Annotated in this window: 57 protein-coding genes and 3 tRNA genes (2 of these 60 running past the window's edge); 33 read left to right on the forward strand and 27 right to left on the reverse strand. The window is 71.1% G+C overall.

Annotated features, from left to right (window positions below; genetic code table 11):
• Positions 1–736: the 5' portion of a serine/threonine-protein kinase gene (locus JNX00_RS16275; protein WP_070397458.1), read on the reverse strand. Its footprint begins 275 nt before the window's first position; 736 of the gene's 1,011 nt are visible here — the first part of the coding sequence; it begins with the start codon at positions 734–736; its stop codon lies off the left edge, out of view.
• Positions 737–795: 59 nt separating this feature from the next.
• Between JNX00_RS16275 and JNX00_RS16280 the strand changes: the two genes are divergently transcribed.
• The 4 genes from JNX00_RS16280 (at position 796) to JNX00_RS16295 (ending at position 4,962) form a co-directional block, all read left to right on the forward strand.
• Positions 796–1,707, forward strand: coding sequence for a YicC/YloC family endoribonuclease (locus JNX00_RS16280; RefSeq protein WP_083292834.1), 912 nt, complete (start codon positions 796–798; stop codon positions 1,705–1,707).
• Between the two features lie 7 nt (positions 1,708–1,714).
• Positions 1,715–2,335: a guanylate kinase gene (gene gmk, locus JNX00_RS16285; RefSeq protein WP_070397456.1), complete on the forward strand. Its 621-nt coding sequence runs from the start codon at positions 1,715–1,717 to the stop codon at positions 2,333–2,335.
• A gap of 18 nt (positions 2,336–2,353) precedes the next feature.
• Positions 2,354–2,557 carry a DNA-directed RNA polymerase subunit omega gene (gene rpoZ / locus JNX00_RS16290; protein ID WP_009519945.1) on the forward strand — a complete coding sequence of 68 codons (204 nt, stop codon included), beginning with the start codon at positions 2,354–2,356 and terminating at the stop codon, positions 2,555–2,557.
• Between the two features lie 140 nt (positions 2,558–2,697).
• Positions 2,698–4,962, forward strand: coding sequence for a bifunctional (p)ppGpp synthetase/guanosine-3',5'-bis(diphosphate) 3'-pyrophosphohydrolase (locus JNX00_RS16295; protein ID WP_070397455.1), 2,265 nt, complete (start codon positions 2,698–2,700; stop codon positions 4,960–4,962).
• Here JNX00_RS16295 and greB read toward each other — a convergent pair whose 3' ends face one another.
• From greB to hrcA, 4 genes are all read right to left on the reverse strand, one after another.
• On the reverse strand, positions 4,963–5,523 hold the full coding sequence (greB, locus tag JNX00_RS16300) for a transcription elongation factor GreB (protein ID WP_204742893.1): 561 nt from the start codon (positions 5,521–5,523) through the stop codon (positions 4,963–4,965).
• 72 nt (positions 5,524–5,595) lie between these two features.
• A tRNA-Arg gene (locus tag JNX00_RS16305) sits at positions 5,596–5,672 on the reverse strand.
• Between the two features lie 27 nt (positions 5,673–5,699).
• A tRNA-Ile gene (locus JNX00_RS16310) sits at positions 5,700–5,776 on the reverse strand.
• 32 nt (positions 5,777–5,808) lie between these two features.
• A complete protein-coding gene (hrcA, locus tag JNX00_RS16315) occupies positions 5,809–6,828 on the reverse strand; it encodes a heat-inducible transcriptional repressor HrcA (protein ID WP_116959474.1) in 1,020 nt (339 codons plus the stop codon).
• 89 nt (positions 6,829–6,917) lie between these two features.
• On the opposite strand from hrcA, the gene JNX00_RS16320 reads away from it, so the two are divergent.
• From JNX00_RS16320 to rapZ, 3 genes are read left to right on the forward strand one after another with little or no spacing between them, the layout of a single operon-like run.
• Positions 6,918–7,835 (forward strand): NAD kinase, encoded by a 918-nt coding sequence (locus JNX00_RS16320; protein ID WP_070397437.1) that lies wholly within the window; start codon positions 6,918–6,920, stop codon positions 7,833–7,835.
• A 27-nt stretch (positions 7,836–7,862) separates the two neighbouring features.
• Positions 7,863–9,506 (forward strand): DNA repair protein RecN, encoded by a 1,644-nt coding sequence (gene recN / locus JNX00_RS16325; protein ID WP_204742894.1) that lies wholly within the window; start codon positions 7,863–7,865, stop codon positions 9,504–9,506.
• Positions 9,506–10,390 carry an RNase adapter RapZ gene (rapZ, locus tag JNX00_RS16330; RefSeq protein WP_070397435.1) on the forward strand — a complete coding sequence of 295 codons (885 nt, stop codon included), beginning with the start codon at positions 9,506–9,508 and terminating at the stop codon, positions 10,388–10,390. Before recN ends, rapZ begins: the two co-directional genes overlap by 1 nt.
• On the opposite strand, the gene mutY is transcribed toward rapZ, so the two are convergent.
• The 3 genes from mutY to mutM form a co-directional block, all read right to left on the reverse strand.
• Positions 10,372–11,496 carry an A/G-specific adenine glycosylase gene (gene mutY / locus JNX00_RS16335; protein ID WP_204742895.1) on the reverse strand — a complete coding sequence of 375 codons (1,125 nt, stop codon included), beginning with the start codon at positions 11,494–11,496 and terminating at the stop codon, positions 10,372–10,374. The two genes, rapZ and mutY, sit on opposite strands and share 19 nt — an antisense overlap.
• Entirely contained in the window at positions 11,493–13,436 is a 1,944-nt protein-coding gene (locus JNX00_RS16340; protein ID WP_070397434.1) for a dynamin family protein, read from the reverse strand. The genes mutY and JNX00_RS16340 overlap by 4 nt, the downstream gene beginning before the upstream one ends.
• 74 nt (positions 13,437–13,510) lie before the next feature.
• Positions 13,511–14,326 carry a bifunctional DNA-formamidopyrimidine glycosylase/DNA-(apurinic or apyrimidinic site) lyase gene (gene mutM, locus JNX00_RS16345; RefSeq protein WP_204742896.1) on the reverse strand — a complete coding sequence of 272 codons (816 nt, stop codon included), beginning with the start codon at positions 14,324–14,326 and terminating at the stop codon, positions 13,511–13,513.
• Between the two features lie 103 nt (positions 14,327–14,429).
• Between mutM and JNX00_RS16350 the strand changes: the two genes are divergently transcribed.
• From JNX00_RS16350 to pth, 7 genes are all read left to right on the forward strand, one after another.
• Positions 14,430–16,190, forward strand: a complete 1,761-nt coding sequence (locus JNX00_RS16350; RefSeq protein ID WP_204742897.1) for a tetratricopeptide repeat protein — start codon at positions 14,430–14,432, stop codon at positions 16,188–16,190.
• The gene (locus JNX00_RS16355; protein ID WP_239478165.1) at positions 16,187–16,684 is read left to right on the forward strand and encodes a lipoprotein insertase outer membrane protein LolB; all 498 of its coding nucleotides are present in this window, start codon (positions 16,187–16,189) and stop codon (positions 16,682–16,684) included. Before JNX00_RS16350 ends, JNX00_RS16355 begins: the two co-directional genes overlap by 4 nt.
• Positions 16,681–17,538, forward strand: a complete 858-nt coding sequence (ispE, locus tag JNX00_RS16360) for a 4-(cytidine 5'-diphospho)-2-C-methyl-D-erythritol kinase (RefSeq protein WP_204742898.1) — start codon at positions 16,681–16,683, stop codon at positions 17,536–17,538. Before JNX00_RS16355 ends, ispE begins: the two co-directional genes overlap by 4 nt.
• An 83-nt stretch (positions 17,539–17,621) precedes the next feature.
• A tRNA-Gln gene (locus JNX00_RS16365) sits at positions 17,622–17,698 on the forward strand.
• Between the two features lie 94 nt (positions 17,699–17,792).
• Positions 17,793–18,767, forward strand: a complete 975-nt coding sequence (locus tag JNX00_RS16370; protein ID WP_070397430.1) for a ribose-phosphate pyrophosphokinase — start codon at positions 17,793–17,795, stop codon at positions 18,765–18,767.
• Positions 18,768–18,854: 87 nt separating this feature from the next.
• Entirely contained in the window at positions 18,855–19,484 is a 630-nt protein-coding gene (locus JNX00_RS16375) for a 50S ribosomal protein L25/general stress protein Ctc (protein WP_070397429.1), read from the forward strand.
• Positions 19,485–19,632: 148 nt separating this feature from the next.
• Complete coding sequence (gene pth, locus JNX00_RS16380; protein WP_070397428.1) at positions 19,633–20,283, forward strand: aminoacyl-tRNA hydrolase; 651 nt, start codon at positions 19,633–19,635, stop codon at positions 20,281–20,283.
• Here pth and JNX00_RS16385 read toward each other — a convergent pair.
• The 5 genes from JNX00_RS16385 to JNX00_RS16405 all read right to left on the reverse strand — a co-directional run bounded on the left by JNX00_RS16385 (position 20,241) and on the right by JNX00_RS16405 (position 24,472).
• Complete coding sequence (locus JNX00_RS16385; RefSeq protein ID WP_070397427.1) at positions 20,241–20,531, reverse strand: YfhL family 4Fe-4S dicluster ferredoxin; 291 nt, start codon at positions 20,529–20,531, stop codon at positions 20,241–20,243. The two genes, pth and JNX00_RS16385, sit on opposite strands and share 43 nt — an antisense overlap.
• Positions 20,532–20,544: 13 nt before the next feature.
• Positions 20,545–21,045, reverse strand: a complete 501-nt coding sequence (coaD, locus tag JNX00_RS16390; RefSeq protein ID WP_204742899.1) for a pantetheine-phosphate adenylyltransferase — start codon at positions 21,043–21,045, stop codon at positions 20,545–20,547.
• Between the two features lie 20 nt (positions 21,046–21,065).
• Positions 21,066–21,647: a 16S rRNA (guanine(966)-N(2))-methyltransferase RsmD gene (rsmD, locus tag JNX00_RS16395; RefSeq protein WP_204742900.1), complete on the reverse strand. Its 582-nt coding sequence runs from the start codon at positions 21,645–21,647 to the stop codon at positions 21,066–21,068.
• 117 nt (positions 21,648–21,764) lie between these two features.
• Positions 21,765–23,099, reverse strand: a complete 1,335-nt coding sequence (locus JNX00_RS16400) for a pitrilysin family protein (protein WP_204742901.1) — start codon at positions 23,097–23,099, stop codon at positions 21,765–21,767.
• Positions 23,096–24,472 (reverse strand): pitrilysin family protein, encoded by a 1,377-nt coding sequence (locus JNX00_RS16405; protein ID WP_204742902.1) that lies wholly within the window; start codon positions 24,470–24,472, stop codon positions 23,096–23,098. Before JNX00_RS16405 ends, JNX00_RS16400 begins: the two co-directional genes overlap by 4 nt.
• Positions 24,473–24,501: 29 nt before the next feature.
• On the opposite strand from JNX00_RS16405, the gene ftsY reads away from it, so the two are divergent.
• Entirely contained in the window at positions 24,502–25,563 is a 1,062-nt protein-coding gene (gene ftsY, locus JNX00_RS16410; RefSeq protein WP_204742903.1) for a signal recognition particle-docking protein FtsY, read from the forward strand.
• A gap of 15 nt (positions 25,564–25,578) precedes the next feature.
• Here ftsY and JNX00_RS16415 read toward each other — a convergent pair whose 3' ends face one another.
• The 3 genes from JNX00_RS16415 to JNX00_RS16425 all read right to left on the reverse strand — a co-directional run bounded on the left by JNX00_RS16415 (position 25,579) and on the right by JNX00_RS16425 (position 26,938).
• Positions 25,579–25,974: a hypothetical protein gene (locus JNX00_RS16415; RefSeq protein WP_204742904.1), complete on the reverse strand. Its 396-nt coding sequence runs from the start codon at positions 25,972–25,974 to the stop codon at positions 25,579–25,581.
• 182 nt (positions 25,975–26,156) lie between these two features.
• Positions 26,157–26,369, reverse strand: coding sequence for a zf-HC2 domain-containing protein (locus tag JNX00_RS16420; RefSeq protein ID WP_204742905.1), 213 nt, complete (start codon positions 26,367–26,369; stop codon positions 26,157–26,159).
• Positions 26,366–26,938: a sigma-70 family RNA polymerase sigma factor gene (locus JNX00_RS16425; protein ID WP_204742906.1), complete on the reverse strand. Its 573-nt coding sequence runs from the start codon at positions 26,936–26,938 to the stop codon at positions 26,366–26,368. Before JNX00_RS16425 ends, JNX00_RS16420 begins: the two co-directional genes overlap by 4 nt.
• A 141-nt stretch (positions 26,939–27,079) precedes the next feature.
• Here JNX00_RS16425 and JNX00_RS16430 point away from each other — a divergent pair, with 141 nt between their 5' ends.
• From JNX00_RS16430 to JNX00_RS16455, 6 genes are read left to right on the forward strand one after another with little or no spacing between them, the layout of a single operon-like run.
• Entirely contained in the window at positions 27,080–27,361 is a 282-nt protein-coding gene (locus tag JNX00_RS16430) for a DUF2282 domain-containing protein (RefSeq protein ID WP_070397418.1), read from the forward strand.
• Between the two features lie 19 nt (positions 27,362–27,380).
• Entirely contained in the window at positions 27,381–28,283 is a 903-nt protein-coding gene (locus JNX00_RS16435) for a DUF692 domain-containing protein (RefSeq protein WP_204742907.1), read from the forward strand.
• The gene (locus tag JNX00_RS16440; protein WP_204742908.1) at positions 28,280–29,068 is read left to right on the forward strand and encodes a DNA-binding domain-containing protein; all 789 of its coding nucleotides are present in this window, start codon (positions 28,280–28,282) and stop codon (positions 29,066–29,068) included. Before JNX00_RS16435 ends, JNX00_RS16440 begins: the two co-directional genes overlap by 4 nt.
• A complete protein-coding gene (locus JNX00_RS16445; RefSeq protein ID WP_204742909.1) occupies positions 29,065–29,523 on the forward strand; it encodes a DoxX family protein in 459 nt (152 codons plus the stop codon). The genes JNX00_RS16440 and JNX00_RS16445 overlap by 4 nt, the downstream gene beginning before the upstream one ends.
• A 34-nt stretch (positions 29,524–29,557) precedes the next feature.
• Positions 29,558–30,751 carry an FAD-dependent oxidoreductase gene (locus tag JNX00_RS16450; protein ID WP_204742910.1) on the forward strand — a complete coding sequence of 398 codons (1,194 nt, stop codon included), beginning with the start codon at positions 29,558–29,560 and terminating at the stop codon, positions 30,749–30,751.
• A 38-nt stretch (positions 30,752–30,789) separates the two neighbouring features.
• A complete protein-coding gene (locus JNX00_RS16455) occupies positions 30,790–31,605 on the forward strand; it encodes a DUF4399 domain-containing protein (RefSeq protein ID WP_204742911.1) in 816 nt (271 codons plus the stop codon).
• A 20-nt stretch (positions 31,606–31,625) separates the two neighbouring features.
• Here the strand turns inward: JNX00_RS16455 and JNX00_RS16460 are convergent, their stop codons facing one another.
• Genes JNX00_RS16460 through JNX00_RS16470 form a run of 3 tightly spaced genes read right to left on the reverse strand, consistent with a single transcriptional unit; the run spans position 31,626 to position 33,678 of the window.
• Positions 31,626–32,321, reverse strand: a complete 696-nt coding sequence (locus JNX00_RS16460; protein WP_070397412.1) for a haloacid dehalogenase type II — start codon at positions 32,319–32,321, stop codon at positions 31,626–31,628.
• 26 nt (positions 32,322–32,347) lie between these two features.
• Positions 32,348–32,842, reverse strand: a complete 495-nt coding sequence (locus tag JNX00_RS16465) for a DNA-deoxyinosine glycosylase (protein WP_070397411.1) — start codon at positions 32,840–32,842, stop codon at positions 32,348–32,350.
• Positions 32,839–33,678 (reverse strand): TatD family hydrolase, encoded by an 840-nt coding sequence (locus JNX00_RS16470; RefSeq protein ID WP_204742912.1) that lies wholly within the window; start codon positions 33,676–33,678, stop codon positions 32,839–32,841. Before JNX00_RS16470 ends, JNX00_RS16465 begins: the two co-directional genes overlap by 4 nt.
• A gap of 65 nt (positions 33,679–33,743) precedes the next feature.
• On the opposite strand from JNX00_RS16470, the gene JNX00_RS16475 reads away from it, so the two are divergent.
• Positions 33,744–34,169, forward strand: coding sequence for an META domain-containing protein (locus JNX00_RS16475; RefSeq protein ID WP_204742913.1), 426 nt, complete (start codon positions 33,744–33,746; stop codon positions 34,167–34,169).
• Between the two features lie 6 nt (positions 34,170–34,175).
• On the opposite strand, the gene lolD is transcribed toward JNX00_RS16475, so the two are convergent.
• Complete coding sequence (gene lolD, locus JNX00_RS16480; RefSeq protein ID WP_204742914.1) at positions 34,176–34,850, reverse strand: lipoprotein-releasing ABC transporter ATP-binding protein LolD; 675 nt, start codon at positions 34,848–34,850, stop codon at positions 34,176–34,178.
• Positions 34,851–34,934: 84 nt separating this feature from the next.
• The gene (locus JNX00_RS16485; RefSeq protein ID WP_070397407.1) at positions 34,935–36,191 is read right to left on the reverse strand and encodes a lipoprotein-releasing ABC transporter permease subunit; all 1,257 of its coding nucleotides are present in this window, start codon (positions 36,189–36,191) and stop codon (positions 34,935–34,937) included.
• A 37-nt stretch (positions 36,192–36,228) separates the two neighbouring features.
• Between JNX00_RS16485 and JNX00_RS16490 the strand changes: the two genes are divergently transcribed.
• Complete coding sequence (locus JNX00_RS16490) at positions 36,229–37,179, forward strand: phosphoglycerate mutase (RefSeq protein WP_204742915.1); 951 nt, start codon at positions 36,229–36,231, stop codon at positions 37,177–37,179.
• Positions 37,176–38,897, forward strand: coding sequence for a single-stranded-DNA-specific exonuclease RecJ (recJ, locus tag JNX00_RS16495; RefSeq protein WP_204742916.1), 1,722 nt, complete (start codon positions 37,176–37,178; stop codon positions 38,895–38,897). Before JNX00_RS16490 ends, recJ begins: the two co-directional genes overlap by 4 nt.
• Before the next feature lie 24 nt (positions 38,898–38,921).
• Here the strand turns inward: recJ and JNX00_RS16500 are convergent, their stop codons facing one another.
• Positions 38,922–39,662 (reverse strand): LytTR family DNA-binding domain-containing protein, encoded by a 741-nt coding sequence (locus JNX00_RS16500; protein ID WP_070397404.1) that lies wholly within the window; start codon positions 39,660–39,662, stop codon positions 38,922–38,924.
• Between the two features lie 36 nt (positions 39,663–39,698).
• Positions 39,699–40,760: a histidine kinase gene (locus JNX00_RS16505; RefSeq protein WP_116959441.1), complete on the reverse strand. Its 1,062-nt coding sequence runs from the start codon at positions 40,758–40,760 to the stop codon at positions 39,699–39,701.
• Between the two features lie 96 nt (positions 40,761–40,856).
• Between JNX00_RS16505 and argH the strand changes: the two genes are divergently transcribed.
• The 4 genes from argH to JNX00_RS16525 all read left to right on the forward strand — a co-directional run bounded on the left by argH (position 40,857) and on the right by JNX00_RS16525 (position 45,567).
• Positions 40,857–42,308, forward strand: a complete 1,452-nt coding sequence (gene argH, locus JNX00_RS16510) for an argininosuccinate lyase (RefSeq protein WP_204742917.1) — start codon at positions 40,857–40,859, stop codon at positions 42,306–42,308.
• A 22-nt stretch (positions 42,309–42,330) separates the two neighbouring features.
• On the forward strand, positions 42,331–43,218 hold the full coding sequence (locus JNX00_RS16515) for a LysR substrate-binding domain-containing protein (protein WP_204742918.1): 888 nt from the start codon (positions 42,331–42,333) through the stop codon (positions 43,216–43,218).
• Between the two features lie 153 nt (positions 43,219–43,371).
• Entirely contained in the window at positions 43,372–44,526 is a 1,155-nt protein-coding gene (locus JNX00_RS16520; RefSeq protein ID WP_204742919.1) for a mandelate racemase/muconate lactonizing enzyme family protein, read from the forward strand.
• A gap of 36 nt (positions 44,527–44,562) precedes the next feature.
• Positions 44,563–45,567 (forward strand): tripartite tricarboxylate transporter substrate-binding protein, encoded by a 1,005-nt coding sequence (locus JNX00_RS16525; RefSeq protein WP_070397399.1) that lies wholly within the window; start codon positions 44,563–44,565, stop codon positions 45,565–45,567.
• Positions 45,568–45,585: 18 nt separating this feature from the next.
• Here JNX00_RS16525 and JNX00_RS16530 read toward each other — a convergent pair whose 3' ends face one another.
• Positions 45,586–45,915, reverse strand: a complete 330-nt coding sequence (locus tag JNX00_RS16530) for a DUF4124 domain-containing protein (RefSeq protein ID WP_070397398.1) — start codon at positions 45,913–45,915, stop codon at positions 45,586–45,588.
• Between the two features lie 169 nt (positions 45,916–46,084).
• On the opposite strand from JNX00_RS16530, the gene JNX00_RS16535 reads away from it, so the two are divergent.
• The gene (locus JNX00_RS16535; protein ID WP_204742920.1) at positions 46,085–47,239 is read left to right on the forward strand and encodes an alpha-hydroxy acid oxidase; all 1,155 of its coding nucleotides are present in this window, start codon (positions 46,085–46,087) and stop codon (positions 47,237–47,239) included.
• A 21-nt stretch (positions 47,240–47,260) separates the two neighbouring features.
• Here JNX00_RS16535 and JNX00_RS16540 read toward each other — a convergent pair whose 3' ends face one another.
• A complete protein-coding gene (locus JNX00_RS16540; protein ID WP_070397396.1) occupies positions 47,261–47,986 on the reverse strand; it encodes an SIMPL domain-containing protein in 726 nt (241 codons plus the stop codon).
• A gap of 71 nt (positions 47,987–48,057) precedes the next feature.
• Here JNX00_RS16540 and JNX00_RS16545 point away from each other — a divergent pair, with 71 nt between their 5' ends.
• Genes JNX00_RS16545 through JNX00_RS16555 form a run of 3 tightly spaced genes read left to right on the forward strand, consistent with a single transcriptional unit; the run spans position 48,058 to position 51,221 of the window.
• Positions 48,058–49,338: a DNA polymerase IV gene (locus JNX00_RS16545; protein ID WP_239478166.1), complete on the forward strand. Its 1,281-nt coding sequence runs from the start codon at positions 48,058–48,060 to the stop codon at positions 49,336–49,338.
• Positions 49,301–50,146, forward strand: a complete 846-nt coding sequence (locus JNX00_RS16550) for an enoyl-CoA hydratase-related protein (protein ID WP_204742921.1) — start codon at positions 49,301–49,303, stop codon at positions 50,144–50,146. The genes JNX00_RS16545 and JNX00_RS16550 overlap by 38 nt, the downstream gene beginning before the upstream one ends.
• A 13-nt stretch (positions 50,147–50,159) precedes the next feature.
• Positions 50,160–51,221, forward strand: coding sequence for a histone deacetylase family protein (locus JNX00_RS16555; protein ID WP_070397393.1), 1,062 nt, complete (start codon positions 50,160–50,162; stop codon positions 51,219–51,221).
• 105 nt (positions 51,222–51,326) lie between these two features.
• Here the strand turns inward: JNX00_RS16555 and JNX00_RS16560 are convergent, their stop codons facing one another.
• The gene (locus tag JNX00_RS16560) at positions 51,327–51,875 is read right to left on the reverse strand and encodes a DUF3455 domain-containing protein (protein ID WP_204742922.1); all 549 of its coding nucleotides are present in this window, start codon (positions 51,873–51,875) and stop codon (positions 51,327–51,329) included.
• 72 nt (positions 51,876–51,947) lie between these two features.
• Positions 51,948–52,517, reverse strand: a complete 570-nt coding sequence (locus JNX00_RS16565; RefSeq protein WP_204742923.1) for a ferritin-like domain-containing protein — start codon at positions 52,515–52,517, stop codon at positions 51,948–51,950.
• 181 nt (positions 52,518–52,698) lie between these two features.
• On the opposite strand from JNX00_RS16565, the gene JNX00_RS16570 reads away from it, so the two are divergent.
• A protein-coding gene (locus JNX00_RS16570; RefSeq protein ID WP_204742924.1) for a sigma-70 family RNA polymerase sigma factor crosses the window boundary here: on the forward strand, positions 52,699–52,881 show its beginning. Its footprint extends 399 nt past the window's final position; 183 of the gene's 582 nt are visible here — the first part of the coding sequence; it begins with the start codon at positions 52,699–52,701; the stop codon falls past the right edge of the window.

Consider the following 52,881-nt stretch of genomic DNA (forward strand, 5'->3'; position numbering starts at 1 on the left):
GGCGCTGGGGCGCGTCGTTGGGCGGGTAGCCCTGCATGCTGGCGTAGATGCAGGCGCCGATGGCGTAGATGTCGGTCCAGGGGCCCATGGACGAATCGCGCCGGTACATCTCGGGCGCGGCGAAGCCTGGCGTGTACATGGGGCGGATGAAGTTGCCCTCTTTGCTCAGCACTTCGCGCGCGGCGCCGAAGTCGATGAGCACCGCGCGGTTGTCGTCGGTGACGAAGATGTTCGCGGGCTTGATGTCGAGGTGCAGCATCTTGTGCTGGTGCACGATGCGCAGGCCGCGCAGCACCTCGTCGTAGAGCGAGCGGATGGTGGATTCGCGGAAGACCTTCTGCTTCTTGAGTTCGCGCGCGGTGATGATGAATTCCTGCAGGGACGAGCCCTCCAGGTAGTTCATGACCATGTAGACGGTTTCGTTCTCGCGGAAGAAGTTCAGCACGCTCACCACCGATTGGTGGGAGATCTGCGCGAGCGCGCGGCCTTCCTCAAAGAAGCTCTTGAGGCCCAGGCGGTACAGCGACAGCTTTTCGGGCTGCACCTGCGGCAACAGCTCGCCGGGGCCACGCGTGGCCAGGGACGAGGGCAGGTATTCCTTGACGGCGACCTGCTGGCCTTCGGTGTCGACCGCGAGGTACACCACGCCAAAACCGCCGGCGGCCAGCTTGCGAACGATGCGGTAGCCACCGATCACCGTGTCGGGTGGCAGAGGAGCGGGTTTGACCTTTGACATAATTCGACCGGTTTCCGAAACGCCCCGTTTTGGACCTCCAACACCACCGGCCCAGAGCGATGGCAGTTTACAGCATGACCGGCTACGCCTCGGCCCAGCGAAACGCTGGCGCAGAGCCGGCCGCGGGAGAATCCGGCCCGTCCGTCGGTGTCGAAATCCGTTCGGTCAACAGCCGATTCCTCGATCTCGGTTTCAAGCTCCCCGACGACTTGCGCGCGAGCGAACCCGCCCTGCGCGAACGCCTCACGCAGCGGCTCAAGCGCGGCAAGGTCGAGGTGCGCGCCTGGATCGAAGCCCCATCCGACGCCACGCCGCGCGCGCCGGGCAGCGCCGAACTGCAGCGCCTGCTGGGGGCGCAGGACAGCATCCGCACCTGGCTTCCGCAGGCACAGCCGCTGTCGGTGGCCGAGGTGCTGGCCCTGGTGGGACGCCGCAGCGCCCCGCCGGCCGATCTGCACGAACGCCTGCCCGAACTGCTGGACACCGCCCTGACGCAGCTGCTGGAAGCCCGGGCGCGCGAAGGCGCCCGGCTGGCCAGCATGCTGCTCGATCGCGTGGGCCAGTTGCGCGCCCTCACCGACACGGCCCAACCCCTGATCCCCGAGCTCGTGGCCCAGCAGCGCCAGCGCTTCCTCGACCGTTGGCAGGAAGCCCTGGGCGCCGACGCCTCGGGCAGCGTCGCCGCCAGCGAGGCCGCGCGCGACCGCGCCCTGGCCGAGGCCACGGCCTTCGCCATCCGCATCGACGTGGCGGAAGAACTCACGCGCCTGCGCTCCCACCTGGACGAGATCGAACGCCTGCTGCAGCGGGGCGGCGAGGTGGGCAAGCGCCTGGACTTCCTGATCCAGGAGCTGCACCGCGAAGCCAACACACTGGGCTCCAAATCGTCGAGCCTGGAGCTCACCCGCGTCTCGGTGGACATGAAAGTGCTCATCGAACAGATGCGCGAGCAGGTGCAGAACCTCGAATGAGACCCTGATGCAATACCCCGGCAACTTGTTCGTCGTGGCCGCGCCCAGTGGGGCCGGCAAATCCAGCCTGGTCAAGGCGCTGATGGAGCTCGATGCCCGCGTGCAGCCCTCGGTGTCGCACACCACGCGCCCGCCGCGGGGGCAGGAGCTGCATGGCCGCGAGTACTACTTCGTGAGCCAGGAAAGCTTCGACCAGATGGTCGCGCAGGACGCCTTCCTGGAGTGGGCGCAGGTGCACGGCAACCGCTACGGCACCTCCAAGACCGCCATCGAGCAGCGCATCAAGCAAGGCGCCGACGTGGTGCTGGAGATCGATTACCAGGGCGCGCTGCAGGTCAAGCGCATCTTTCCCAACGCGGTGCTGATCTTCATCCTGCCACCCAGCTGGGAGGAGCTGCGCTCGCGCCTGGAGCGGCGCGCCGAGGACACCGCCGAGGTGATCGATCTGCGCCTGCGCAATGCCGCCCTGGAGATGGCCCATGCCCGGGATTTCGACTTCGTTATAATCAATGAGTTGTTTGAACGGGCCCTGTTTGACCTCAAGGCCATCGTTCACGCGCAGCGCTTGAAGTACGCGGCGCAGCGCAGCGCCCGCAGCGACACCTTCGAAGCGCTCAACATCCCCTGACATTGCCCGGAGCCCGCCATGGCACGCATCACCGTCGAAGACTGCCTGGAACAGATCCCCAACCGCTTTCAGCTCGTGCTGGCCGCCACCTACCGCGCCCGCATGCTGAGCCAGGGCCACGCCCCCAAGATCGAGAGCAAGAACAAGCCGGGTGTCACCGCCCTGCGCGAGATCGCCGAAGGCAAGGTCGGCCTCGAGATGCTCAAAAAAGTGCCGACCTGAGCCCCAGCGTCGCACCCTCCCCACAAAAGGCACCGTTCGACGGTGTCTTTTTGTTTCTGGAGGCGCCGATTCCGCCCCGCGACCAGGGCCTAGATCGGTGACCCAAAGCGGTGCACGCCGTCTGGCGCTACAGTTGCAGGATGACCCCTACCGTCGACGGTACCCTGGCGGTCAGCCCGCCTGATGCGGCCACAGCGGCCGCGAGCGCGGCTGCGGCCAGCTTCGCCGCGCTGCTGGGCAAGCTCGACTACCTGGGCCCCACGGACATCGAGCACATCCGGCAAGCCTACCGTTTCGCCGACGAAGCCCACCTGGGCCAGCTGCGCAAGAACGGCGATCCGTACATCACCCACCCCATCGCGGTGGCCTCGATGTGCGCGGAATGGAAACTCGACGCCCAGGCCCTGATGGCCGCGCTGATGCACGACGCCATCGAGGACTGCGGCGTGACCAAGCAGGAACTCGTCGAGCGCTTCGGTGCGCCAGTGGCCGAACTGGTCGACGGACTGACCAAGCTGGAGCGGCTGGAGTTCACCTCGCGCGAACACAACCAGGCCGAGTCCTTCCGCAAGATGCTGCTGGCCATGGCCAAGGACGTGCGGGTCATCCTGATCAAGCTGGCCGACCGCACGCACAACATGCGGACGATGGCCGACATGCCGCGCAGCAAGTGGCAGCGCATCAGCTCGGAAACGCTCGAAATCTACGCCCCGATCGCCCACCGCCTGGGCCTGAATTTCACCTACCGCGAACTGCAGGACCTGGCCTTCCGCTTCCTGCACCCCTGGCGCTACGAGGTGCTGTCCAAGGCACTGAACCGGGCGCGCAGCCGCCGCCGCGACCTGATCGCCCGCGTGCAGCAGGAAGTGGAAGCCGCCTTCAAGCGGCAGCTGATGCCGGTGCGCATCATGGGTCGCGAGAAAACGCTGTACTCGGTCTACCGCAAGATGGACAGCAAGCACCTGTCCTTCGCCCAGGTGACCGACATCTACGGCTTTCGCATCGTGGTGCCCGAACTGACCGACTGCTACACCGCCCTGGGCGTGCTGCACCAGCTCTACAAGCCGCTGCCGGGCAAGTTCCGCGACTACGTCGCGATTCCCAAGGTCAATGGCTACCAGTCGCTGCACACCACGCTGGTGGGCCCCTTCGGGACCGCCATCGAGTTCCAGGTGCGCACGCATGGCATGGACGTGGTGGCCGAGTCGGGCGTGGCGGCGCACTGGCTCTACAAGGCCAACGAGCCCGGCAGCGACATGTCGCAGCGCCTGGGCACGCAGTGGCTGCAGTCGCTGCTGGACATCCAGCAGGAAACGCACGACGCCAGCGAGTTCTGGGACCACATCAAGATCGACCTCTTCCCCGATGCGGTCTACGTGTTCACGCCCAAGAGCAAGATTCTTGCGCTGCCGCGCGGCGCGACGGTGGTCGACTTTGCGTACGCCATTCACAGCGACATCGGCCAACGCACGGTGGCCGCGCGCATCAACGGCGAGCAGCGGCCGCTGCGGTCCGAACTGGCCAATGGCGACGTGGTCGAAGTCATCACGGACGAGAAGGCGGAGCCCAATCCCACCTGGCTGTCCTTCGTCAAGACCGGCCGCGCGCGCTCCAAGATCCGCCACCACCTCAAGACCGTGGCGCAGGAGAAATCCCTTGAACTCGGCGAACGCATGCTCAGCCAGGCCCTGCGCTCCGAAGGCATCGCGCAATTGCCGGGCGAAGACGGTGAGCAGGCCCTGGTGTGGGAGAAGCTGCTGCGCTTCACCGGCAACAAGAGCCGGGCCGAATTGCTGTCCGACATCGGCATGGGCCGGCGCATCGCCAGCATGGTGGGCAAGAAGCTCGCGGTGCTGCTGTCCGAAACCGGACTCAAACCCGACGCGGTGCTGATCAGCACCGAGCGCTACGCCACCGCCGGCCACAACGATGGCGCCTTGCAGGGCGTGGTCACGCTGGACGGCAGCGAAGGCCTGTCCGTGCAGTACGCCCCTTGCTGCAAGCCCATCCCGGGCGATCGCATCGTGGGCTACCTGGGCCGGGGCGAAGGCCTGGTGGTGCATGCCGAGGACTGCCCCACCGCCCGCCGCCTGCGCGACCGCGACGCCGAACGCTTCCTCGAGGTGGAATGGGCCGACGAACCGGTGCGCTCCTTCGACACCACCGTGATCGTCACCGTGGCCAATGGCAAAGGCGTGCTGGCGCGCGTGGCCTCAAGCATCGCCGCGGCCGAGGCCGACATCACCCACGTGGACATGGGCGACGAACCCGCGCAGACCGCCACGGACATCCGCTTCTCGGTGGCGGTGCGCGACCGCCAGCACCTGGCCGACGTGCTGCGCAGCCTCAAGCGCACGCCCTCGGTCATCAAGGCCCAACGCTACAAGGCCGCGGCCAAGGCCTGATCAGGCGGCAGTGGGCGCCGGGTAGCTCACGTCCAGCACCTCGAGCTCCTGCACACCGCCCGGCACGGCGAGTTTGACCACGTCGCCGACGCGGGCCTTGAGCAGGGCGCGTGAAACGGGGGCCACCCAGCTCACCTGCCCTTGCGTGCTGTCGGCCTCGTCGATGCCGATGATGGTGATGGTGGTCTCGCGCCCCGACCCATCCGCGTAAGTGACGGTGGCGCCGAAGAACACCTGGTCGCTGCCGTGGTGCGCGGAGGGATCCACCACCTCGGCGATCTCCAGGCGCTTGGTAAGAAAGCGGATGCGCCGGTCGATCTCGCGCAGGCGCTTCTTGCCATACAGGTAGTCCCCGTTCTCCGAGCGGTCGCCGTTCTTGGCGGCCCAGTGCACGGCCTCGACCACCTTCGGCCGCTCCTCGTCCATCAGGCCCAGGAGCTCTCGGCGCAGGCGCTCGTAGCCCGTGCGCGTGAGGTAGTTCTTGCCGCCTGGTGTGGCCGGCGCGCCGACGCCATCGTCATCGTCGTCCGAATCGGATTCGCGGGTGAATGCCTTGCTCATGGTGACGGGTACGCGCGAAAGAGGCACCAGAAAGAGAAAAGCCCGCAGCTTGTGGCTGCGGGCTTTCAGTAGTGGCGCGGCTGGCAGGATTCGAACCCACGACCCCTTGGTTCGTAGCCAAGTACTCTATCCAACTGAGCTACAGCCGCGAAGCCTCGCAGTATAGCAGGCTTTTTTGGTAGGCCGTGTTGGGCTTGAACCAACGACCAAAGGATTATGAGTCCTCTGCTCTGACCAACTGAGCTAACGGCCCGAGCGCGGGATTGTAGGGCGCCCCCTGCGCACCTACCCCTGCTTGGTATGGCTCAGCGCATTGCTCACCAGCTTGGCCGTCACGTCGACGATCTGGATCATGCGGTCGTAGGGCATTCGCTGCGGCCCGATCACGCCCAGGGTGCCGACGACCTGGCCGTCCACCTCGTAGGGCGCCGTCACCACCGACAGGTCTTCGTACGGCACCACCTGGCTTTCACCGCCGATGTAGATGCGCACGCCGTCGGCCTGCGTGGAGACGTCGAGCAGGCGCATGAGCTGGGTCTTCTGCTCGAACAGGTCGAACAGGCGGCGCAGGTTGCCCAGGTCGCTGCTGAACTCGCTCACCGACAGCAGGTTGCGCTCGCCGGCGACCACCACCTCGTCCTGCTGGGCCGGCTGCGCGCCGATGTCCACGGCCTGCTTCATCAGGTCGGCGATCTCGCCGCGCAGCGCGTCCAGCTCGGTGGTGAGGCGCTCGCGCACGGCCTCGATGGTGAGCCCCGCGTAGTGGGTGTTGAGGAAATTGGCCGCTTCGACCAGCTGCGACTGCGTGAAACTGGCCTGGGTCTGGATGATGCGGTTTTGCACCTCGCCGTCGGGCGAGACGATGATCACCAGCACGCGCCGCTCGGACAGGCTGAGGAATTCGATGTGCCGGAACACCGAGGCGCGGCGCGGCGCCATGACCACGCCGACGAACTGCGACAGGCTGGACAGCAGGTGCGCGGCCTGGCTGATGACGCGCTGCGGCGATTCCGCGCCCGGCGCGCTGAACTCGGTGACGCGCGGCATCATTTCCTCGCGCCGCACGGTGAGCATGGTGTCCACGAAGAGCCGGTAACCGCGCGCCGTGGGAATGCGCCCCGCCGAGGTGTGCGGGCTGGCGATCAGGCCCAGCTCTTCCAGGTCGCTCATCACGTTGCGGATGGTCGCCGGCGACAGTTCCAGCCCGGCGGCCCGGGCCAGCGTGCGCGAACCCACCGGTTGCCCGTCGGCGATGTAGCGCTCCACCAGCGCCTTGAGCAGCAACTTAGCGCGATCGTCCATCATCCGAACCATTCTAAGGAAAGCCCCGGCGGCGCGCGCTGCGGTGCGGCGCAACCCCCTTCGCACACGACACCGTGTGATGTAATTTGCGCATGAATGCCCCGCTGCATCCCCGCGCCACGACACCCGCCGCGAAACGCCCCTTGCGCTTCGTCCACGTGGTCATCGTGGGCAAGTACCAGGCGCCGGGCGCCCGCCATGTGGTCGAAGAGATCGCCCAGTTCCTGCACGCCCAGGGCTGCGAGGTCTCTCTGGAGCAGCAGACCGCGCAGAACACGGGGCTGACGGACTACCCCTCGCTCGACGTGCCCGGCATCGGCCGGCACGCCCAGCTCGCGCTGGTGGTCGGGGGCGACGGCACCCTGCTGGGCATCGGCCGGCAGATGGCGCGCCAGGGCGTGCCGCTGGTGGGCATCAACCAGGGCCGGCTCGGCTTCATCACCGACATCGCCTTCGAGGACTACCGCGAGGCCCTGTGCCCCATCCTGCGCGGCGACTACCAGGAAGAGGCGCGCGCCCTGATGGCGGCCAGCGTTTGGCGCGACGGCCATTGCGTCTATGAGGCCACCGCGCTCAACGACGTGGTCGTCAACCGCGGCGCCGTGGCCAGCATGATCGAGTTGCGCGTGGAAGTCGACGGCCGCTTCGTGGCCAACCAGCGCGCCGACGGCCTGATCATCGCCTCGCCCACCGGCTCCACCGCCTACGCGCTGTCGGCCGGCGGGCCGCTGCTGCACCCGAGCATCGGCGGCTGGGTGATGGTGCCGATCGCGCCGCACACCCTGTCCAACCGCCCCGTGGTACTGCCCGCGCATTGCGAGATCGCCCTGGAGCTCGTCAACGGGCGCGACGCCAGCGCGAACTTCGACATGCAGACGTTCACGAGCCTGTTGCACGGCGACCGCATCGTCGTGAAGCGCTCGGAACACGCGCTGCGCCTGCTGCACCCGGTCGGCTGGAACTACTTCGACACCCTGCGCCGCAAGCTGCACTGGAACGAGGGCGCCTGACGCGGCCCGATTCACCCACTCCCTGCCATGAGCCTTCGACGCATCGTCCTGCGCGACTTCGTCATCGTCACCTCGCTGGACCTGGAACTGGCCAGCGGCTTCGGCGTGCTCACGGGCGAAACCGGCGCCGGCAAGTCCATCCTCATCGACGCGCTGCAGCTGGCGCTGGGCGCGCGCGGCGAGGCCGGCGTGGTGCGCGAAGGCGCGCCGCGCTGCGAGATCGCCGCCGAATTCGACCGACCCGAGTCCCTCCAGCCCTGGCTGGATGAGCAAGGCTTCGCCGACGATGGCGGGTTGCTGCTGCGCCGCACCATCGACACCGACGGCCGCAGCCGCGCCTGGATCAACGGCAGCCCGGCCACGCTCGCGCAACTGCGCGTGGCCGCCGACGCGCTGGTCGACATCCACGGCCAGCACGCCTGGCAGAGCCTCACGCGGGCCGAGGCCGTGCGCGAGCTGCTCGACGCCTATGCCGGCATCGACGCCACCGCCTTGAACGCGGCCTGGACCGCCTGGCGCCAGGCCGCCCACACGCTGCGCGAGGCCCGCGAGCGGCAGGACGCCGCGCGCCAGGACAGCGAGCGCCTGGCCTGGCAGATCGCCGAGGTCGACAAGCTCGGCCCGCAGGCCGGCGAATGGGCAGAGCTGAACACGCGCCACGGTCGCCTGGCCAACGCCCAGGCCCTGATCGACGCCGCCGAAACCGCCGTGCAGGCGCTCGACGAGCAGGACGACAGCGCCACCCGCCTGCTCAGCCGCGCGGTGGCCGCGCTGCAGGCCCAGGCGCACGTGGAGCCCGCCTTCGCCCAGACCATCGAATCCCTGAACGGCGCGCTGGCCCAGGTGCAGGACGCGGTGCACGAGCTGCGCCAGCACCAGCGCCACGCCGAACTCGACCCCGCCGCCCTGGCCGCGCTCGACGAGCGCCTGGGCGCCTGGATTTCGCTCACCCGCCGCTACCGCACCACGCCCGAGGAGCTGCCCACGCTGCACGCGCAGTGGAAGCACGAACTCCAGCGCCTCGCCGACACCCTGGACCTGGACGCGCTGGAGCGGCGCGAAGCCAGCGCGCGCGCCGCCTTCGACCAGGCCGCGCGCGCCGTGGGCCGCCAGCGCCAGAAGGCCGCGCCGCGCCTGGCCGCCGCCGTGACCGACGCCATGCAAACCCTGGGCATGCAGGGCGGCCGGTTCGAGGTGGCCTTGCAAGCGCTGGCCGAACCCCAGTCGTTCGGCCTGGAGCAGGTGGAGTTCCGCGTGGCCGGCCACGCCGGCAGCACGCCCAAGCCGGTGGCCAAGGTCGCCTCGGGCGGCGAACTCTCGCGCATCGCCCTGGCCATCTCGGTCGTCACCAGCCGCCTCGGCCAGGCGCCCACGCTGATCTTCGACGAGGTGGACGCCGGCATCGGCGGCGCCGTCGCGCACACGGTCGGCCAGATGCTGCGCCAGCTCGGCCAGGACAGGCAGGTGCTGGCCGTGACCCACCTGGCCCAGGTGGCGGCCTGCGCCGACCACCACCTGCTGGTGGCCAAGCAGCGCCAGGGCCAGCAAACCCTGAGCAGCGTGCAGGCCATCGACGCCGAGGCGCGCGTGCGCGAACTGGCGCGCATGCTCGGCGGCAACGAACGCTCTGAAATCTCGCTCGCGCACGCGCGCGAGCTTTTGTCGGCCTGATGAACACTCCCTCCCCCACCGAACTCGTCGTCATCACCGGCATGTCCGGTTCGGGCAAGTCGGTCGCGCTCACCGCCCTCGAAGACCTGGGCTTCTACTGCGTCGACAACCTGCCGCCCGAGTTGCTCGAGGCCTTCATCGACCTGGACCGACACGACCGGGTGCGCAAGGTCGCCATCGCCATGGACGTGCGCAGCGCCCAGTCGCTGCCCGGCCTGCCGCGCCGCCTGGCCGCGCTGCGCTCGCGCGACGTCCACCTCACCACGCTGTTCCTCGACTCGACCACCGACACCCTGGTGCGCCGCTTCTCCGAAACGCGCCGCCTGCACCCGCTGTCGCTGCAGGAGACCGACGACCAGCGCCGCGCGCTGACCGACGCCATCGAATACGAGCGCGAGCTGCTGGCCGAGTTGCGCGAGCAGGCCCTGGTGCTGGACACCAGCCTCACGCGCGCGGCGCAGCTGCGCAGCCAGGTGAAGGAGTTGGTGGGCGCGACGCGCACGCCCATGACGCTGGTGTTCGAGTCCTTCGCGTTCAAGCGCGGCATTCCCATGGACGCCGACTTCGTGTTCGACGTGCGCATGCTGCCCAACCCGCACTACGACCCGCTGCTCAAGCCCCTGACCGGGCGCGACGCGCCGGTGGCGCGTTTCCTTGAAGCCAGCCCCGACGTGCTGGCGATGGAGGAGCAGATCCGCACCTTCCTGCGGCATTGGCTGCCCCACATGGAACGCGACCACCGCAGCTACGTCACGGTGGCCATCGGCTGCACAGGCGGTCAGCACCGTTCGGTGTTCCTGGTGGAGCGCCTGGCCGCGCACTTCGGCCAGGACTGGGTGGCGCGCGTGCGCCACCGCGAGGCCGACTACTGGTCCAGGACCTGAGGGTCCCAGGCGCCGCCGAGCAGGCTGCGCACCGGCGCCGGCAGGCCCACCGCGGCCAAGGCCGATCGCTTCACCCACTCGCCGGCCCAGCCGGCGGGGGCCTCGTCCACCGCCACCCAATGCGGCAGCAGCTGCAGTTCGCGGTGGGTCAGCGCGTGGGCCACCGGCTCGGTGGCGGTCCAGAGTGAAGGCCAGCCGGCCGGCACCGCGGCCCGCATGTCGTCTTCGCCCGCGAACACCGGGGGCGAGTGCAGGCCGGCCCAGATGCCGCGTTCGGGCCGGCGCTGCAGCCACACGGCATCGTCGCGCACGGCGAACAGCAGCCACCAGCGCTCGAAGCGCCGCTGCACACGGCGCGTTTTCACGGGGTAGCGCGCGATGGCCTCGCGCTCGAAGGCCAGGCAGAGCCCGCGCGCCGGGCAAACCTCGCAGCGCGGGCGGGTGCGCGTGCACACCGTGGCGCCCAGGTCCATCAGGCCCTGGGTGTAGGCGCGCATGTCCTCATCCGACGGCTGGAGCGGCAGCAGACCCTGGGCCAGGTCCCACAGCGCGCGCTGGCTCGCGGCCTGGCCCACGTCGCCGTCGTACGCCAGCAGGCGCGCCAGCACGCGCTTGACGTTGCCATCCACGATGGACACGCGCTCGCCGAAGCAGAACGCCGCGATGGCCGCCGCCGTGGACGCGCCGATGCCCGGCAGCGCTTCCAACCCGGCCGCCGTGGCGGGGAAGCGGCCCGCGTGGTCGGCCACCACCGCCTGCGCGCAGCGGTGCAGGTTGCGCGCGCGGCTGTAGTAGCCCAGGCCGCTCCACAGGGCCATCACCTCGTCGATGGGTGCGGCCGCGAGCGCGGCCACGTCGGGAAAACGCTCGAGGAAGCGCGGGTAGTAGGCCAACACGGTCGACACCTGCGTCTGCTGCAGCATGATCTCGGACAGCCAGACGCGGTAGGGGTCGCGCGTGCCCTGCCAGGGCAGGCCGTGCCGGCCGTCCCGGGCCTGCCAATGGATGAGGCGCGGCGCGAAGTCCGCGGGCAGCGCCTGCACGGGATTGCCTTGCGTTCTGAGCACTGCGGTGCGAGCGCCTTCGGGCGGCCGTGCGGCGCTCATGCCGCCAGGGCTTCGGCGGGTTCTTCGTCGGGCGCTGCGAGCAGGTGCGCGGTGAGTTCCTCGAACTTGGCCTCGAGCTGGTTGAGCGCCGCCTGCTGCGCCTGCAACTCGCGGATGCGCTCGTCGAGGCCACTGGCGGCCTGCTGGATGCGCGAGACCGCCTCGATGCGGCGCGTGAAGTTGCGGCGGCGCTCGCGCAGCTGCGCGTCGAGCTGGGCCGCGGCCGACTTGTTCCAGAGCTCGACCTCGTTGACCGCGGTCTCATAGACCACGCGCAGGCGGCTCATCAGCGCGCGCGCCAGGCGCTCGGCGAACTCGGGCTGCGCCAGGCGCAGCGCGTTGCCCAGGCTCAGGTACTGCAGGTGGCTTTTCTCGATCAGGTCGAGGTCTCGGCGGTAGAGCGCGAGCTGCGGCGACGACGGCGCCTGCAGCGAAAAGCCGTACTCGGCGTTGAGGTTCTTGAAGCTGCCTTCCAGCATGGACTGGATCTCGCCGGCCATCTCATCGGCGCGCGCGAGGTCTTCGCGCAGGCGGTTGAATGTGCCGTCGTAGGCGCGGCGCACGCCGAGCTTGATGCCGGGGCTCTTGAGCTGCTTCGCGAGCGTGGCGACCTCGGCCTTCAGGTGCGAGGGGCTGAGCAACGCGAACAGGTCCTTGAGCAGGCGCAGGTGCACCGAGCGCACCGCCTGGATCTTGGCGCCGCTGGCGTCGAAATCGGCCTGCTCCTGTTCGATGCGCAGGCGCATCTGCTTGATCACGCCCGCGTTCTTGCCCCGCAGGCCGTCCAGCTCCTGGATCTGCTCGACCAGGTCGCGCAGGCGCGAATGCACCATGCGCCCGGCCTCGCCGCGCAGCGCCTCGACGCCGGACGCCACGGCCGCACCCAGGATGCGGCGGCGCTGGCCCAGCAGGCCTTCGCCGAGCGCGCGCTCCAGGTCGATCAGTTGGCTGGCCTTGAGCAGCTCCTCGTCGCGGTTGACCTTGGCGAGCAAGCCCTTCTGGGCCGACACCGCGAGCACCTGCGACTGCGGCACGCCCAAGATCTCGGCCGAATCGGCGCGTTGCGCGGCGATCTGCAGCTGCACCTGCTCGGGCGAGCTCAGCGCGTCCCACATGGTGTCGATCTTGTTGAGCACAACCAGGCGCGAAGCCTGTCCGTCGCCCAGGGTGGCCAGGTGCTGGCGCCAGATGCTCAGGTCGGACTTGGTCACGCCCGTGTCGGCCGCCAGAATGAACACCACCGCGTGCGCCTGGGGCAGCAGGCTCACGGTGAGCTCGGGTTCCGCGCCAATGGCGTTGAGGCCCGGCGTGTCCAGGATGACCAGGCCTTGTTTGAGCAGCGGGTGCGCCATGTTGATGAGCGCGTGGCGCCAGCGCGGCACCTCGATCAGGCCGTCCGGACCGGGCAAGGGGTTGTCCTCGGGCAGTTCGTCGTGCCAGAAGCCCAGGGCGCGCGCTTCGTCCACCGGGACATGCCGCACCTCGGACACCTTCTGGATCGCCTTGGCGAGCTGCTTGGGGTCGTTCACGTCGAGGTCGACGCGCTCCCACTTGGCCGGGGCGTGGCGCCAGTCGAGCAGGGACTGCGGCTGCAGGCGCGTCTCGATGGGCAGCAGGCGCAGACAGGGGGGCAGGTCGGCGTCGTAGGCCAGCTCGGTGGGGCACATGGTGGTGCGACCCGCGCTCGCCGGCATGATGCGCCGGCCGTAGCCCGCGAAGAACACGGCGTTGATGAGCTCGGACTTGCCGCGCGAAAACTCGGCCACGAAGGCAACCGTGATCTTGTCGTTCTTGATCTGCGCGTGCAGCTGGTCCAGCCGCTCGCGGATGCCCGGCTCCATCAGGTCGTGGTCGGCCAGCCATTCGGACAGGAGCTTCAGGCGCAGCGCGAACTGCTTGCGCCAGGCGCCGTGCTGATCAAAGGCTTGAATGAAACTCATGCGGCAGTGCTTTGCGGGCGATCGGTCAATATAGCACCCACCCCTCGGCAGGGCCGCCCATCGGGGACGCATGGTCAGCGGGCCTGGCAGAGCGGGCAAAAGTAGGTCGAACGTTGGCCCTGGCGAATGGTCCGGATCGCCGTCGCGCACTGGCGGCAGGGCTGGCCGGCGCGGTCGTAGACCATGGTGTCGAGCTGGAAGTAGCCGCTCTGGCCATCGGCGCTGACGAAGTCGCGCAGGGTGCTCCCGCCCACGGCCAGGGCGCGCTGCAGCACCTGGACGATGGCCGCGTGCAGCCGCGCGGCGCGCGGGCCGCTGATGCGATCGGCCCGCGTGGTCGGCCGGATGCCGGCGCTGAACAGCGCCTCGCTGGCGTAGATGTTGCCCACGCCGACCACGATGTCCCCCGCCAGCAGCACCTGCTTGATGGGTGCGCGCCGCCGGCGCAAGGCCTGATGGAAGCGCACGGGGTCGAAGCCGGCCTCCAGCGGCTCCACGCCCAGCCCGCCCAGCAGCTGGACCGCGCGGGCGTGGTCCAGCGAAGGCACGTGAACCACCGCGCCAAAACGCCGCGGGTCGTGCAGCCGCAGCAAGCCCTGGCTGGTGTCGAGCTCGAAGTGGTCGTGCGGGCCGGGGGGCGGCAGCGCCGGCGCGAACTGCAGGCTGCCCGACATGCCCAGGTGCACCAGGAGCCAGCCGGCGTCCATCTCCACCAGCAGGTACTTGCCGCGCCGCCCGACCGAGCGCACGCGCTGCCCCACCAGCGCCTCGGGCGCCACGCCCAGCGGCCAGCGCAGCGGCTTGCCCAACCGGGCGGCGCGCACGGAGGCGCCGGCGATGCGGTCGGCAAAGCTGCGTCGGGTGACCTCGACTTCGGGCAATTCGGGCACGGCGATTCGGCGAAGGAAGGGATGGGACGGCGCGCGGGGAACGCCCGCCGGGGATTGGGATCAAGACACCAAAGGCCTTAAACCCTTCAATTATCATGACCCGATGAAACCCGCGCCGCTGCACAGACGTCTTCGCCTCCCGCTGATCGTGCTGGCCTGCGCCGGCGCATTGGCCGGTCCGGCGGCCCTGGCACAAAGCCCGCTCAACCCGGCTGCCAGCAGTTCCTCGCTCGACGCGCCCTTGTTCTATCAGCTGCTGCTGGGCGAGCTCAATGTGCGCGGCGGCGACCCCGGCGCGGGCTACTCCCTCTTTCTCGAGGCGGCCCAGCAGCAGAAGAACCCCGAGCTCTACCGCCGGGCCGTCGAGGTCGCGCTGCAATCGCGCCAGGTCGACGCCGCGCTGGCCGCCGCGCGCGCCTGGGCCCGAGACATCCCCAGCGACGCCGACGCCAGCCGCTTCACGCTGCTCACGCTGCTGTCCCTGGGCCGGGTGAGCGAGACCGCGGCTCCCCTGCGCGCCGTGCTGATGGCGACGCCGGCCGACGACCGCAACGGCGGCATCGCGGCCATTCCCCAGATGTACGCCCGGGTGAGCGACAAGGCCCAGGTGCTGGCCGCCACGCGCGAGGCCCTGGCCCCCTTCCTGACCCAGCCGGCCCACGCGGGCGCGGCCTGGTCCACCATCGGCCGGCTCGAACTCGACCTCGACCGTCCGGTCGCCGCCACCGACGCCGCGCGGCGCGGGCACGCGGCGGACCCGACCTCGCCCTACCCCGCGCTGCTGGCGCTGGAACTGCTGGAGCGCGGCCAGGCCGAGGCCGAGCCGGTGGTGCGCGAGCACATCGACGCCGCCCGCGCCAAGGACCCCGCCAACACGACCATCTCCACCGCCTACGCCCGCGTGCTGCTGGACCTGGGTCGCCTGCGCGACGCGCGCGTGCAACTGGAGCGGCTCACCACCCGCGCGCCGCAGCAGCCCGACCCCTGGCTGCTGCTGGGCATGCTCCAGGTGCGCGACAACGCCTTGCCCGCCGCCGACGTGTCGCTCGACACCTACCTGCAGCTGGTGAGCGACGCCAACGACGAGCGCACGCGCCGCGCGCTCACTCAGGCCTACCTGCTCAAGGCCGAGATCGCCGAGAAGCAGCAAGACTACATCGCCGCCAACGCCTGGATCGACCGCATCGACAACCCCGAGGAAATCATGGCCGCGCAGATGCGCCGCGCCTCGGTTCTGGCCCGCCAGGGCCGGCTCGATGAGGCCCGCGCCCTGTTGCGCAGCCAGCCCGAGCGCCGGCCCGACGACGCGCGCCTCAAGCTGATCAGCGAAGCCCAGCTGCTGCGCGAGTTCAAGGCCTGGCGCGAGGCCTACCAGGTCTACGGCGAAGCCGTGCAGCGCTTCCCGCAGGACACCGAGCTGCTCTACGAGCAGGCCATGATGGGCGACAAGGCCGGCCAGCCCGCCGACATGGAGCGCCTGCTGCGCCAGCTCATTGCCATCGATCCGAACCACCACCACGCCTACAACGCGCTGGGCTACTCCCTGGCCGACCGCAACGAGCGCCTGGCTGAGGCCAAGCAGCTCATCGAAAAGGCCGTGTCCATGGCGCCCAACGACGCCTACATCCAGGACAGCCTGGGCTGGGTCGAGTTCCGCCTGGGCAACACCGAGCGCGCGCTGAACATCCTGCGCGACGCCTATGGCAAGCGCCCCGACCCCGAGATCGCCGCCCACCTGGGCGAGGTGCTCTGGGTGAAGGGGCAGCGCGACGACGCCCGCCGCGTCTGGCGGGAGGGCCTGGCGCTCGCCGGCGACAACGAGACGCTGAAGAGCACGCTCAAGCGCCTGAACGTCGAGCCGTGACGCCGGCCTGCGCCTTCACCCGGCGTTCGGCCATGGTCGCCCTGGCCGCCGCCCTGGCCGGCTGCGCCACGCCACGCCGCCCGCGCGCGCCCGGCGAAACCGCCTGGACCGGTCGGCTCGCGCTGCGCGTGGACAGCGCGCCGCCCCAAGCCTTCTCGGCCCTGTTCGACCTGCGCGGCAGCGCCGATACCGGCGAGTTGCAGCTCACATCGGCGCTCGGTCAGACCCTGGCCACGGTGCGCTGGTCCGCCCGGGGCGCCGAATTGCAGCGCGGCAATCACACCACCCGCCGCGACAGCCTGGACGCGCTCACCGCCGAACTCAGCGGCGCCCCACTGCCCGTGCTGGCCATGTTCGACTGGCTGGCCGGCCGCGACGCCCCGGCCGGCGGCTGGCGCGTCGACCTTTCGCAGCACGCCAGCGGCCGCCTGGTGGCCCGGCGCGAGCAGCCCCAGCCCTCGGCCGAGCTGCGGCTGGTGTTCGAGCAGCCATGAAGCGCCTGTACGACGTTCCCGCGCCGGCCAAGGTCAACCTGTTCCTGCACATCGTGGGCCGCCGCCCGGACGGCTACCACGAGCTGCAGTCGGTGTTCATGCTCATCGACTGGTGCGACCACCTGCATTTCGAGCGCCTGGACAGCGGCGCCATCGAGCGCGTGGACAGCGCGCCCGGCGCGCTGCCCGCGGACGACCTGTGCGTGCGCGCGGCCCGCGCCCTGCGCCAGGCCACGGGCTGCACGCAAGGCGTGCGCATCACCCTGGACAAACACCTGCCGGCCCAGGCCGGCCTGGGCGGCGGCTCGTCGGACGCCGCCAGCACGCTGCTGGCGCTCAACCGGCTGTGGAACCTGAACCTGCGGCGCGAGGCGCTCGCGCGCATCGGCCTCGCGCTGGGCGCCGACGTGCCCTTCTTCATCGGCGGACATCACGCCTGGGTCGAAGGCATCGGCGAGCGCCTGACGCCCATCGCGCTGCCGCGCGGCCACCTCGTGCTGGTCAAACCCCCGGGGGGAGCGTCGACGCCGCAGATCTTTGCCGACCCAGCGCTCAAACGCGATTCGAAAACTGCTACAATCCAAGGCTTTGCTGCAAACGGCAACCTCGATTCGCTGATGGCCTTCGGCCACAACGATCTGGAGCCGGTGGCACGGGCCCTGTGCCCCGAGGTCGGTGAATGCCTTCACTGGCTGACAGACCAAGGTCTGTCGGGGCGCATGACCGGTTCGGGAACGGCGGTGTTCGCACCGTGCGGCGCGAACCCGGTTCTCGGTCCGGCGCCAGCGTCCTGGCAGGTGCGGGTTTGCAGCAACATGGATGCCCATCCATTGCTCGATTGGTGCGACGGCTGAACGGCCGGCCCACCAGACGGCGCAGCGGTTGAGCAACCTGCGACAATTCGGTGGTTCGTGGTTTCGCCACGGATCTCCAGCGTAGGGGAGTCGCCAAGTTGGTAAAGGCACCGGATTTTGATTCCGGCATGCGAGGGTTCGAGTCCTTCCTCCCCTGCCACCGTTTTTCTGACATCACTCACACTGGCCATCGTTGATGGCCGTTGTTTTTTGATCGCGGCCCCGCCGGTGGCCGCCAGACCGCTGGGAATGCCATGCAAGTTCAGCCCCCGGATTACATGATCTTCACCGGCAACGCGAACCCCGTGCTGGCGGCCGAGATCGCCCAGCACCTGGGCACGCAGCTCGGCGCGGCCACCGTGGGCCGCTTCTCCGACGGCGAGGTCACCGTCGAGATCACCCAGAACGTGCGCGCCCGCCATGTGTTCGTGGTGCAGTCCACCTGCGCGCCCACGAACGAGAACCTGATGGAGCTGCTCATCATGGTCGACGCGCTCAAGCGCGCCTCGGCCGAGCGCATCTCCGCCGTCATCCCCTACTACGGCTACGCCCGCCAGGACCGCCGCCCGCGCTCCAGCCGCGTGCCCATCAGCGCCAAGGTCGTGGCCAACATGCTGCAGACCGTGGGCGTTCAGCGCGTGCTGACCATGGACCTGCACGCCGACCAGATCCAGGGCTTCTTCGACATCCCGGTCGACAACATCTACGCCTCGCCCGTGCTGCTGGGCGACCTGCGCACCAAGAACTACGAAGACCTGCTGGTGGTCTCGCCCGACGTGGGCGGCGTGGTGCGCGCGCGCGCGCTGGCCAAGCAGCTCAACTGCGACATGGCCATCATCGACAAGCGCCGCCCCAAGGCCAACGTGTCCGAGGTGATGCACGTGATCGGCGACATCGAAGGCCGCAACTGCGTGATCATGGACGACATGATCGACACCGCCGGCACGCTGGTGAAGGCGGCCGAGGTGCTCAAGGAGCGCGGCGCCAAGAAGGTCTACGCCTACTGCACGCACCCCATCTTCTCGGGCCCCGCGATCGAGCGCATCGCCAAGGGCAGCGCACTCGACGAGGTGGTCGTCACCAACACCATTCCCCTGTCGCAGTCCGCCCAGGCCTGCGGCAAGATCCGCCAGCTCTCCGTGGCGCCGCTGATCGCCGAGTCGATCGCGCGCATTGCCTCAGGCGAGTCGGTCATGAGTCTGTTCGCCGACCAGGACAACCTGTTCTGATCGACGGACGATAGCCCCGGCCGCCGCGAGGCGGCCTTCGTCAACCCGAGGCGTTCTGGTCGCGGAACCCCTCAACTGGAGTCAGTCATGCAATTCGTCGCTTTCGAGCGCGCCAAGCAGGGCACGGGTGCGAGCCGCCGCCTGCGCATCACCGGTCGCGCGCCCGGTATCGTTTTTGGTGGCACCACCGCCCCCGTCTCGATCGAACTCGATCACAACGCGCTGTGGCACGCCCTCAAGAAGGAAGCTTTCCACGCCTCCATCCTCGACATGGAGCTCAACGGCAAGGTCGAGAAGGTCCTGCTGCGCGATGTGCAATACCACCCGTTCAAGCCGCAGGTGCTGCACGTCGACTTCCAGCGCGTGGACGACAAGACCCGCCTGCGCAAGAAGGTGCCGCTGCACTTCACCGGTGCCGAAGAGTCGCCGGCCGTCAAGCTCGACAAGTGCCTGGTCAACCACGTGATCAACGACATCGAGATCGAGTGCCTGGCCACCCAGCTGCCCGAGCACATCACCGTGGACCTGAGCCAGGTCACCAAGGGTGCCACCGTGCACGCCGGCGACATCAAGCTGCCCAAGGGCGTGAAGATCGTCACCCACGGCCGCAAGGACATCACCGTCGCCACCGTGGTGGAGCCGGTGGAAGAAGTGGTGGCCGCACCGGTGGCCGCCGCTCCCGCCGACGACAAGAAGAAGGGCAAGGGCAAGAAGTAAACAGGTTCCCCACGCTGCGCCGCTGCACGGGTCGCCGCTCCTCCTGGGGGGCGCGTTCCGGCTCGGGGCGGCCCGGCGCCGGAACCCACTTCCCCTCCCCCCAAGGCCCGCCCCGCGTGGGCCTTTTCTTTTGGGACAATCGCGCCCCATGATCAAGCTCATCGCCGGCCTGGGCAACCCGGGCCCCGAGTACGAACAGACGCGGCACAACGCCGGCTTCTGGTGGGTGGACGAGGCCGCGCGCCTGCTCAAGGTCTCGCTGCAGATGGAGCGCTCGCACTTCGGCCTGGTGGCGCGCGCCAACGTGGGCGGCCAGACGGTCTGGCTGGTCGAGCCGCAGACCTTCATGAACCTCTCGGGCAAATCGGTGGGCTCGCTGGCGCGCTTCTACAAGATCGCGCCCGAGGAGGTGCTGGTGGTGCACGACGAGCTGGACCTGCCCCCCGGCGAGGCCAAGCTCAAGAAGGGCGGCGGCCACGCGGGCCACAACGGACTGCGCGACATCCACGCGCAGCTGGGCAGCGCCGACTACTGGCGCCTGCGCATCGGCATCGGCCACCCGGGCAACAAGAACGAGGTGGCGAACTGGGTGCTCAAGAAGCCCTCGCCCGACGACCGCATCGCCATCGCGCAGGCGCTGGACCGTTGCCTCAAGGCCCTGCCCCAGCTCATCGCGGGCGAAATGGACAAGGCCACCGCCCTGATCCACACCAGCAAGCCGCCCCGGCCGAAGCCGCCGCGGCCCGCCGCGCCGCCTCAGGCCGGTGGTGCCTCACCCGAGGCCGACGACAAGCCCTGACCGGCCTTCTGCAGGCGCTGGTACTTCTGCCACAGCGTCTCCTTGGACTCCACATGCGCCGGGTTGACCGGGATGCAGGACACAGGGCAGACCTGCACGCACTGCGGCTCCTCGAAGTGGCCCACGCACTCGGTGCAGCGCGAGGGCTCGATCACGTAGAACTCCTCGCCCATGGAGATCGCCTGGTTCGGGCACTCGGGCTCGCAGACGTCGCAGTTGATGCACTCGTCGGTGATCATCAGCGCCATGGCGGTCCTCCCCTCAGGCCTGCAGCGGCGGCGGCACGAGCCGCGCGGCCACCGAGGGATGCACCATGGTCGACACGTCGCCGCCGAGCTTGGAGATCTCGCGCACCAGGGTGCTGCTGATGCACTGCAGGTCGGCCTGAGGCAGCAGGAAGACCGTCTCCACGCCCGGGTGCAGCTTGCGGTTCATGGCCGCCATCTGCGCTTCGTAGTCGAAGTCGGTGAGGTTGCGGATGCCGCGCACCACAGCCTGGGCGCCATGCTCGCGGCAGAAGTCCATGATCAGCCCGTCGAAGGGCAGCGCGCGCACGCGGCCCGGCAGGCGCTGCGCGGCCTGCGCCACCATCGCCAGGCGCTCGTTCAGGCCGAACTGGGTCTTCTTGTGGTGGGCCACGGCCACGGCCACGATCACCTCGTCGAACAGGCCGGCGGCGCGGCGCACCACGTCCTCGTGGCCGAGGGTGATGGGGTCGAAGGTGCCGCTGTAGACGGCGATGCGGGCGGTGGTCTCGGGCATGGGGGGATTATCCCGTGGGCTCAGGGCGCGACCGGGCGCAGCAGGTGAAAGGCCACGGCGCCCGCGCGGCCGTGCCGGTGCAGGGCCAGGCCCAGAGGCGCCAATTCGGCCTCGGTCCAGGGGCGCGGGGCCTCCAGGTAGACGAATCCCTCGGCCGACACGGCCTCGCGCGCGGCGCGCAGCGCGGGCTCGAACAGGCCGCTGGCCTCGAAAGGGGGGTCGAGGAAGACCACGTCCAGGCCCTGCCCCGCCGCCGCGCGCAGGGCCGCCAGGCCGTCGCCGCGCTGCACGCGCACGGCCTCGGCCTTCAGGCGCGCGCGCACGGCCTGCAGCTGCGCCACCAGCGCGGGCTCTTGCTCCACCATCAGCAGCTCGCGCGCCCCGCGCGAGGCGGCCTCGAACCCCAGCGCGCCCGTGCCCGCGAAGGCGTCCAGGCCGCGCCAGCCGCTCAGGTCCTGGCCCAGCCAGTTGAACAAGGTCTCGCGCACGCGCGAGGGCGTGGGCCGCAGCCCGGGCCGATCGGCCACGGGCAGCTTGCTGCGTTTCCATTGCCCGCCGAGCAGGCGGACTTCCTGCGGCGGCGCGCCCGAGTTCCGTTTCATGCCCGCGAGCTTACTGGGTGCGCCAGCCCCCAGGCGGGGACACCGTCGGGCCGGCTTCGCCGGACGGCTGGTGTCGCCCCCTTGAGGGCGTCGCGCGAAGCGCGGCGAGGGTGGTGCTTATTTCGCCCCGACGACGACCGTGGCCAGGCGATCGGGCTTCACCACCCGCTGCATGGCGCGGCGCACCTCGTCCACGCTCAGCGCGCGCACGCGCTGCGTCCAGGTATCGAGGTAGTCCAGTGGCAGGCCGTTCCAGGCGATGTTGACCACGTTGTCGAGCAGCTTGCGGTTGCTGTCGAAGCGCAGCGCGAAGCCGTTGATGAGGTAGTCCTTGGCGGCCTGGAGCTCGGCCTCGCTGGGGCCGTCGCTCACGTAGCGCGCCAGGGTTTCGCGCACCACGCGCACGGCCTCGTCGGCCTGATCGGGCCGGGTGCTGAGGCCGATCTGGAAGGCCCCCGCGTGGCGGCCGGGCGAAAAGTAGCTGTACACGCCATAGGTCAGGCCGCGCTTCTCGCGCACCTCCTGCGTCAGGCGCGAGGTGAAGCCGCTGCCACCCAGGATGTGGTTGCCCACGAGCAGGGGAAAGAAGTCCGGGTCGTCGCGCTTGATGCCGGGCTGGCCCATGAGCACCTGCGCCTGCGCGGCGGCCATGGGCAGGCGCTGTTCCGTGGACGCGGCCAGGGGCTTCACCTCGGCCACCGGCGGCAGCTCGGCGCAGCCGTTCGGCGCGATGGCGCGCACCAGCGCGTCGACGATGCGCTCGGCGCCCGCGCGGTCCACCGCGCCCACCATGACCACCTGCGCGCGGCAGGCCGTGACGTGGCGGCGGTAGAAGCCGCGCATGTCGTCCACGGCGATGGCGGCCAGGGTGTCGGGCGTGGCGAAGCGACCATAGGGGTGGTCGCCGTACACGGCGCGCCCGAAGGCCTGGCTGGCCACGGTGGAGGGTCGGTTCAACGCCTCGCGCAGCGCCGCCACCGAGCGCTCGCGGTCACGCTGCCACACCGCCTCGGGCCAGGTGGGCCGCGCCAGTTGCTGGGCCGCCAGGGCCACGGCGCGCGGCAGGATCGCCGGGTCGGTCAGGCTGCGCAGCTGCACCGAGAAGCGGTCGCTGCCCGCGCTCGCGTCGAACTGCGCGCCCAGGTCCACCCAGGCCGCCGCCAGCGCGTTTTCGTCGCGCGCGGGCTGCCCCTCGTAGGCGGCCACGCCCCCCGCCAGCAGGCCGGCCGTGGCATTGGCGAGGCCGGCGCGGTCCGCCGGCTCTCGCCGGCTGCCGCCGTCGAAGTCCATCTGCACGTCGACCATCGGGATCGAGGGGCTGTTGACCAGGTAGACCCGGGTGCCGCTCGCGTGCACCCAATGCTCGATGGGGATGGCCGCCCAGGCCGCTCCCAGGCCCAGCGCCAGGCCCAGCGCGGCCAGCGTTTGGCGAATGGCTCGCATCGTTTTCATGGCCGGCCCTCCGCCGCCCGGACCTCGGGCACCAGCACGCCGGTGTTGAGCGTGCGGTCCGTGAAGTAGCGGCCCGCCACCGCGCGCACCTGCTCGGCCGTCACGGCCCGCAGGCCCGCCATCAGGCGCTCGCCCGCGTCGGTGGGCAGGCCGTTCACCCAGTAGCTGCCCTGCTCCTGCGCCTGGCTGAAGACCGAGTCCAGCTTGTAGACCTCGGACGCGGTCCACTGCGTCTTCACGCGCTGCAGCTCTTCCTCGCTCACGCCTTCGCGCGCGATCCGCTGAATCTCGGCCTTGAGCGCGGCCATGGTGGCCTCGGGCGTGACGCCGCGCGCCGGCACGGCCGAGGCCGTGAACACCTGCGGTCCGCGCCCCATCAGGCCGTAACCCGAGCTGGCGCTGTCGGCGATGCGCTGCCCGCCCGTGCCTTGCCCCTGCACCAGCGCGCGCTCCAGGCGCGCACCGCTGTAGCCGTCGAGCACACCCGACAGCACCGCCAGCGCCAGCGCGTCGCGGCTGGCCGCGTCGTCCTTGCCGCTGTAGCGCGGCGCGTGCCAGGCCAGCACCACCAGGGCCTGGTCGGCTACGGCCCGGTACTCCAGCCGGCGCGGGCCCTGCTGGGCCGGTTCCGTGCGCGGCTTGCGCGCGGGCACGGCGCGCGCCGGGATGCGCCCGTAGGTTCGCTCGGCGATCTCGCGCACGCGCTGCGGGTCCACGTCGCCGGCCACCACCACGGCCGCATTGGCCGGCACGTACCAGCGCTGGTGGAAGTCGCGCACGTCCTGCGGTGTCATGGCGTCGATGTCGCTCATCCAGCCGATGATGGGCCGGCGGTAGGGACTGGCCTGCCAGACCATCGCATTGAAGGCCTCGAACAGGCGCGCGCGCGGCGACTCTTCGGTGCGCTGGCGCCGCTCCTCCTTGACCACCTCGATCTCGCGCGTGAACTCGATGTCGGGCCACTGGTTGCTGGCGAAGCGGTCGGCATTGAGCGCCATCACCGCCTCCAGCCGGTCGGCCGGCACCTGCTCGTGGTAGGCCGTGGCGTCGCGGTTGGTGAAGGCGTTCTGCTGGCCGCCCAGCGCGGCCACGCGCTCGGAGAACTCGCCCGGCTTGAGCGTGGCACTGCCCTTGAACATCATGTGCTCGAGCGCGTGCGCCACGCCCGAGGTGCCGTCGACCTCGTCCATGGCGCCCACGCGCACCCACAGCATGTGCACGGCTGTGGGCGCGCGGTGGTCGGGCCGCACGATCAGCGACATGCCGTTGGCGAGGGTGAATTGCTGGACCGCCGGGGCGGCGTTGGGGGGGGGCGCGGCGCGCGCGATGGACGCGACCAGCACCAGCCCCAGGAGCGTCGGGAGGCGTTTCATAGAATCCCAAGGATTCCAGAGATTCTGAAATGTTCTCGTTCTTTCGCAAAAAAAATCCCGCGCCCCCGCCTGAAGCGCCGGCCGCCCAGCCCCCCGCGGACGGTCCCGCACCCCCATCGGCGCCGGCGCCCGTGGCGGTGCCGGCGCCCGTCCCCGCGCCCCTGCCCGCCCCGGTGGACGCGCCCGCGGCCCCGCGCCAGGGCTGGCTCGACCGACTCAAGTCCGGCCTGCGGCGCACCGGCAGCGGCATCGCCACCGTGTTCACGGGCACGCGCATCGACGAGGACCTGTACGACGAGCTCGAGGCCGCCCTGCTCATGGCCGACAGCGGCGTGTCGGCCACGCAGCACCTGCTGAACGACCTGCGCCGCCGCGTGAAAGAGGCCAAGGCCACCGAGCCCGCCGCCGTGAAGGCCTTGCTGGCCGAGGCCATCGCCGACCTGCTCAAGCCCTTGCAGAAACCCCTGGTCATCGGCGAGCACAAGCCCACCGTGATCATGGTCGCGGGCGTGAACGGCGCGGGCAAGACCACCTCCATCGGCAAGCTCACGCGCCACCTGGCCGACGAAGGCGCGAGCGTGCTGCTGGCCGCCGCCGACACCTTCCGCGCCGCGGCGCGCGAACAGCTGGCGGTCTGGGCCGACCGCAACACGGTCGACATCGTCACCCAGGAAGGCGGCGACCCGGCCGCCGTGTGCTTCGACGCGGTGAGCGCCGGCCGGGCGCGCGGCAAGGACGTGGTGCTGGTCGACACCGCCGGCCGCCTGCCCACGCAGCTTCACCTGATGGAGGAGCTGCGCAAGATCAAGCGCGTGGTGAACAAGGCCGATCCCACGGGGCCCCATGAGGTGCTGCTGGTCATCGACGGCAACACCGGCCAGAACGCGCTCGCGCAGGTCAAGGCCTTCGACGAGGCGCTGCAGCTCACCGGCCTGGTCATCACCAAGCTGGACGGCACGGCCAAGGGCGGCGTGCTCTGCGCCATCGCGCGCGAGCGGCCGGTGCCGGTGTACTTCATCGGCGTGGGCGAAAAACTCGAGGACCTGGAAACCTTCGACGCGCGCGAGTACGCGCAGGCCCTGCTCAGCTAAGCCCGCCGGCCTGCCTCAACGGCCGCGACCGGATCCACTGCCACCGGGGCCAGCGCCTCCGCTGCCCGGGCCGGAGCCGGAGCCAGGGCCCAATCCGGGACCGCGGCCGGGCGGCGGCACATCGGGCAAGTTGACGCCTTTCTCGCGGGCCCGCGCTTCCATGCGCTCATGGTTCTCCGCGCGAATGCGTTCCCGCTCCTCATTGGTTTGCGCGGCGCGCATACGGGCGCGGTACTGCTCCCGCTCGACGGGCGTCATCAGCTGGTAGCCGTAGATGTTCTGATCGCGCAAGAGCTCGCGCGTCTGATCCTGCGTCTGGTCTCGTATCTGGTCTCGTGTCTGGTCCTGGGCCTGAGCACCCACGCCCAGCAAGGCCGCGGCCAACATCGCCGCCATCGAAAGTTTCTTCATCACGCATCCTCTTCAGTGGTTGTTGAAGCGCTCATGGGTCGATCCCATGCGAAGACACTGTCGTGCACAAGAGGGCGGGCGTGTTTGTCGCAGCGCAAGCTTGCTGCGCAGCTGGAGGCGTTGGGTGCCTTGCCCGAGAGGCGAACGGTTGATGGCTCCACGCGCGAGCGCGCAGGCTCGGCTCAGCGGGACTCGTCGTCGCTGTAGTGGCGCCAGGCGCCCATGGCCTGGCGCATGGTCAGCAGCTGCCGCTCGAAACTGGGGCAGGCCTTACACACGACCAGATGCAGCCGCAGGGCCCAGCGCTCCAGGCGCGGCAGCTCGCGGTCCTCGCGCGCGATCATGAGCGCGACGGCTTGCTTGCAGGTGCGGCGCAATGGGTAGAGGGGCTTCATGCGGCGTCTCGGCGGGCAAACCAGTTGAGTTCGAGGCACTCGCGCAGGCGCAGGCGGGCCCGGTGCAACTGGACGTACAGGTTGGTCGGCGTGAGCGACAGCGCCTTACAGATCTCCTCGCTGCTCATCTCCAGCCACTCGCGCATCAGGAACAGGCGCCCTTGCGCGGCGGGCAGTTTCTCGGTGCAGGCCTCCAGCACGCTCAGGAACTGGCGGCTGCCCAGGTCCTGTTCGGGATTGCCCCAATCCGCCGGGCGCTCGGCAAAGTGCCCGCCGGCGTCGAAAGGCAAGTCATCCAGCGGATCGGCCCGGTCGTCCTCGCCCTGCCCCAGCGCCACCTCGCGCCCCTGGTGGCGCAGCGCGTCGACGATCTTGTGCTTGAGAATGCCCACGAGCCAGGTCCGCAGCTGCGCGCGGCGCTCGAAGGCCTGCGGCTTGGCGATGGCCGCGAGCACGGTTTCGGACACCGCGTCCTCGGCCCAGGTCTCGTTGCGCAGCTGCAGGCGCGCGAACTTCATGAGGTAGCCGCGCGACGCGGCCACTTCCTGTTCGAACGTTGGAGAAGGCATGGCGCGGCAGTGTAGGTGAAGGCGGCGGCGGCGCGCCACGACAGGCGGTGTAAGAACCCACGCGCCGCCGCGACACACACCCACCAGATCGCCTGCACCGAGCCATCGCGCGGTGGGCACTGGGTCTGAGGAGTCCCTCCCATGAACCAACGCCAATTCCTCGCCGCCGCCGCCGGCTCCCTGATGTCGCTGGCCTTGCTCTCCACCCCCGCGCTGGCGCAGAACAGCGGCAAGGAGAAGTGCTACGGCATCGCCAAGGCCGGGCAGAACGACTGCGCCAATCTCGCGGGCACGCACTCCTGCGCGGGCCAGGCCAAGATGGACATGGACAAGGGCGACTGGAAGTACGTGCCCGCAGGCACCTGCAAACAGATGGGCGGCCTGTCGGCCGACGAGGCCAAGAAGGCTTCGATGAAGGGCTGACCGCATCAAGCCGCACGCCATGCCGACCGCCCCCGCACACGAGGCCGCCGCGCCAGCGCTGGGCATCGGCTGGCGCGCGCCGCACCAGCGCGCGCTGCTCGAGCAGCGGCCCGCGCTCGACTTCATCGAGGTGCACGCAGAGAACTTCTTCGCGCCCCACGCGGCCCTCAGGGCGCCCTTGCTGAAGGCCCGCGAGTCCTACGGCCTGAGCCTGCACGGCGTGGGCCTGTCGCTGGGCTCGGCCGAGGGCCTCGACCCCTGGCACCTGGACCGGCTGGCCGAACTTGTGGCCGCCACCGAACCGCGCTTCGTGAGCGAGCACGCCAGCTTCGCGCGCGGCACCTGGAGAGGCCAGACCGTGCACGCCGCCGACCTGCTGCCCCTGCCCTTCACGCGCGCCGCGCTCGCCGTGCTGTGCGCCAACGTGCAGCGCGTGCAGGACCGGCTGCGCCGCCCGATCGCGGTGGAGAACCTGTCGGCCTACGTGCACTGGCCCGAGGCCGACATGACCGAGGCCGACTTCCTCGCGGCCCTGAGCCGGCGCACGGGCTGCCGGCTGCTGGTGGACGTCAACAACCTGGTCGTCAACGCGCTGAACGAGCAACGCGCCGGGCGCGCCCAGGCAGCGCTGCCCGCCGTGCGCGCCTGGCTCGACGCGGTACCGCCCGCCTGCGTGGCCGAGCTGCACCTCGCCGGCCACCACGACCGCGGCGACCTCGTGATCGACGACCACGGCAGCCGCGTGTCCCCGCTGGTGTGGCAGGCGTACCGGCACGCCGTCGCACGCTTCGGTGCCGTGCCGACACTGATCGAATGGGACACCGACCTGCCCGCGCTGGCGGTGCTGCTGGACGAGGCCGCCCACGCGCGGGCCCTGGCTGTCGATGCGCTGAACGCGCGCATCCCGGAGGCCTGCGCATGAACGCCCGGCTCGCCCGCCAGCAGCGCGGGTTGCTCGACGCCCTGCTGCGGGCCCGCCCACCCGGGCCCCAGTCCCGCTGGCACGGCCCCGGCCTCGGCGCCTACCGCGCCAACGCCCACGCCCACGCCGAACGCGCCCTGATCGACACCTACCCCGTGGTCGCCGCGCTGCTGGGCGAAGACACCTTCGCCACGCTCGCGCGCGCCCTGTGGCACCACCACCCACCCACGCGCGGCGAGCTCGGCGAATGGGGTGGCGCGCTGGCCGGGTTCATGGCGCACCAGCCCGGCCTCGCCCACCTGCCCTACCTGTCCGACGTCGCGCGCCTCGAATGGGCCTTGCATGGCGCCACCCGCGCGGACGGCACCAGCCCCGACGCCGCCAGCTTCGCCTGGCTCGAACGCGAACCGCCCGAGCGCCTGTGCCTGCGGTTCGCGCCCGGCACCGCCGTGGTGCTGAGCCCCTGGCCCGTGCTCAGCCTGCTCGACGCCCACCTGCACGGCGAGCCCGACCTCGCCACCGCCGCGCGCCGCCTGCGAGACGGCGTGGCCGAGAACGTGCGCGTCTGGCGCCAGGGCCAGGCCGTTCGGCTCACGCCGCTGGACCACGCCACCGCACCTTTCGAGGCCGCGCTGCTGGCCGGCCGCACGCTCGCGCAGGCCCTGGACGCCGCCCCCATCGACGCCCTCGGCTGGCTGCGCGAGGCCGTGCGCAGCGGCCTGTGCGTGGGCGTGGCGCCCGTGTCCGATCCCCGCCCCAACACCCCCGACGGAGCCCACCCATGAACACGAACACCTTCAGCCACCGCATCGCCGCCGGCTGGCGGCCCCTGGCCCGCCTGCTCGACGCCGCCCAGCACCTGGGCGCGCTGCTGGCGCGGCTCTACATCGCCCAGGTCTTCTTCCTCTCGGGCCTGACCAAGGTCCGCGACTGGGACACCACCCTGCTGCTGTTCACCGAGGAATACCACGTGCCCCTGCTGCCACCGGCCCTGGCCGCGCCGCTGGGCACGGCCGGCGAGCTGGTGCTGCCGGTGCTGCTGGCCCTGGGCCTGGCCGGGCGCTTTTCCGCGCTGGGGCTGTCGGTCGTCAACGTGGTGGCGGTGCTCAGCCTGAGCGAGATCGCGCCAGCGGCCTTCCAGCAGCACCTCACCTGGGGCGCGCTGCTGGCAGCGCTGGCGCTGTTCGGGCCGGGGCGCTGGTCGCTGGACCACTGGCGGGGGCGTCACGGGCCTCGCTGAGCCCGCCGGCGCGGGGGCCGTACCATCGCGGCCCATGCGCAGCGGCATCACCCGACTCGTTCTCATCGGCGCCGGCCCGGCCCACCGCGAGGTGCTGGCCCGGCTGACGCGGCACCACCCAGCCGACCTGCAGGTCACCCTGCTGGCGCCCCCCCCTGCGCCCGTGCACGAACCCCTGGTCCCGGCGGTGGTCGCGGGACGGTACACGGCCGACGCCTGCCGCGTGGGCCTGTCGGGCCTGCTCACCCTGGCCCACGCCCGCTGGGTGCCCGGGCGCTGCCTCGCGCTCGACCTGGAGGGCCGGCGCGTGCATGCCGCGCCGGCCGACGGTGGCGCCGCCCTCGAACTGCCCTTCGACCTGCTGTCGCTGGACACCGCGGCCAGCACCGACCGCGAGGCGCTGGAGCAGCGCCTGCCCGGCGCGCGCGAGCAGGCGCTGGCGCGCTACCCCAGCGAGGCTTTCCTGGGCCTGTGGCCGCGCGTGGTCGACATGGCGCACGAGCGGCCGCTGTCCATCGCCGTCATCGGCTCGGGCGCGGCCGCCATCGAACTGGTCTTCGCCGCCGCCCAGCGCCTGCGCGCCGAGGGCCTGCCCGGCAGCATCCTCACCCTGCTCACCGACGGCGGCGCGCTGGCCGGCGAGCTGCCGCCCGACGTGGCCTCGCGCGTGCGGCGCGAGCTCAAGCGCCAGCGCATCCACGTGCTCAACGAACGCTGCACGGGCATCACGGTCGAGGGGGTGCGCCTGGCCAATGGCGCGCTGCTGCGCTGCGACGTGCCCCTGGTGGCCGGCGCCGCGCAGGCGCCCACCTGGCTGCGCGGCACGCCGCTCGCGCTGGCCGAGGGCGGGCAGGTGCTGGTGAACCGCTTCCAGCAGAGCACGAGCCACCCGAACGTGTTCGCCGCGGGCCACGCCGCGCGCCGCGACGGCCCGGCCGGCCCCGAGGCCGCCGACCCGGCGCGCACGGGCGCCGCGCTGGCGCACAACCTGCTGGCCGCCTTCGCGGGCCAGCCCCTGAAGCCGCACCGGCCGGTCCAGCACCCGCTCACGCGGCTGTCCTGCGGCACGGAATGCGCCATCGCCGCCTGGGGGCCGTTGCGCGCGCAAGGCGCCTGGGTGGCGCGCTGGAAGGACCGCGCCGAGCGCCAAGAGACCGCGGCGCCACCACCCCTGATGGACGAAACGGCCTCTCCGACGCAGCGCCGCCATGGCCGGCCCGTAAACTGAGGGGCCACTGCCCCTACCGGTGCCCCCACCGACCGACCATGCGCCAGCGCCCCGCCCCTGTTCTTCGCCCCACCATCGCCCTGGTGGCCGCCCTGGGCGCCAGCGCCGCGCTCGCGCAGTCGGCCCCCGAACCGGCCCGCACCGTGCACCCCTGGCAGGCGGCGCCGCCGCGGCTGTCGGCCGAGGCCTATTTCACCAACCTCAAGGACGGCGACCGCATCGAGACGCCGTACGTGCTGAAGTTCGGTCTCTCGGGCGGCTGGGGCCTGGCGCCCATCGCGCAGAGCGGGCACGGCAAGAGCGGCCACCACCACCTGCTGGTCAACCGCGACCTGCCGCTCAACTTCAAGCAAGCCCTGCCCTTCAACGACCAGTACATCCACTTCGGCAAGGGCCAGATGGAGACCGTGCTGAACCTGGCGCCGGGCGAGTACACGCTGCGCATGCTGCTGGCCGACCAGAAGCACCTGCCGCACTTCGTCTTCAGCAAGCCTGCCAGGATCACCGTCACGCGCCAGAACGCCACCGACCCGGCCACGCTGCAGAAAAAGGGCCTGGCCCTCGACCTGCCGGACGGCGCCAGCCCGCGCCCGCCCTTCCTGGTGCGCTTCCACGCCTCGCTGCTCAACGTGGCGCAGATGTCGCAGAAGATCCCCGACACCGGCCACTTCAAGCTCACCGTGGCCCCCGCCGGCGGCGGCGCGCCTGCCGTGATGGACTTCCGCGACGGGCAGACCGAGGTCTGGCTGGCGCCGCCCGCAGGCGCCTACAACCTCAAGCTCGAAATGCTGGACAACCTCGGCGCCGCCCAACCGCTGGCCGAAGCCGCGGTGGCGCGCATCGAGGTGCGCTGAAGCCAGACCGGGCGGCGGCTTCAGCAGCCGAGCTGGTCCGCCAGGTCCAGCAGGTCGCGCGCGTGGCGCGTATTGGCCGGGTCGGGCGACACGTCCTTCACGTGCGCCGCGCCGAACTCCAGCGGGCGCTCGATGTAGGCCGTGGCCAGGCCGCAGGCGCGCGCGGCGGCCAGGTCGTCCTGGTGGGCGGCGACCATCATCACCTCGGCCGGCGAGACATCGAACACCTCGGCCGCGCCCCGGTAGACGCGCGGGTCGGGCTTGTAGGCGCGAAACACCTCGGCCGAGAGCACGCAGTCCCAGGGCAGGCCCGCGCGCTTGGCCATGTTCGTGAGCAGGCCGATGTTGCCGTTGGAGAGCGAACAGAGGGTGAAGCGCGCCTTGAGCCGCGTGAGGCCGGGCACGCTGTCGGGCCAGGGGTCCAGCCGGTGCCACACGCGATTGAGCTGGGCGCGCTGGGCCCCGTCCAGGTGGTCGAGCCCGAAGCGCGGCAGGATCTCATCGAGGATGCCGCGGTGCAGCTCGTCGATGCGCGTCCAGGCCCGCTCGCCGCTGCGCACGCGCTGCATGGCGGGCTGGTAGCCCTCGCGCCAGGCGCGCGCGAAGGCGTCGGCGTCCACCTGCGGGTGAGCGGCCGACAGCTCGCGCACGATGCTGCCGTGCCAGTCGACGACGGTGCCGAAGATGTCGAAGACGAGGATGGACACCTGGGACATGGAAACGCTCCTTCTGCGTTCGGTGATCAGGCCACGCCGTACTGGCGCAGCAACTCCCCCCAGGCCGCGAGCTTGCGCTCGAACGGCCAGCTGGCGTTCGCGGGGCTGGTGGACGGCAGCCGGTGCACCGGCAGGCCGAAGGCGCGCGTGAGCCGCGCGTGGCGGAAACTCTCGCCACCGTTGTGCGCGATGGCGCGCAGTTCGGGGCAGCGGTGGCGCAGCTGCGCGAAATCGTTCAGCTCGGCCGCGCGGATGGCGGTGTCCAGGCTGCCTTCGCGCTCGCAGCTGGCGTACACGTCCCACACGCCCAGGCCGCGTTCGAGCACGGCCGCCACGCGCTGGTCGTAGCTGGCCTGGGCCAACGGCAGCTCCCACAGCGCGCCCAGGATCTTCCAGAAGGCGTTCTGCGGGTGCCCGTAGTACTGCTGCGCGCGCAGCGAGGCCACGCCCGGAAAGCTGCCCAACACCACCAGCCGCGTGCGCGCATCGGCCACCGGGGGCAGGCCGAGCAGGCGCGTCATGCCAGGGCCGCCAGTCGCGGCAGCACGCGCCGCGCGTTCGCGCTCGTGGCCTGCGCGAGTGCGTCCACCGGCACACCGCGCAGGCCGGCGATCACTGCGCCGATGCGCGGCAGCTCGCGCGGGTGGTTCACGCCCTGGGCTTGGCCGGCCGCTCGCTCGGCGGCCGTGGCATACAGCCACTGCGGCGGAATATCGGGCGCGTCGGTCTCCAGCACCAGGGCCTCGATGGGCAGCTCGCCGGCCAGGCGGCGTATCTGCCGCGCGGTGTCAAAGGTGGACGCGCCGCCGAAGCCCAGCGCGAAGCCGCGTTCGGTGAAGGCCAGCGCCTGCGCCAGGCTGCCGTTGAAGGCGTGGCCGATGCCGCCGTCCACCGGCAGCTCGCGCAGGCCCTTGAGCAGGGCGTCGGCGCTGCGCCGCACGTGCAGGATCACCGGCAGGCCATGGCGGCGCGCCAGGCGCAGCTGCGCGCGGTAGAAGCGGACCTGGCGCTCGCGCATCGCGGGTTCGGTGAGTTCGGGCACGAAGAAGTCCAGGCCGATCTCGCCCACCGCCACCAGGCGCGGGTCGTCGCGGTGGACGCGCAGGGCCTCGTCCAGCGCGTCCAGGTCGGCGTCGTGCGCGGCCGGCACGCCCATTGGGTGGATGCCCAGGGCGTAGGCGTCATCGAGCCGGTGCGCGAGCTCGCGCACCGTGTCCCAGTTCGAGCGCGCCACGGCGGGGATCACGCAGCGCGCGACGCCGCGCCCGCGCGCCTCGCTGCGCAGGGCCGCGACCTCGGCGGCCGCGAACTCGGGCGCGTCGAGGTGGGCGTGCGTGTCGATCCACAAGGGCGTCATCGTTGCGCGTATAAGCTCGGGCAGGCATTGTGACCGCAACACCCCAAGACCCCAGGAGGACCCCCATGACACCCCGCTGGATCGCCACGCTCGCCCTGCCCTTCATCGCCGGCCTGGGCGCCTGTGCCATGCCCGCCGGCCCCGGCGGCGCGCCGTCCCTGGTGGGCACGGAATGGCGGCTGGAGGACCTGGGCGGCAGCGGCGTGCTCGACCGCGTGCCGGCCACGCTGGCCTTTCCCGAGGCGGGTCGCGTGGCGGGCCTGGGCTCCTGCAACCGATTCTTTGGCAGCTACACCCTGGTGCAGGACCGCATCGCCTTCGGCCAGATGGGCATGACGCGCATGGCCTGCGCGGGCGCGGTGGGCGAGCAGGAGAACCGCTACATGGCGGCACTGCAGAAGGCCCAGCGCGTGCAGGTGCAAGGCTCGACGCTCACGCTGAGCGTCGAGGGCATGGACAAGCCCCTGCGCTTCGTGCGCACCAGGCCGTGAACGGGCTCAGCCCAGTCGGCCGGCGCTGAGGCGCAGCACGCGGCCGCAGCGCGCGGCCAGGCCTTCGTCGTGCGTGACCACCACGAAGGCCGTGCCCTGGTCGCGCGCCAGGTCCATCATCAGCGCGAAGACGCCGTCGGCGGTGGCGCGGTCCAGGTTGCCGGTGGGCTCGTCGGCCAGCACGCAGGCCGGCTGCGTGACCAGGGCGCGCGCGATGGCCACGCGCTGGCGCTCGCCGCCCGACAGCTCGGCCGGCCGGTGCGCCAGGCGTTCACTCAGGCCGACGCGCGCGAGCGTCGCGCTGGCGCGCTCGGCCGCCTCGGCGCGCGGCAGGCGGCGGATCCACAGCGGCATGGCCACGTTGTCGCGCGCGCTGAACTCGGGCAGCAGGTGGTGGAACTGGTACACGAAGCCCAGGTGCTGGTTGCGCAACTCGCCCTGGCGCGCCGGGCCCAGGGCCGAGAGCTGCTGGCCCTTGAGGGCCACCGTGCCGGCGCTGGGTGCGTCCAGCCCGCCCAGCAGGTGCAACAGCGTGCTCTTGCCGGAACCGGAGGCGCCGACGATGGCCACGGTTTCGCCCGCGCGCACCTCCAGGTCCACGCCCTGCAGCACGGTGACGTCAAGACGGCCTTCAACGAAGCGTTTGCTCAGGCCACGAGCGGAAAGAACGGAATCGGTCATGGTTGTTTCGCCGCCGGGCCGCCCCAAGGCGAAACGCCCCCCTTCGTGGGGCAGCGACCCGCGCCGCGGCGGAGCGTGGGGGCTTTACTCATAACGCAGCGCCTCCGCCGGGTTCACGCGGCTGGCGCGCCAGCTCGGGTACAGCGTGGCCAGGAAGGCCAGCACCAGCGAGATCACCGCCACGGGCACGATATCGCCGCGCTGCGGGTCGCTGGGCATGCGGCTGATGAGGTAGATGTCCTGCGGCAGGAAACTCGCGCCCAGCAGGTGCTCCAGCGCCGGCACCAAGGTGTCGATGTTGAAGGCCACACCCAGGCCCAGCAGCAGGCCCAGGCCGGTGCCGATGAGGCCGACCGCCGCGCCCTGCACCACGAAGATGCCCATGATGCTGCGCGGGCTCGCGCCCAGGGTGCGCAGGATGGCGATGTCCGCGCGCTTGTCGGTCACGGTCATCACCAGCGTGGACACCAGGTTGAACGCGGCCACCGCCACGATCAGCGTGAGGATGATGAACATCATGCGTTTTTCGAGCTGCACGGCCGCGAACCAGGTGCGGTTCTGGCGCGTCCAGTCGCGCACCACCAGGCCTGGCGGCAGGTCGGCCGCCATCTTCACCGCCACCTCGCGCGCGGCGTGCAGGTCGCGGATCTTCACGCGCACGCCCGTGGGGCCCTCGACGCGGAAGATGCGCGCGGCGTCGTCCTGGTGCAGCATGGCCAGCGCCGAGTCGTATTCGTAGTGGCCGGAATCGAAGGTGCCCACCACCGTCATGCTGCGCACGCGCGGCACCACGCCGGCCGGTGTCACCTGCCCGCTCGGCGCGATCAGCGTCACCGTGTCGCCCACCACCACACCCAGGCTGCGCGCCAGTTCGCCGCCCAGCACGATGCCATAGCCGCCGGACGCCAGGCGCGGCAGCACGGTGTCGGCCAGCTCGGCCGCAAGGTCGGTCACCTTGGGTTCCAGCGTGGGGTCGATGCCGCGCACCAGCGCGCCCTTCATGTCCTCGCCGCGGGCGATCAGGGCCTGCGCGCCCACGAAGGGCGCAGCGCCCAGCACCTCGGGGCGCGCCTCGATGGTGGACAGCACCTGCGGCAGGTTGGCAATGGCCTGGCCGTTGGCCTCGAACACCTCGATGTGCGAGAGCACGCCCAGCATGCGGTCGCGCACCTCCTTCTGGAAGCCGTTCATGACCGACAGCACGATGATCAGCGCCGCCACGCCGAGCGCAATGCCCAGCATGGACACACCCGAGATGAAGGAGATGAAGCCGTTGCGCCGCGTGGCGCGGCCGGCGCGCGTGTAGCGCCAGCCCAGCAGGAGTTCGTAGGGGGTTTGCATTTCTGGGGGCGATTGTGGCATCGCCGACAATCGCACCATGCCCGACGAGCCCTTGGTCCTGGATCCCGCACACCACTGGCTGGTTCCCTTCGCCGCCCTGGGCGCGGCCCTTGAGCCCCCCGCCCTGCCCGCGCTCGACGCCCTGCTCGCCCACCTGCGCGAGGCCGTACGCGACAGCGACGACGGCCTCAGCCTGAGTCCGCCCCACGAGCGCGCCCTGGCGCGCGCACGAGGCCTGCCCCCGCGCGACGGCGCCCTGCCCTGGGCCGCATTGGCCAGCGACACACCGCAGGCGCCACAGGCCTGGGTGCACCCCGTGCACCTGCAGGTGGGCATGGACCAGGTGATGCTGCAGCGCGCCGAACAGGCCGGTGGCCTGGACGCCGACGAATCGCGCGCGCTGTTCGCGGCCTTCGAACCGCTGTGCGCCGAAGACGGCGTGGAACTGCTGTTCGACGAGCCCACCCGCTGGCGGGCGCGCGGCGAGCGCCTGCGCGACCTGGCCTGCGCCAGCCTGGACCGCGTCAGCGGCCGCTCGCTGGCCGCCTGGCTGCCGCGCGGCGAACCGGCGCGCTGGCTGCAACGCCTGCAGAGCGAGGCACAGATGCTCTTTTACACGCACCGCGTGAACGACGCCCGCGAGGCCGCACGCCGCCTGCCCATCAACGGCCTGTGGTTCAGCGCGCCCGGCGCGCTGGACGCGCACACCCGCCTGCGCCCGCCGCCCCAGGTGGACGACAGCCTGCGCGCCGCCGCCCTTGGCGGCGACCTCGAGGCCTGGCGCCGTGCCGCCACCGCGCTCGACCACAGCCTCTTCGCTCCCCTGCTCGACCGCGCGCGGCGCGGCGAACCGCTGGCCCTCACTCTGTGCGGCGAGCGCGCCGCCGTCACGCTGGTGCCCGAACGGCCCGGCCTCATGCAGCGGCTCGCCCGCGCCGTCGGCCTGCGCCCGCGCGCCAGCGCCCAAGACCTCCTCAGGACCCTATGAAGATCATCACCCGCGACGTCCCGCCGCGCGCCGCCTGGGCGCTCGAACAGGCCGGTCTGCACCCGCTGCTGGCGCGCCTGTTCGCCGCGCGCGGCGTCACCAGCACCGAAGAACTCGACGACGGGCTCGCGCGCCTGCTCCCGCCGGACACAATGACCGGCGCGGGCGAGGCCGCGCGCCAGCTGGCCGATGCCATGGCGGCGAACCAGCGCCTGTGCATCGTGGCCGACTACGACTGCGACGGCGCCACCGCCTGCGCCGTGGGCGTGCGCGGCCTCCGGCTGCTGGGCGCGCCCCTGGGTTTCGACAGCGTGCACTACCTGGTGCCCGACCGCGTGGTCGACGGCTACGGCCTCACCCCCGCCATCGCGCGGCGCGTGAAAGACAGTGGCGCCGAGGTGCTGATCACCGTGGACAACGGCATCGCCAGCGTCGACGGCGTGCGCGTCGCGCGCGAACTGGGCCTGCAGGTGATCGTGACCGACCACCACCTGCCGGGCCCGCAGTTGCCGGCCGACTGCGTCATCGTCAACCCCAACCAGCCCGGCTGCGCCTTCGACAGCAAGAGCATCGCCGGCGTGGGCGTGATGTTCTACGTGCTGCTCGCGCTGCGCGCCGAGCTGCGCGAGCGCGGGGTTTTTGATGCCAAAAACCAGCCCCGCATCGACGCCCTGCTGCCCCTGGTGGCCCTGGGCACCGTGGCCGACGTGGTGAAGCTCGACGGCAACAACCGCCGCCTCGTCGCCCAGGGCCTCAAGCGCGTGCGCGCGGGCGCCCTGCCGGCTGGCATGGACGCGCTGTTCGCGGTCGCCGGCCGGCGCCTGGACACCGCGAGCAGCTTCGACTTCGGCTTCGCGCTCGGCCCGCGCCTGAACGCGGCCGGCCGCCTGTCCGACATGACGCTGGGCATCGAATGCCTGCTGACCGACGACAAGGCGCGCGCCGAGGAACTGGCGCGCACCCTGGACGGCATCAACCGCGAGCGCAAGGCCATCGAGGGCGAGATGCGCGAGCAGGCGCTGGAGATGGCCGAGGCCTTGTTCGACGACGGCGAGGAACCGCCACCGGCCATGGTGCTGTTCGACCCGGACTTCCACGAAGGCGTGGTCGGCATCGTGGCCTCGCGCCTGAAGGACAAGCTGCACCGGCCGACCTTCGTCTTCGCCGCGAGCGCGGCGCCGGGCAAGGAACACGAGCTCAAGGGTTCGGGCCGCTCGATCCCGGGCTTTCACCTGCGCGACGCGCTGGACCTGGTGGCCAAGCGCCACCCGGGCGTGCTGCTGCGCTTCGGCGGCCACGCCATGGCCGCGGGCTGCACCGTCGCGGAAGAGCACCTGGACCTGTTCGAGCAGGCCTTGCAGCAGGTGGCGCACGAGTGGCTGGACGCCGCCACGCTGCAGCGCCGCCTGGAGGCCGACGGCGCGCTGGACCGGCAGTACCGCCGGCCCGACCTGGTCGAGGTGCTGCAAGGCCAGGTCTGGGGCCAGGGCTTCGCACCACCGGTGTTCTGCGAGGAGCTGCGGGTGGTGAGCCAGCGCATCGTCGGCGAGAAGCACCTGGCGCTCAAGCTGCAGCACCAGGGCGATGCGGTGGACGGCATCTGGTTCGGTCACACCGAACCGCTGCCCGAGCGGGTGAAGCTCGCCTTCCGGCTGGAACTGGACGAATGGCAGGGCCAGCGGCGGGTGCGGTTTCTGGTGGAAGCCGCGGAAATCTGAACCCGCGCGCCGCGCGGGCAGGCCTCAGCCCATCAAGGCTTCGCGCACCGCCGCCAGTTGGCGGCGCGACACCGCCAGCCGCTCCTCGACCCCGTCGAGCCGCACGGTCCAGCCTTCACCCTCGACCGGGTCGCTGTGCTTTTCCACCGCCCGCACCGCCCGCCGCGACACCAGGGCGTTGCGGTGCACGCGCACGAAGAGGTGGGAGTAGCGCGCCTCCAGGTCGCTCAGCGCGCCGTCGTAGATGTGCTCCTTCTCCGCCGTGCGCACGGTGATGTACTTCAGTTCGGCCTTCAGGTAGATGATGTCCGACAGCGCCACGCGCTCGCTGCGCCCGCGCTCCTGGATGATCAGCGCCTCCGGCGGACCGGAATCGCCACTGCCTTCCTTGCCCGCGCGCACTTTCACCACCTTCTGCAGCGCCTGCTGCAGCCGCTCGCGGCGCACCGGCTTGGTCAGGTAGTCCACCGCCTCCACCTCGAAGGCGCTCACCGCGTGCTCCGGGTAGGCTGTAACAAACACGATCGAGGGCGGCGCGGCCATCTGGCGCAGGGTGTTCGCCAGGGTGATGCCATCCACCCCCGGCATGTGCACGTCCAGCAGCACCAGTTCGCAATGGGTGCGCTGGATCATGTCCATCGCCTGCACGGCGTTGCCGGCCTCGCCCACCACGTCGGTGCGCGGCTCCGTGCACTCGGCCAGCAGGGTGCGCATGCGCGATCGCGCCAGGGCTTCATCGTCGACGATCAGAACCTTCAGTGCCATGTCTTGCTCCGTGGTCGGTCTTTTGCCATGTCGCGCTTATACCGGGATTTCGAGGCGCACCTGGAAAACGCCGTTGACCAGCGCGCTCTGGAAGCGCCCCTGCACATCATGCAACAAGGTCAGCCGCTGCCGCACGTTGTCCAGCGCCAGGCCGTTGCCGCGCTTGCCGCTGCCCGCCGGCACGGTATTGGTGACCTTGATCACCACCACCCCGCCGCGGCGCTGCGTGCTGATGCGCACCGTGGCCCCGGTGGGGCTGGGCTCCACGCCGTGCTTGACGGCATTCTCCACCAGCGGCTGCAGGATCAGGGGCGGCAGGCGGGCCTTGGACGCCGCTTCGTCGATCGCCCACTCCACCTGCAGGCGATCGCCGAAGCGCACCTGCTCGATGGCCAGGTAGTGCTCGGCCAGCTCCAGCTCCTGCCACAGCGGCACCGCCTCCTTCGGATCGGCCAGGGCGTGGCGGAACAGCTCGCTGAGGTCTTCCAGCAGGCTCTCGGCCTTGGCCGGCTCTTCGCGCACCAGGGCAATGGCGCTGTTGAGCGTGTTGAACAGGAAGTGCGGGCGGATGCGCGCCTGCAGCTCGGCCAGCCGGGCCGTGGTGCCCGCCGGCATGCGCGCCTTGGCCCGCCACACGAGCCCGGCCACCAGCACCGCCGCCACCAGCGCCCCGGCCGCCGCCGAGGCCAGCCACAGCTGCTGCGTGAGAACGCCCAGCCAGACCACCAGCGCGCAGCCGTACAGGCCCGCCAGCGCCCCCAGCGAGACGCCCACGGCCCACTGCCAGTGCGAGGCCAGTCGGCCCAGCTGGCGCTTGAGCGCGCAGATGGCCAGCAGCCAGGCCAGCACGGCGGGCAGCGCGGCGCCGGTGTAGATGGCCAGCGAGGCGCCCCAGGTGACGAAGCTGGTGGCGGTGAACAGCGCCGCCACGGCCACCACGGCCTGCACGAACAGCACCGCGCGCAGCACCACGCCGACCTGGCAGGTATCGAACACCTGCACGCGGGCCCGCACATGCTCGGGCATCTCGGTGAGCGGGCGCGCCCCAGCCGCGTGGGGCAGTTCCTGGAAGGTCGATAAAATCCGCGAATCTTTCATGGGAAGCGATGCCGTTTTCCATTCGGTCGGCCACCCAGGCCCGCGCTTGGTTGCCCAGGCGCTCTCACACTCCCCCGTCCAGCCGCTGACAACACCATGTCATCCAACCAACTCGACAAGAAATCCGAAGCCTGGTCCGCCCTATTCTCGGAGCCGATGAGCGAGTTGGTCAAACGATACACCGCCAGCGTTTTCTTCGACAAGCGACTGTGGCAGGCCGACATCGAGGGCAGTCTCGCACACGCCGAGATGCTGGCGGCGCAAGGCATCATCGGCCCATCGGACCACGCCGACATCCAGCGCGGCATGGCGCAGATCGCGCAGGAAATCGAGAGCGGCGCCTTCGAGTGGAAGCTCGACCTGGAAGACGTGCACCTCAACATCGAGGCGCGCCTGACGCAGTTGGTGGGCGACGCGGGCAAGCGACTGCACACCGGCCGCAGCCGCAACGACCAGGTCGCCACCGACGTGCGCCTGTGGCTGCGCGGTGAAATCGACCTCATCGGCGGCCTGCTCACCGAGCTGCAGCGCGCGCTGGTGGACGTGGCCGAGAAGAACGTCGAGGTGATCCTGCCCGGCTTCACGCACCTGCAGGTGGCCCAGCCCGTGAGCTTCGCGCACCACCTGCTGGCCTATGTGGAGATGTTCTCGCGCGACGCCGAGCGCTTCGCCGACGTGCGCCGCCGCACCAACCGCCTGCCACTGGGCAGCGCCGCCCTGGCCGGCACCACCTACCCGCTGGACCGCGAGCGCGTGGCCCGCACCTTGGGCATGGTCGACGAGAACGGGGCCCCCGCGGTGTGCCAGAACAGCCTGGACGGTGTGAGCGACCGCGACTTCGCCATCGAATTCACGGCCGCGGCCTCGCTGTGCATGGTTCACATCAGCCGCCTGAGCGAAGAGCTGATCCTGTGGATGAGCCAGAACTTCGGCTTCGTGAAGATCGCCGACCGCTTCACCACCGGCTCGTCCATCATGCCGCAGAAGAAAAACCCCGACGTGCCCGAGCTGGCGCGCGGCAAGACCGGGCGCGTGGTGGGCCACCTCATGGGGCTCATCACCCTCATGAAGGGCCAGCCCCTGGCCTACAACAAGGACAACCAGGAAGACAAGGAGCCGCTGTTCGATACGGTGGACACGCTCACCGACACGCTGCGCATCTTCGCGGAGATGGTGGGCGGCCAGTTGAACCCGGCCACGGGCGCCAAGGAAGGCGGCCTCACGGTGAACGCTCCCGCCATGGAGGCCGCCGCGCAGAAGGGCTACGCCACCGCCACCGACCTGGCCGACTACCTCGTCAAGAAGGGCCTGCCCTTCCGCGACGCGCACGAGACCGTGGCGCACGCGGTGAAGGCCGCCACCTCGCACAACTGCGACCTCTCCGAGCTGCCGCTCACCGTGCTGCAGGGCTTTCACCCCAGCATCGAAAAGGACGTGTACGAGGTGCTGAGCCTGCGCGGCTCGCTCTCGGCGCGCCACACGCTGGGCGGCACCGCGCCGGCCCAGGTGCGCGCGCAGATCGCGCGCCACCGCGCCCGACTGGGCTGAGGCCACTCCTCGGCGCCACGGCATGCTCGAGCCCATCGACCTCGGCACGCTGCGCGTGGTCATCGCCGCCGCCGACCTCGGCTCCATCAGCGCCGCCAGCGAGCGCCTGCAACTCGCGGTGGCCGCCGCCAGCTCGCGCATCACCGCGCTGGAGGATTCGCTGGGTTTCCGCATCTTCGAGCGCTCCTCGCGCGGCGTGCAGCTCACGCCCGCGGGCCAGATGCTCGTGCAGCGCAGCCGCGCCCTGCTGACCGACGCCGACCGGCTGGCCCAGCACCTCAAGGGCTACAGCCAGGGCCTGCAAGGCCAGGTGCGCGTGCTGGCCAACACCTCGGCCCTGCTGGAGGTGCTGCCGCAGCGCCTGCAGCGCTTCCTGTCCAGCCACCCGCTGATCCGCGTCGACATCGAGGAACGCGGCAGCCCCGAGATCCCGCTGGCCCTGATCGAAGGCCGCGCCGACTTCGGCGTGGTCGACCTGCCGGTGCCCCCGGCCGGCCTGACCTTCACGCCCTTCTTCAGCGACACCCTGGTGCTGCTCACGCCGCGCTCGCACCGCCTGGCGGGCCGCAAGAAACTGCGCCTGGCCGAGGCGCTGGACGAGCCCTTCATCACCCTGAGCGACGGCACCGCCCTGTCCAACCGCCTGCTCGCTTCGGCCACCGACGCCGGCCTGCCGCTGAACGTGCGCATGCGCATGCGCGGCTTCGACGCTGTCTGCCGCATGGTGGCCGCTGGCCTGGGCGTGGGCGTGCTGCCGCTGGAGGCCGTGGCGCCGCAGCTGGCCCATCTGCCGCTGGCGGCCGTGCCGCTGAGCGACGCCTGGGCCCGGCGCACGCACAGCATCGCCACCCGCACCGACGCGCCGCTGGCCCCGGCGGCGGCCACGCTGGTGCGCGCGCTCCTGCGCTGAGCGCCCGCGCGGCTTTTCACGCAGGCTTCGGCTTTCGCCAAACGCGAAAGCGGCCTCACGCGCAGGCCATTGCCGCGCGCCGGCGGCCCTTCCTACACTGCCCGCGAACCGCAACCCACACACGCCGCCGCCCCCGGCGGCGCAGGAGACAAGATGAAGATCGCCCGCGTCTGGGCCACGCCGCTGAACCTGCCCGTCACCGTGCCGGCCAGCGGCGGCACCAAGACCACCAGCCTGTCCGTCTGCCTGGTGTCCATCGAGACCGATACCGGCCTGGTCGGCACCGGCATGACCGCCATCACCGAGGAAGAGGTGATCGGCAGCATCGTCAATGACATCGCGGCCCACCACCTGGTGGGCCAGGACCCGATGCGCCACGAGCAGATCTGGGAGCGCCTGTACTGGCTGCTCACGCCGCGCGGGCAGTCGGGCTACGCCAGCCACGCCATCGCCGCCATCGACCTCGCGCTCTGGGACATCAAGGGCCAGGCCCTGGGCGAGCCCTGCTGGCGCCTGCTGGGCGGCGCGCGCGCCGAGGTGCCCGTGTACGCCACCTTCGGCTTCGCCTTCTTCGAGCGCGACGAGCTCGCCGCCGCCGCCAAGGACTGGGTGGCGCGCGGCTTCACCCGCCTGAAGATGACCGTGGGCCACCACGCGCTGGCGCGCCGCGACGAGCCGCGCCCGCTGGACGCGGTGATCGCCGAGGACGTGCAGCGCATCCGTGCCGTGCGCGAGGCCGTGGGCCCCGACGTGCAGATCTACATCGACGCCAACTGCAGCCTGGACTACTTCCACGCCCTGAAGCTGGCCAAGCGGGTCGAGCCCTACGACATCAGCTTCTTCGAGGAGCCGGTGACGCACAACGACATCCCCAACCTGCAGAAGCTGCGCGCCAAGACCAGCATCCCCCTGGCCGCCGGGCAGAACGAGGGCCTGGCCACGCGCTTTCGCGACCTGCTGGTGGCGCAGGCGGTGGACGTGGTGCAGCCCAACGCCTGCATCAGCGGCGGGTTCACGCAGTGCGGGCGCATCGCCGGCATGGCGGCCGCGTTCAACACGCGCTTCGCCAACGGCGGCGCCTGGCCGCACCACAACATGCACCTGCACGCGGGCCTGGCCAACGGCTCGCTGGTCGAGTACCACTCGGTGGCCGTGCAGTGCTGCGAGCTGGTCTTCGATGACCTGCCCAAGCCCGAGCGCGGCGTGCTGCGCCTGCCCGAGGCACCGGGCCTGGGCTTCAAGCCCCACCCCGATCGCCTGGCGGAACTCGCCAAGCGGCCCGGCTCGCGCGGCGCCGGCAAGGCCTGAACGATTTTCCCCGCGACACAAACACAGGAGACAGACATGCACAAGCACGACACCCCTTCGCCCCACCCCGGCCGCCGCGCGCTGATCGCCGGGCTGCTGGCCGCCTTCGCCGCCACCGGCGTGACCACCAGCGCCTCGGCGCAGCAGAACTGGCCGCAGCGCCCGGTGCGCCTGGTGGTGGGCTACTCGGCCGGCGGTGGCGTGGACGCCGTGGCGCGCCTGGTCGCGCCGCGCCTGTCCGAGCTGCTGGGCCAGCAGGTGGTGGTGGACAACCGCACCGGCGCGGCCGGCCTCATCGCCGGCGACACCGTGGCGCGCGCCGCGCCCGACGGCTACACGCTGATGCTGGGCGACAGCTCGCTGCTGATCGCCCAGTACCTGCAGCCGAAGATGAGCTTCGACCCGGTCAAGGCCTTCACGCCCGTGGCGAGCCTGTTCACGCTGCCGCTGGTGATCGTCACCGCCAACGACTTCCCGGCCAAGACGCCGGCCGAGTTCGTGTCCCTGCTGAAGAAGAACCCCGGCCGCTACTCCTTCGCCACCTCGGGCGTGGGCACGGTGCACCACCTGGGCTTCGAGATGCTCAAGGGACAGACCGGCGCCTACGTGGTGCACATCCCCTACCGCGGCGCGGCGCAGATCGTGCCCGACGTGATGAGCGGCCAGGTGCCGATCGGCGTGGTGAGCGCGGCCTCGGCCATCGCCCAGGCGCGCGCCGGCAAGCTGCGCGCGCTGGCGGTCATGAACCCGGTGAAGCTGCAGGGCGGCGAAGACATCGCCCCGCTGTCCGACGCGCTGCCCGGCTTCTCGGCCGTGCCGCGCCTGTACGTGCTGGCCCCCGCGGGCACGCCCGCGCCCATCGTGGAGCGGCTGAGCGATTCGCTGCGCAAGGTCATGGACGCGCCGGACATCGCGCAGGCGGCCGCCGCGCAGGGCGCCGTGCCGGCCTACATGCCGGCCGGGCCGCTGGCCGCCGACATCGCGCGCGAGTCCGCCGCCTGGGGCAAGGTCATCCGCGAGCAGAAGATCAGCAACCAGTGAGCCTGGACCGGGCCCGGCTCAGCGGCAGGGCTCGGGCTCGGGCAGTTCGCGGCAGCGCTGGAAGGCCTCGGGCTTGAGGCCGCCGCCCACCAGGCGGTAGGCGTCGAAGCAGGCCTGGCTGGCCGCGTAGCGGTGCCAGGCCGCCTCGCAGGCGCTGGTGCCCGGCGGCAAGGGCGCGTCGGCCGGCACGGCGCTGGCCCGGTAGCGCTCGGGGATGTCCACCGCCTGGCTGTAGTGCACGTAGCCGTCGCGGTCGACCCAGCGCCAGATCTCCGCTGCTGCGGCGCACCAGGGCAGCAGCGCGGCGGCCAGCGCGAGGGCGGGGAGCGGGAGGCGGCGCATGGACATGGCAGTGGCCAGTATCCGCCCGCTTCCCCGGGGTGTGTCAACCCGCCCCGGGCGCCCTTCTGAAAATGTTTCAATCCGCGCCAGCGCGCTTTCACGCGCGCCGGGCGGGGCGGCTGGCTACCATCGCGGCCAGCCCGCCGCCCCCTACCGACAACGAGGAGACCCGCCCATGACCGTGATCACCAACATCGAAGACCTGCGCGTGCTGGCGCAAAAGCGCGTGCCGCGCATGTTCTACGACTACGCCGACTCCGGTTCCTGGACCGAAGGCTCCTACCGCGCCAACGAGGCCGACTTCCAGAAGATCAAGCTGCGCCAGCGCGTGGCGGTGAACATGGAGAACCGCAGCACGCGCACCACCCTGGTGGGCCAGTCCGCCGCCATGCCGCTGGCCATCGCGCCCACCGGCCTCACGGGCATGCAGCACGCCGACGGCGAGATCCTCGCGGCGCGCGCGGCCAGGAAGTTCGGCATCCCGTTCACCCTGTCCACCATGAGCATCTGCTCCATCGAGGACGTGGCGCAGCACGCGGGCGAGGGCTTCTGGTTCCAGCTCTACGTGATGAAGGACCGCGCCTTCATCGAGCGCCTGATCGACCGCGCCAAGGCCGCGAACTGCGGCGCCCTGGTGCTCACGCTGGACCTGCAGATCATCGGCCAGCGCCACAAGGACCTGAAGAACGGCCTGACCGCGCCGCCGCGCCTGACGCTGCCCAACATCATCAACATCGCCAGCAAGCCGCGCTGGGCCCTGGGCATGCTGGGCACCAAGCGCCGCCAGTTCGGCAACATCGTGGGCCACGTGCAGGGCGTGACCGACATGGCCAACCTGGGCGCCTGGACTTCGCAGCAGTTCGACCCCAGCCTCAACTGGGGCGACGTGGAGTGGATCAAGAAGCGCTGGGGCGGCAAGCTCATCCTCAAGGGCATCCAGGACGTGGAGGATGCCCGCCTGGCCATGCAGACCGGCGCCGACGCGCTGATCGTGAGCAACCACGGCGGGCGCCAGCTGGACGGCGCGCAAAGCAGCATCGAGGCCCTGCCCGCCATCGTGGATGCCGTGGGCGGCCAGATCGAGGTGCACATGGACGGCGGCGTGCGCAGCGGTCAGGACGTGCTGAAGGCGCGCGCCCTGGGCGCGCGCGGCTGCTACATCGGCCGCGCCATGCTCTACGGCCTGGGTGCCCTGGGCGAGCAAGGCGTGAGCAAGGCGCTGGAGATCATCCACAAGGAGCTCGACCTGACCATGGCCTTCTGCGGCCACACCAACATAGAGTCCGTGGACAAGTCCATCCTGCTGCCGGGCAGCTACCCGACGGCCTGACGACGGCCCGAGGCGGCGCGCTCAGCGCAGCTCGTACACGAAGGTGCTGACCACGCGCAGGCGCTTCTCGCGCGAGCTGCCGTCGTCGTAGTCGCTGCCGGCGGCGCCGCTGATCTGGATCACGCCCTGGTTGGCGCTCTTGAGCGCGCCCAGCTGGGCGCCGGCCTCGGCGGCGAACTTCTCGGCCTGCTCGCGCGCGTTGCGCGTGGCCTCGGCCAGCAGCGGGGCCTTCACGTCGTTGAAGCCGCGCAGCTGGAACTGCGGGCCGCCATGGCCGTTGCCTTCGCCGCCCAGTTGCACGCCGGCCTGGATCAGCGGGTCCACCGCCAGCGCCGCGGCCTGCACGTCCGCCACACGCGCGGATTTCACGATCACCTGTCCCGTGCCATTGAAGCGCAGCGGCTGGTTGCCCGAGCCGTACTCGCGCGCGAACAGGTCCTGCACGCCGAGCGGGCGCACCTCGATCTCCTCGTCCTTGAAGCCGCGCTGCTTGAGGAAAGCCACCACCGCGTCGCGGTCGCCCGCCAGCGCCTTCTGCACATCGCCAAAGGCGTTGCCGCCGCGCCGGAAACCCAGGGTCCAGACGGCGAAATCGCTCTCCACGTTCTTCTCGGCCAGGCCCTTGACGGTGACGCTGCGGTCGGCCAGGCGGAAGCGCTCCAGGCCGTGGCTGACGGCCAGGCCGGCGATGGCGACGCCCGCGCCGACCAGCGCGGCCGCGAGCAAACGGGTGAGGGGATGGGTCATGGGGTCCTCCGACGGTGGCGCACCGGACAGCCGGTGCAAATGACATACCCGGGCATGGTAAGCCGGCTACGATGGCCGGCTTGAAACCCGAGCGCCGCATCGCCCACCTCGACATGGACGCCTTCTTCGCGTCCGTGGAGCTGCTGCGCTACCCGCAGCTCAAGGGCCTGCCCCTGGTCATCGGCGGCGGGCGCCGGCGCGAGACCGCCATGTTCGAGCGCCTGCGCGAGGCCTTCCCCGACACCGACTGGGGCCCCGGCACGCTGGACCGCATCCCGGTGGCGTTCTTCCCCCGCCTGAGCGAGTACGCGGGCCGCGGCGTGGCCACCACCGCCACCTACGCGGCGCGCCAGTTCGGCGTGGGCTCGGCCATGGGCCTGATGAAGGCCGCCAAGCTCTGCCCGCAGGCCATCCTGCTGCCGGTGGACTTCGACGAGGTCAAGCGCCTGTCGCGCACCTTCAAGCGCGTGATCACCGAGATCGCGCCGGTGATGCAGGACCGCGGCGTGGACGAGGTCTACATCGACTTCACCGAGGTGCCCGGCGGCCAGCGCGAGGGCGGGCGCGTGCTGGCGCGGCTCATCCAGAAAAGTATCTTCGAGGCCACGGGCCTGACCTGCTCCATCGGCGTGGCGCCCAACAAGCTGCTGGCCAAAATGGCCAGCGAGTTCAACAAACCCAACGGCATCAGCGTCGTGCACGCCGGGGACCTGCAGCGCCTGATCTGGCCCCTGCCCTGCCGCAAGGTCAACGGCGTGGGCCCCAAGGCCGACGCCAAGCTGCAGTCCTTCGGCATCCACACCATCGGCGAGCTGGCCGCACGCGAGCCCGATTGGTTGATCGCAAACTTCGGCAAGAGCTACGGCGCCTGGCTGCACGAGGTGGCCTGGGGCCGCGACGACCGCCCCGTGGTGACCGAGAGCGAGCCCGTGGGCATGAGCCGCGAGACCACCTTCGAGCGCGACCTGCACGCCGTGCACGACCGCGCCGAGCTCGGCGCCATCCTCACCGAGCTGTGCGAGCAGGTGGCCGGCGACCTGCAGCGCAAGGGCTACCTGGCGCGCACCATCGGCATCAAGCTCACCTACGTGGGCTTCACCAAGGTCACGCGCGACCTCACGCTGGACGAGCCCACGGCCGACGCCGCCACCATCCGCCGGGCGGCCGGCCTGTGCCTCAAGCGCGTGGACCTGACGCGGCGCTTGCGCCTGCTGGGCGTGCGCTCGTCCAAGCTGGTCAAACCGGGGACAGACGGCCCCGCGGCGCCCGACCAGAATGCCCGCCACCCCAAGCCCCGAGACAAGGCCCACCGCGATGACCACACCGACCTGCTTTTCCCTGAGCTGGACTGAGCCCGACGTGGCGCACCTGGCGCTGAACCGCCCCGAATCGCTCAACACCATGGGGCCCACGTTCTGGCGCGAACTCGACGCGCTGCTGCGCGAGATCCACGACGAGGGCCGGGCACGCGCCCTGGTCATCAGCAGCACCGGCAAGCACTTCAGCGCCGGCATGGCGCTGGAGACCTTCGGCGGCGCCATCACCCTGGACGACCGCAGCCCCGAGGGCCGCGCCGCGGTCTTCGACCTGCTGGCCCAGATGCAGGCCACCTTCACGCGGCTGGAAACGCTGCGCGCGCCAGTCATCTTCGCCATCCAGGGCGGCTGCGTGGGCGGCGCGGTGGACATGGTCACCGCCGGCTGCATCCGCTACGCCTCGGCCGACGCCTTCTTCTGCATCCAGGAAATCAACATCGGCATGGTGGCCGACGTGGGCACGCTGCAGCGCCTGCCCAAGCTGATCCCGCTGGGCCTGGTGAAGGAGCTGGCCTACACCGGGCGGCGCCTGCCGGCCGCGCGCGCCCAGGCCCTGGGCCTGGTGAACGAGGTCTTCGACAGCCACGCCGCCACGGTGGAGGCCGCGCTGCAGTGCGCGCGCGAGATCGCCAGCAAGCCGCCGGTGGCCATCTGGGGCACCAAGCAGGCGGTGAACTACGCGCGCGACCACTCGGTGGACGACAGCCTGCGCCAGATGGGCTGGCTGCAGGGCGCGATCTGGAGCAACGCCCAGGTGGGCGAGGCCATCGTGGCGGCCAAGGAGCGGCGCGCCGGCCGGTTCGCGCCGCTGGCGCCGCTCAAGTCCTTCCTGGACGCCGAGTGACACCCGCCCCGCCGTGCTGACGCTGCTGAACCCGCGCCACGCCGAACACGCCGGCCGCCAGGAGATGTTCCGGGGCCGGCTGGTGGCCAGCCATGAGAGCCCGGCGCGCCTGGAGCATGTGCTGGCGGAGCTGCGCCGCCGCCCGCTGGGCGAGCTGCGCGAGCCCGCCCTGGACGAGGCCACGCTGATGCCCGCCGTGCGGGCCGTGCACGAGCCGCGCTACCTCGACTTCCTGCGCACCGCCTGGGACGACTGGGTGGCGCTGGACCCGGCCAACGCGGGCCTCGACGCCCTGCCCTCGGTCTGGCCGCTGCCCAACCGGCACGGCTTCCGGCAGGACGGCTGGCCCGACAACATCGCCGCGCGCCTGGGCCAGTTCGCTTTCGATTCGGGCACACCGCTCACCGCCGGCAGCTGGCGCGCCGCGCTGGGCGGCGCCGCCTGCGCCCTGGCCGCCGCCCAGGCCGTGCTGGCCGGCGAGCGCGCCGCCTTCGCGCTCACGCGCCCGCCGGGCCACCACGCGGGCCCGGGCTTCTACGGCGGCTACTGCTTCCTCAACAACGCCGCCATCGCCGCGCAGGCGCTGCGCGACGGCGGCCACGCCCGCGTGGCCGTGCTGGACGTGGACTACCACCACGGCAACGGCACGCAGACCGTTTTCTACGAGCGCGCCGACGTGCTCACGCTCTCCCTGCACGGCGACCCGCGCACCGAGTACCCCTTCTTCCTGGGCCACGCCGACGAGCGCGGCGCCGGCGCGGGCGAGGGCTTCAACCGCAACTGGCCGCTGCCACGCGGCACGGCGCTGGCGGCCTGGCGCGCCGCGCTTGACCAGGCCTTGCAGGCCGTGTCGGACGTTGGCGCCACTGCCCTGGTGGTGCCGCTCGGCCTGGACACCTTCGAGGGCGACCCGATCTCGGGCTTCCGACTGCGCTCGGCCGACTACGCGGGCATCGGCGCGGCGCTGGCGTCGCCGGGATTGCCTACCCTCTTCACCTTCGAAGGCGGCTACGCGGTGGCCGAGGTGGGTGTCAATGCGGTGAACCTGCTCGAAGGCTTCGAGCGCGCGGCCTAGAGCCGCGCGGGAAAAAGCGCCCTGCGACGATCCTCCGTCCGCAGGGCAAAAGGGGCGCCCGCCCGCGGGGCCGCGCCCCTGAGGGGATCTCGGGGCGGCGGGGGCTCAGGCGGCCTTGTAGAAGATGTAGTCGGCGCGGTACTGGACCACCTGCTTCGCGCCCAGGTTGGCCGCGCCACAGGCCATGGCCGGCGCCACGCCGCCCACGGTGGCCACCCGCTGGACGTAGGTCACGCCTTGCATGGCGCCCATGCCCATGGCCGGGTTGGCCTTGACCAGCTGCAGGGGAATGTTGCCGCTGCCGCCGGGGGCCACGGCCAGTTGCGTGCCGGTGATCTTGGAGCCGTCCATGGACTCCCAGGTGGCGGGCGGACCGTAGTACTTGCCGACCTGCTTGCCGCCGCGGTCCATCAGGCGGGCGTCGGGGCCGGCGAAGACCCATTCGAACTGGCCCGCCATGCCCTGTTTGGCGCGGCATTCGTAGGTGATGTCGCCCGCGCCCACGGTCTCCATGGCCACGCGGTGGCCGGCGGGCACCTTCACCGCGTCGGGCAGGCCCGCCTGCGAGAACATCATGGGCTGGCCCCCCATCGAAGAGGCGCAGGCGGTCATGGCGAGAACGGCCGAAGCGGCCAGGGTGGTCTTGAGGATCATGGAAATACTCCGGTCAAAGGTTGGGGAGAGAAAGCCGGGCGGGTGCATGGCCCACCCGTGTTGGAATGGGTCTCAGGCGCCGAACGACAGGGCGTTCGCGGGCAAGGGCCGACCCAACGCGCTGCTGAGCGCGGTGAAGTGCATGGTCTCGTCGGCGGCCAGCCGTGCGGCCACCTGGGCCAGCGCGCGGTCGCTCAGCGGCGGAATCACGCTGAGGTAGGCATTGGTCGCGCCCAGCTCCAGGCGCGCGGCCAGCGACAGCACGTCGGCCTGGCTCTTCAGCGAATCGGCCTTGAGGTCCCTGGCGTACTCATCGAGCTTCTTTTCCGCCACGGCCTGGCCACCGAGCTTGCGGATGGTGGCGGCCAGGGCGTCGCGGTGCGCTTTGTGGTGGCCCTGGAACTGCACCGCCACGTCGAGCACGGGCTTTTGCAGCAGGCCGCTGCCCGCGCCGAGCTGGTAGGCGTTGATGGCCTCGTGCTCCAGGCCGAGCGCGATGTTGAGGATGTCGACGTCCTTGGCGACGTCGGCCTTCATGCCCTGGGCCAGGGCGGGCCGCCCGGCGAGCATCGCCAGGCCGACAGCGGACAGGGTGGCGCCGGTGCGCAGGAAGGCGCGGCGTGGATCGATGGAGGTGCTCATGGTCTTGTCTCTCGCGGTGGGTTTGAGGAGGGGGAGCGGCGGCCGTCGACACCCATACGCAGGCCGGCCCCGCACCGGATTCAGCGAACCCGACTGTTTTGCTGGGTTGTGCGCATCCGCACGGTGGCGTTGAATCCACACGGGAAACACCGGCGTAGTGGTGGATGCAAACGCCCCCACAATGCGCCGCATGAGCGCCGACCCCGACGAACTCCTCATGGACCTGATCGATCGCATCGCCCAGCGCGACGAGGCCGCGCTGAAGGCGCTCTACGACCTCACCGCGCGCAAGCTCTACGGGCTGTCGCTGCGCGTGCTGGGCTCCGCGGAGGCGGCGGAGGACGCGCTGCAGGAGGCCTACCTG

The sequence above is a fragment of the Hydrogenophaga sp. YM1 genome (assembly GCF_016903055.1).
GTDB classification, from domain to species: domain Bacteria; phylum Pseudomonadota; class Gammaproteobacteria; order Burkholderiales; family Burkholderiaceae_C; genus Hydrogenophaga; species Hydrogenophaga borbori.

Bases quoted from the DNA above. Each gene is read 5' to 3' on its own strand.
- coaD (WP_204742899.1), bottom strand. From the start codon at position 21,045: ATGCCCGAGACCACCGCCCGCATCGCCGTCTACAGCGGCACCTTCGAC.
- JNX00_RS16375 (WP_070397429.1), top strand. From the start codon at position 18,855: ATGCAATTCGTCGCTTTCGAGCGCGCCAAGCAGGGCACGGGTGCGAGC.
- greB (WP_204742893.1), bottom strand. From the start codon at position 5,523: ATGAGCAAGGCATTCACCCGCGAATCCGATTCGGACGACGATGACGAT.
- JNX00_RS16320 (WP_070397437.1), top strand. From the start codon at position 6,918: ATGAATGCCCCGCTGCATCCCCGCGCCACGACACCCGCCGCGAAACGC.
- JNX00_RS16340 (WP_070397434.1), bottom strand. From the start codon at position 13,436: ATGAGTTTCATTCAAGCCTTTGATCAGCACGGCGCCTGGCGCAAGCAG.
- JNX00_RS16435 (WP_204742907.1), top strand. From the start codon at position 27,381: ATGCCGACCGCCCCCGCACACGAGGCCGCCGCGCCAGCGCTGGGCATC.
- hrcA (WP_116959474.1), bottom strand. From the start codon at position 6,828: ATGATGGACGATCGCGCTAAGTTGCTGCTCAAGGCGCTGGTGGAGCGC.
- JNX00_RS16420 (WP_204742905.1), bottom strand. From the start codon at position 26,369: ATGAAGCCCCTCTACCCATTGCGCCGCACCTGCAAGCAAGCCGTCGCG.
- JNX00_RS16430 (WP_070397418.1), top strand. From the start codon at position 27,080: ATGAACCAACGCCAATTCCTCGCCGCCGCCGCCGGCTCCCTGATGTCG.
- JNX00_RS16400 (WP_204742901.1), bottom strand. From the start codon at position 23,099: ATGAAAACGATGCGAGCCATTCGCCAAACGCTGGCCGCGCTGGGCCTG.
- JNX00_RS16520 (WP_204742919.1), top strand. From the start codon at position 43,372: ATGAAGATCGCCCGCGTCTGGGCCACGCCGCTGAACCTGCCCGTCACC.
- JNX00_RS16460 (WP_070397412.1), bottom strand. From the start codon at position 32,321: ATGTCCCAGGTGTCCATCCTCGTCTTCGACATCTTCGGCACCGTCGTC.
- JNX00_RS16370 (WP_070397430.1), top strand. From the start codon at position 17,793: ATGCAAGTTCAGCCCCCGGATTACATGATCTTCACCGGCAACGCGAAC.
- JNX00_RS16500 (WP_070397404.1), bottom strand. From the start codon at position 39,662: ATGGCACTGAAGGTTCTGATCGTCGACGATGAAGCCCTGGCGCGATCG.
- mutY (WP_204742895.1), bottom strand. From the start codon at position 11,496: ATGAGCGCCGCACGGCCGCCCGAAGGCGCTCGCACCGCAGTGCTCAGA.
- JNX00_RS16295 (WP_070397455.1), top strand. From the start codon at position 2,698: ATGACCCCTACCGTCGACGGTACCCTGGCGGTCAGCCCGCCTGATGCG.
- pth (WP_070397428.1), top strand. From the start codon at position 19,633: ATGATCAAGCTCATCGCCGGCCTGGGCAACCCGGGCCCCGAGTACGAA.
- ftsY (WP_204742903.1), top strand. From the start codon at position 24,502: ATGTTCTCGTTCTTTCGCAAAAAAAATCCCGCGCCCCCGCCTGAAGCG.
- recN (WP_204742894.1), top strand. From the start codon at position 7,863: ATGAGCCTTCGACGCATCGTCCTGCGCGACTTCGTCATCGTCACCTCG.
- JNX00_RS16450 (WP_204742910.1), top strand. From the start codon at position 29,558: ATGCGCAGCGGCATCACCCGACTCGTTCTCATCGGCGCCGGCCCGGCC.
- rapZ (WP_070397435.1), top strand. From the start codon at position 9,506: ATGAACACTCCCTCCCCCACCGAACTCGTCGTCATCACCGGCATGTCC.
- JNX00_RS16280 (WP_083292834.1), top strand. From the start codon at position 796: ATGGCAGTTTACAGCATGACCGGCTACGCCTCGGCCCAGCGAAACGCT.
- JNX00_RS16515 (WP_204742918.1), top strand. From the start codon at position 42,331: ATGCTCGAGCCCATCGACCTCGGCACGCTGCGCGTGGTCATCGCCGCC.
- JNX00_RS16470 (WP_204742912.1), bottom strand. From the start codon at position 33,678: ATGACGCCCTTGTGGATCGACACGCACGCCCACCTCGACGCGCCCGAG.
- ispE (WP_204742898.1), top strand. From the start codon at position 16,681: ATGAAGCGCCTGTACGACGTTCCCGCGCCGGCCAAGGTCAACCTGTTC.
- JNX00_RS16505 (WP_116959441.1), bottom strand. From the start codon at position 40,760: ATGAAAGATTCGCGGATTTTATCGACCTTCCAGGAACTGCCCCACGCG.
- JNX00_RS16525 (WP_070397399.1), top strand. From the start codon at position 44,563: ATGCACAAGCACGACACCCCTTCGCCCCACCCCGGCCGCCGCGCGCTG.
- JNX00_RS16545 (WP_239478166.1), top strand. From the start codon at position 48,058: ATGGCCGGCTTGAAACCCGAGCGCCGCATCGCCCACCTCGACATGGAC.
- recJ (WP_204742916.1), top strand. From the start codon at position 37,176: ATGAAGATCATCACCCGCGACGTCCCGCCGCGCGCCGCCTGGGCGCTC.
- JNX00_RS16535 (WP_204742920.1), top strand. From the start codon at position 46,085: ATGACCGTGATCACCAACATCGAAGACCTGCGCGTGCTGGCGCAAAAG.
- JNX00_RS16475 (WP_204742913.1), top strand. From the start codon at position 33,744: ATGACACCCCGCTGGATCGCCACGCTCGCCCTGCCCTTCATCGCCGGC.
- JNX00_RS16385 (WP_070397427.1), bottom strand. From the start codon at position 20,531: ATGGCGCTGATGATCACCGACGAGTGCATCAACTGCGACGTCTGCGAG.
- JNX00_RS16350 (WP_204742897.1), top strand. From the start codon at position 14,430: ATGAAACCCGCGCCGCTGCACAGACGTCTTCGCCTCCCGCTGATCGTG.
- lolD (WP_204742914.1), bottom strand. From the start codon at position 34,850: ATGACCGATTCCGTTCTTTCCGCTCGTGGCCTGAGCAAACGCTTCGTT.
- JNX00_RS16550 (WP_204742921.1), top strand. From the start codon at position 49,301: ATGACCACACCGACCTGCTTTTCCCTGAGCTGGACTGAGCCCGACGTG.
- rsmD (WP_204742900.1), bottom strand. From the start codon at position 21,647: ATGAAACGGAACTCGGGCGCGCCGCCGCAGGAAGTCCGCCTGCTCGGC.
- JNX00_RS16455 (WP_204742911.1), top strand. From the start codon at position 30,790: ATGCGCCAGCGCCCCGCCCCTGTTCTTCGCCCCACCATCGCCCTGGTG.
- JNX00_RS16540 (WP_070397396.1), bottom strand. From the start codon at position 47,986: ATGACCCATCCCCTCACCCGTTTGCTCGCGGCCGCGCTGGTCGGCGCG.
- JNX00_RS16565 (WP_204742923.1), bottom strand. From the start codon at position 52,517: ATGAGCACCTCCATCGATCCACGCCGCGCCTTCCTGCGCACCGGCGCC.
- JNX00_RS16560 (WP_204742922.1), bottom strand. From the start codon at position 51,875: ATGATCCTCAAGACCACCCTGGCCGCTTCGGCCGTTCTCGCCATGACC.
- gmk (WP_070397456.1), top strand. From the start codon at position 1,715: ATGCAATACCCCGGCAACTTGTTCGTCGTGGCCGCGCCCAGTGGGGCC.
- JNX00_RS16465 (WP_070397411.1), bottom strand. From the start codon at position 32,842: ATGACGCGCCTGCTCGGCCTGCCCCCGGTGGCCGATGCGCGCACGCGG.
- JNX00_RS16405 (WP_204742902.1), bottom strand. From the start codon at position 24,472: ATGAAACGCCTCCCGACGCTCCTGGGGCTGGTGCTGGTCGCGTCCATC.
- JNX00_RS16445 (WP_204742909.1), top strand. From the start codon at position 29,065: ATGAACACGAACACCTTCAGCCACCGCATCGCCGCCGGCTGGCGGCCC.
- argH (WP_204742917.1), top strand. From the start codon at position 40,857: ATGTCATCCAACCAACTCGACAAGAAATCCGAAGCCTGGTCCGCCCTA.
- JNX00_RS16490 (WP_204742915.1), top strand. From the start codon at position 36,229: ATGCCCGACGAGCCCTTGGTCCTGGATCCCGCACACCACTGGCTGGTT.
- JNX00_RS16485 (WP_070397407.1), bottom strand. From the start codon at position 36,191: ATGCAAACCCCCTACGAACTCCTGCTGGGCTGGCGCTACACGCGCGCC.
- rpoZ (WP_009519945.1), top strand. From the start codon at position 2,354: ATGGCACGCATCACCGTCGAAGACTGCCTGGAACAGATCCCCAACCGC.
- JNX00_RS16440 (WP_204742908.1), top strand. From the start codon at position 28,280: ATGAACGCCCGGCTCGCCCGCCAGCAGCGCGGGTTGCTCGACGCCCTG.
- JNX00_RS16415 (WP_204742904.1), bottom strand. From the start codon at position 25,974: ATGAAGAAACTTTCGATGGCGGCGATGTTGGCCGCGGCCTTGCTGGGC.
- JNX00_RS16530 (WP_070397398.1), bottom strand. From the start codon at position 45,915: ATGTCCATGCGCCGCCTCCCGCTCCCCGCCCTCGCGCTGGCCGCCGCG.
- JNX00_RS16425 (WP_204742906.1), bottom strand. From the start codon at position 26,938: ATGCCTTCTCCAACGTTCGAACAGGAAGTGGCCGCGTCGCGCGGCTAC.